Raw genomic sequence first — 57,671 nt, forward strand, 5'->3', positions numbered from 1 at the left:
CTTCAATCTTGGGCAGGGTCAGCACCAGCGGCTCTTTGCGCAAGTCCATCCACACGAACGAGTAGGGCGTGTCGACGTTCGGGGTGGTAACTGCGTTGTCCTTGGGGGTGAGCACCTGGGCGCTGTTTTCGATACGGTTGAACGGCGCCTTGAAGTGGGCACCGCCTTTATCAACGGCCTGGGTGTAGAGCGTCTTGTACATCTGCACCACCGGGAAGCCGTACAAGTAGGCTTCCTTGGCAATGGCCCTGGCTTCGCTGGGGCTTGCGGTGAAGTCAGCCCAGGCGCCGGAGCTCATGAGTATCGAGAGGCTCGCCAACAGCAGGCGCGTCGGTTTTCCAATCATGTTGTTGCGTCCTTCCTGAGTGCTATCTGAGAGCGTGGCGTGAAGGCGCTGAGTTTCCTGTTTTATTGGCCGGTCGTCACGTTAATCTCTGCAAAGGACCATGGGGAAGGGGCGTTAGAGCATGGATTTGACTTTGTCACGCAACTGATCGATCGAAAACGGCTTGCCAATCACCTGCATGCCGTCGGGCACATCAATGTTTTCGGCATAGCCGCTGGCAAACAGGATAGGCAGGGTAGCGCGCAGTTCGCGGACCTTGGTTGCCAGTTGTTTGCCGTCCATGTCGGGCAGGCCAACGTCGGTCATCATCAGGTCGATGATCTGGTCGGTATTTTGCACCTGCGCCAGTGCTTCCCCAGCATCCGCGGCTTCGAGCACCGTGAACTCCAACTCTTCGAGGACATCGACGATCAGCATGCGCACGATGGCGTCGTCTTCGACTACAAGGATGGTGGAGGTGTGAGACATAGTGGACTTTCCTGAACAGTGAGAGCGCTGGGCTTAAAGGCAACTAGATTGTGAGTAATAACAATGCCAGCAAGTTCCGAAGCAATTGCTGGCATTGTGACCTTAGCGGCGCAAAAAGTCCCGTCCGCTTGCGTGCTGACTCACCAAGGTGCAGGCGCCATGAGCTAGACCGCATCCGCTGCCAATCAACGCACAAACATAGCGTTGAGCGACGTTATTCGGGCAAACTTGCGGTTTTCCCGCATTTGGCCAAGGCATGCCCATGACACCCGCGTCGTCCGTCGATGAAAAAAGCTTTCGTACCTTGCTGAGCCGTAACGTGGCCCTGCCCTTGGGCGTGGGCGTGCTCAGCGCGGTGTTTTTCGTCTGCCTGATTACCTATTTGCTCTCGGTGATCCAGTGGGTGGAGCACACCGACCGCGTCATTAACAACCTCAATGAGACGTCCAAACTGACGGTTGACCTGGAAACGGGTATGCGCGGGTTCCTGATCACCGGTGACGAGCACTTCCTTGATCCGTACGAAGTGGCCAAGCCGCGGATCATTGCCGACCTGCGCAATTTGCAGGATCTTGTGGCCGACAACCCGCAGCAGGTCGACCGACTCAAGCGCTTGGAAACCTTGCAAACCGAATGGAACAACTACGCACAGTCGATGATTGAGCTGCAGCGCAACAGCGGTGATTACCGGGGCGCGGTCAAGGCGGGCCGGGGCAAGCGGCTCACCGATGAAATTCGCAAGGAATATGAGGACGCGGTGGCGATGGAACAACAGTTCCGTATCACCCGTAACGCAGAGGTTACCCGCACGACGGTGATCAGTGTCACGTTGTACCTGGCGTTTGTACTGGGGCTGAGTGGTTTTCTGGCCTACATCGGCAGGAAGAATTTAATTTCACTTTCAAAGAGTTACAGCGCAAACCTCGCGTCACAACAGAAGATTGCACGGCGCCTGGAGCAAACCGCCTGGCTGCGCAATGGCCAGACCGAGCTGGCCGAGCAAGTGCTGGGCCAGCTGACCCTGAACATGCTGGGACGCAATATCCTGCAGTTCTTCGCCCAGTACATGGGCTCGGCCGTCGCGGCGCTGTACGTGCGCGAAGAACACGGCGGCCTCAAGCGTGTGGCCACGTATGGCTTCTCCCGCGAGCAGGAACAACAGGAACAGTCGATCTACAACGACGAAGGCATCGTCGGGCAGGCCGCCCAGCGCGATCGCCTGATTCGCCTTGACGATGTGCCGGTGGATTACTTCAAGGTCAGCTCGGGACTGGGCGAGGGCGCGACCCGTAGTGTGTTGGTGGTGCCCACCAGCGATGACGACCGCGTCAACGGTGTGGTCGAGCTGGGTTTCCTGCGCCCGCTGGATGAGCGTGATATCGAGCTGCTGGAGCTGATTGCCGGCAATATCGGCACCTCCATCGAAGCCGCGCGCTATCGCCAGCGCTTGCAGGAAGTGCTGGCCGAGACCCAGCAGCTCAACGAAGAACTGCAAGTGCAACAGGAAGAGCTCAAGACCGCCAACGAAGAGCTGGAAGAACAGTCGCGCATCCTCAAGGAATCCCAGGCCCACCTGGAAACCCAGCAGGCTGAGCTGGAGCAGACCAACGAGCAACTCGCCGAACAGACCCAGACCCTGGCCGAACAGCGCGACGCCATGGACCGCAAGAACATCGAGCTGAACCAGGCCCAACTGGAGCTGGAAGACCGCGCCGATGAGCTGCAGCGTTCCAGCAAGTACAAGTCCGAATTCCTGGCCAACATGTCTCACGAGCTGCGCACACCGCTGAACAGCTCGCTGATCCTGGCCAAACTGCTGGCAGATAACCCCCAGGAAAACCTCAGCGCCGAGCAGGTCAAGTTTGCCGAATCGATCTATTCAGCCGGCAATGACTTGCTCAACCTGATCAACGACATCCTGGATATTTCCAAGGTCGAAGCCGGCAAGCTGGAAGTGCGCCCGGAAAACGCTAGCGTCGAACGCCTGGTGGATGGCCTGCGCGGCATGTTCGAGCCGCTGGCAATGGACCGCAAACTGGGCTTCCAGGTGGACGTGCAGCAAGGCTCGCCAACCCTGCTGTTTACTGATCGCCAACGCCTGGAGCAGATCCTCAAGAACCTGTTGTCCAACGCCATCAAGTTCACCGAACAGGGCGAGGTCAGCCTGTCGGTGTCACGCGCGCCGGGGGAGGGCATTGCCTTTACCGTGCGCGATTCCGGCATAGGTATCGCCCCGGATCAGCAGGAAAGCATCTTCGAAGCCTTCCGCCAGGCCGACGGAACCACCAATCGCCGTTACGGCGGTACTGGCCTGGGCTTGTCGATTTCCCGTGACCTGGCCACCTTGCTGGGCGGCTATATCAGTGTGACCAGCGAACCGGGCAAAGGCAGTATTTTCACGCTTGTACTGCCTGAACAGTATGTCGAACGCGACGAGGACGCAGCGCCGATCGAGCCACCGCGTCAAGTGGTGGTCGCGCCGGCACCGGCGCCCGTCAAGGTGTCGCCATTGCCGGTGGCCGACGCCAAGCTGATCCCACGCTTTGCCGACGACCGAGAAAAAGCACCGTTCAGCACCCGCTGCATCCTGGTGGTGGAAGACGAGCCGAATTTTGCGCGAATCCTGTTCGACCTCGCTCACGAACTGGGTTACCACTGCCTGGTCGCCCACGGTGCCGACGAGGGCTATAGCCTTGCCGAGCAGTACATCCCCGACGCGATCCTGCTGGACATGCGCCTGCCAGACCATTCCGGGCTGACCGTGCTGCAACGCCTCAAGGAACACGCCAACACGCGCCATATCCCCGTGCATGTGATTTCCGTGGAAGATCGCGTCGAAGCCGCCATGCACATGGGCGCCATCGGTTATGCCGTCAAGCCCACTACCCGCGAAGAGCTCAAGGACGTGTTTGCGCGCCTGGAAGCCAAATTGACCCAGAAGGTCAAACGCATCCTGCTGGTCGAAGACGATGACCTGCAGCGCGACAGCATTGCCCGCCTGATCGGTGACGATGACATCGAGATCACCGCCGTAGGCTTTGCCCAGGAAGCCCTCGACCTGCTGCGCACCACCATCTACGACTGCATGATCATCGACCTCAAGCTGCCGGACATGCTCGGCAACGAGCTGCTCAAGCGCATGGCCACCGAGGACATCTGCTCGTTCCCGCCAGTAATCGTCTACACCGGGCGTAACCTGACCCGGGATGAAGAGGCCGAACTGCGCAAGTATTCACGCTCGATCATCATCAAGGGGGCGCGCTCGCCCGAGCGTCTGCTGGATGAAGTCACGCTGTTTCTGCACAAAGTCGAATCCCAGTTGTCCCATGACCGCCAGAAGATGCTCAAGACTGCCCGCAGCCGCGATAAGGTCTTCGAGGGGCGCAAGATCCTGCTGGTGGACGACGACGTACGCAATATCTTCGCCCTGACCAGCGCCCTGGAGCACAAAGGCGCTGTGGTGGTGATCGGGCGTAACGGCCAGGAAGCCATCGACAAGCTCAATGAAGTGGACGATATCGACCTGGTGCTGATGGATGTGATGATGCCGGAGATGGACGGTTACGAGGCCACTGCCTTGATCCGCCAGGACCCACGCTGGAAAAAACTGCCAATCATTGCCGTGACGGCCAAGGCCATGAAGGACGATCAGGAACGTTGCCTGGCAGCAGGCTCAAACGATTACCTGGCCAAGCCGATTGACCTGGACCGCCTGTTCTCACTGATTCGCGTATGGCTACCGAAGATGGAACGCATTTAAGTGGAGCAGTGTTTCTTGGATAAGAGCAGCGATATTGAGCTGCGCCTGTTGATCGAGGCGATTTACCTCAAGTACAGCTATGACTTTCGCGACTACTCGGGCGCGTCGGTCAAACGCCGTGTGGCCCATGCCTTGCGTCAGTTCGACTGCGCGACCATTTCCGCACTGCAAGAGCGCGTGTTGCACGACCCGGCCGCGTTCATGCAGTTGCTGCAGTTCTTGACCATTCCGGTGAGCGAGATGTTTCGCGACCCGTCGCACTTCCTCGCGATTCGCCAGGAAGTCGTGCCGCTGCTCAAGACCTACCCGTCGATCAAGATCTGGATTGCCGGCTGCAGCACGGGCGAGGAGGTGTACTCCATGGCCATCCTGCTGCGTGAAGAAGGCTTGCTGGAACGCACCATCATCTACGCCACGGACATCAACCCCGCGTCGCTGGATAAAGCCAAGCAGGGCATCTTTTCCCTGGAGAACGTGCGCGCCTACACCGCCAATTATCAGCAGGCCGGCGGGCAACGTTCATTTGCTGACTACTACACAGCGGCTTACGATTACGCGATCTTCGACAAGACATTGCGCGAGAACGTGACCTTTGCCGACCACAGCCTTGCGACCGACAGCGTATTCTCAGAAACTCAATTAATTTCATGTCGTAACGTATTGATTTATTTCAATAAAAAATTGCAAGATCGAGCGTTTGGCTTGTTTCATGAGTCGCTGTGTCATCGCGGCTTTTTGGTGCTGGGCAGCAAGGAAACCCTGGATTTTTCCGCCTACAGCAAGCAATTCGAGCCCTTGGTCAAGCAGGAACGGATTTACCGAAAATCATGAGCGACGCGCCAGACACCCCGATTTCGGGGATCGAAGCCATCGTCGTCGGCGCTTCCGCCGGCGGCGTTGAGGCGTTGCTGAGTATTTTCGGCCAGTTGCCGAGCACCTTCGCGCTGCCGATCATTGCCGTGCTGCACCTGCCGGACGAGCGCCGCAGCCAACTGGCAGAAGTCTTTGCCCGGCGCCTGAACATCCCGGTCAAGGAGGCCAGGGACAAAGAAGCGCTGGAGGCGGGCACCTTGTACTTTGCCGGGCCCGGTTATCACCTCTCGGTAGAGCAGGACCGCAGCCTGTCCCTGAGCCAGGAAGACCGGGTGCACCATTCCAGACCCGCCATCGACTACCTGTTTTCCTCGGCGGCCGATGTGTATGGGCCTCGCCTGCTCGCCATTTTGTTGACTGGCGCCAACCAGGACGGCGCAAGCGGGCTGGCCCACGTCAAGCAATCGGGTGGCATTACCATCGTGCAGGACCCACAAGAGGCACGCATTGCCGTCATGCCCCTGGCGGCCCTGGCCTTGCACACACCTGACCATATTCTTTCCTTGAGCCGAATCGGCTCATTGCTGGCTTCCCTGGAACCCTTCCCATGTTAAGTACTGTCCAGGCCAAACTGCTGATCGTCGACGATCTGCCGGAAAACCTGCTGGCCCTCGAGGCGCTGATCAAGCGTGAGGATCGCCAGGTCTTCAAGGCATTGAGTGCCGACGAGGCGTTGTCCCTGTTGCTGGAACATGAATTCGCCATGGCGATCCTCGACGTGCAGATGCCTGGCATGAACGGTTTCGAACTGGCCGAACTGATGCGCGGCACCGAAAAGACCAAGAACATCCCCATCGTGTTCGTCAGCGCCGCTGGCCGCGAACTCAACTACGCCTTCAAGGGATATGAAAGCGGCGCGGTGGACTTCCTGCACAAGCCGCTGGATATCCATGCGGTCAAGAGCAAGGTCAATGTGTTCGTCGACCTGTATCGGCAGAGCAAGGCGATGAAGCTGCAAGTTGAAGAACTGGAGCGCAGCCGCCGTGAGCAGGAGCTGTTGCTCACGCGCCTGCAGGCCACCCAGGCCGAGCTGGAACAGGCGGTGCGCATGCGTGACGACTTCATGTCGATTGTCGCCCACGAAGTGCGTACGCCCCTCAACGGGCTGATTCTGGAGACCCAACTGCGCAAGATGCACCTGGCCCGGGACAACGCCGCGGCGTTTACCCTGGACAAGATGCGCGCCATGGTTGACCGCGATGAGCGCCAGATCCAGAGCTTGATCCGCCTGATCGAGGACATGCTCGACGTGTCGCGTATCCGTACCGGCAAGCTGTCGATTCGCCCGGCACGCATCGACCTGGCGCAACTGGTACGCAACCTGGTGGATAACTTCGCGCCGCAAGTGGCAGCCGCCGAGTCGTCCATGCAATTGCAGGCCGAAAGCCCGGTGCAAGGCTGCTGGGATGAGTTCCGTATCGAGCAGGTGATCACCAACCTGCTGACCAACGCCCTGCGCTACGGAGCCAAGAGCCCGGTGCAGGTGCGGGTGTATACCGAGCATGGCGAAGCGCGGGTAGAGGTACGCGACCATGGCATTGGTATCAGCGAGGAGAACCAGAAGCGTATTTTCCAACAGTTCGAACGGGTTTCGGCCAACCATTCCGCAGCCGGCCTGGGCCTGGGCCTGTTTATTTCCGAGCAGATCGTGGCGGCCCATGGCGGCACGATTGAGGTCGAGAGTCAGATAGGTGAGGGCGCCCTGTTCCGGGTATGCCTGCCTTTGGAAGTGGCCGAGTGAAATCAATCGTCACCCCGACGCAACCTCTGCGTGACCCCATGGTCGTAACTGCAGCAATTGACCGGACAAAGGCTTCCCATGAGTGAAGATGCACAAGATGTCGTACTGATCGTCGAGGACGACGAATCCATTATGTTTGTGCTGGGCGAGTACCTGGCAGGCTTGGGCTACCGGGTCTTGAAGGCGATCGACGGGGAGCAGGCCTTCGAAATCCTTGCGACCAAACCGCACCTGGACTTGATGGTGACCGATTACCGCCTGCCGGGTGGGATCTCGGGCGTGCAAATTGCCGAGCCGGCAATCAAATTGCGTCCGGAGCTGAAGGTGATCTTTATCAGCGGGTACCCGCAGGAAATTCTGGACTGCCACAGCCCCATCACGCGCAATGCGCCGATCCTGGCAAAGCCGTTCGATCTGGATACGCTGCAGGAGCATATCCAGCGGTTATTGGCGTAATACCGCACAACTTGAGACTCTGCGCATCTCGACGCTCTTCTTTTTAGGTGGCGTGACCGCCTCAGGCCCTGATCATTTCTCGGACCTTGGCGGTCAATAAATCGAAGGTAAACGGCTTGGTGATCAACTGCATGCCCGGATCCAGGAATCCCCCTCGCACGGCGGCATGCTCGGCATAGCCGGTGATGAACAATACCTTGAGTTGAGGACGAATCTGCCGGCCGATTTCCGCCAGTTGCCGGCCGTTCATACCGGGTAGGCCGACATCGCTGATCATCAGGTCAATGCGCTGTTCGGATTCAATAATCGGCACCGCCGTATTCGCATCCCCAGCCTCGATAAACCCATACCCCAGTTCTTTGAGCACAGCGCTGACCAGCACCCGAACCGCGGGGTCATCCTCGACAATCAACACCGTTTCCCCAGCATTGGCAAACGGCAGCAGTGTCGGGTTGAGCGGCGCCTGTGCCTGGGGCTCACCGATGAAGCGCGGCAGAAACAGGCTGACCGTCGTGCCTTGGTTGACTTCGCTGTGGATGGTCACATGCCCACGAGACTGACGAGCGAAGCCGTAGATCATCGACAACCCAAGACCGGTGCCTTGGCCGATGGGTTTGGTGGTAAAAAACGGATCGAACACGCGGCCCATCAGATGTTGCGGTATGCCGCAACCGTTGTCGCTGACACTCAGCTCTACGTAGTCGCCCGGGGTCAAGGTGCCGTAGGCGGCGGTAAAGACACTGTCGAGGTGGCGATTGGTGGTCTCCACGGTCAGCGTGCCACCCGTGGGCATGGCGTCGCGCGCGTTGATCACCAGGTTGAGCAAGGCGCTTTCGAGCTGGTTCGGGTCGGCTTCGGCGGTCCACAGGGCATCGCTCAGACGCATGTCCAGGCTGATGCTTTCGTTGATGCTGCGTTGCAGCAACTCGCCCATGGCTGCCACCAGTTGATTGATCTGCACGGGCTTGGAGTCAAGCGATTGTCGGCGCGAAAACGCCAGCAACCGGTGTGTGAGGCTGGCCGCGCGATTGGCGGAGGTCACACCCAGGTCGATCAGGCTGTCCAGGTCATCCAGCTTGCCTCGGGATACCCGCCTGCGCAGCAGTTCCAGGCTGCCGATAATGCCCGTGAGCATATTGTTGAAGTCATGGGCGATACCGCCGGTCAACTGGCCGACGGCTTCCATTTTCTGCGACTGGCGCAAAGCCTCTTCGTTATGGCGCAGTTGAGCCGTGCGTTCTTCCACTTGCTGTTCAAGCGTTTCCAGGGTGCGCTGCAGCCGCAGTTCACTCTCGCTCAAGTCAATCAACCGGTCCCGTGCTTCGTATTGGCGACGCCGACCGCGCAGCGCGGCGCTCACCAGGCTGATCAGGGTAATGGGGTGGAAAGGCCGCTCCAGAAACGTCACGTTGCCCAGCAAGCCACTGAGCCGGGTGGAGCCGTTCTGCTCTTTGCCGCCATGATGGGTCATCAGCACGATCGGCAGGTCGGACCACGCCGGCTGCTGGTGCAATTGCTCGAGCAGTGGTTCAAGGTCTACGCCACGCAGCGCCTCGGCGGCAATGATGAGCAGGCCGGCGCCTTGCGCCAGTTCTTCGCACACTTGCCCCAGGTTGCTGGCGACGATCCCGCTGTAGCCGGCTTCGTTAAGCATCATCAGCGCCAATGAACCATCGCGGCCCATGGGCGCCAGCACGATGGCGCGCTCGGAGATGGGGGAGAGGGCCGGCACTAGCCCTCATCCTTGAGCAGAGGGGAGCCGGCGCCCATATAGGTTGGAATGCCGCGCAGCACACCCTGGAAGTTATCCAGGGGAACACCCACGGTCATGCCACGGCTGCCGATGCGATATTCGCGGATAGTCGACTCATGGGAGCCAGTCCTTTTCTTGATGATCGAAATGGCCCGGCGAACTTTGCCCAGAGCCTCGAAGTAACGCAGCAGGATCACGGTGTCAGCCAGGTAGGTGATGTCGACCGGGGTCTGCATATCGCCCACCAGGCCGTGCTGGGCCACCGTCATGAAGGTCGCGGCACCGCGGCGGTTGAGGTACAGCAACAGCTCATGCATATGGAGGATCAACGCGTTTTCTTCAGGCATTGCGGCCTGGTAGCCGTTGATACTGTCGATGACCACCGTCTTGATGCCGCGCTCATCCACGCAGCGACGAACCCGGTGCGAAAATTCGCCGGGGGAGAGTTCAGCGGCGTCTACCTGTTCGATCAGCAGGTTGCCGGTGTCCCGTAGCGCGGCGAGATCAATGCCCATGTTTTTCATGCGCTCGAACAGCAGGCCCAGTTCTTCATCGAAGATAAACAGCGCAGCCTTTTCGCCTCGCGCCACGGCGGCGGCGGCGAAGATCATCGAGATCAGCGACTTGCCGGTGCCCGCCGGGCCGAGAATCAGGCTGCTGGAGCCGGTCTCGATACCACCGCCGAGCAAAGAGTCCAACTCCTCGATGCCACTGCTCAACGTTTGACGGTTATAACCACCGCGATGCTCGGCCGCTACGAGGCGCGGGAACACGTGAATGCCGTCGCCCATGATGGTGAAATCATGAAAGCCGCCACGGTATTTCTGGCCACGGTATTTCACTACGCGGATACGCCGACGCTCGGCACCGTAGGTGGGGGTCAGTTCTTCCAGGCGAATCACGCCGTGGGCCACGCTGTGCACGGTTTTATCCAGGGACTCGGTGGTCAGGTCGTCCAGCAGCAGTACGGTGGCGTCATAGCGTACGAAGTAGTGCTTGATCGCCAGGATCTGCCGGCGATAGCGCAAGGAGCTTTGCGCCAAAAGGCGGATCTCAGACAGGCTGTCGACCACCACGCGGGTCGGCTTGACCCGTTCTACCACTTCAAAGATCTGGCGGGTGGCTTCACCCAGTTCCAGGTCGGAGGAATACAGCAGACTTTGCTGGTGATCGGCGTTGAGCAGGCTTTCCGGTGGGGTCAGCTCGAAGATATGAATATGCTCATCCAAGTCCCAGCCGTGGGATTTGGCACCCTGGCGCAGTTCGTGCTCGGTTTCGGACAGGGTGATATATAAGCAACGTTCGCCGTTCTGCGCACCGGCCCGCAGAAAATGCAGGGCCACGGTGGTTTTACCGGTGCCGGGTTCGCCTTCGAGCAAAAACACGTGGCTTCGCGATAGCCCCCCGGCAAGAATGTCATCAAGACCTTCGACGCCGGTGGCCGCCTTTTCACTCAACAGCTGTTTGGATGTACTCAAGAAGTGCCCTCAGGTCACGTACAAGTAGAGGGGCACGCCGAATGGGACGCGCCATATTCACTTGACCGTAGTGGCACGTAGCGGTTCAACGTTTTGTAAGAAATGCAGCCGTGTAGGAGCGAGCTTGCTCGCGAAGATCTGAAGGGCGCCACGGTGAACCAGGCAGTCCGCGTTATCGTTAACGATCTTCGCGAGCAAGCTCGCTCCTACAGGCCCTGCTGTAGCGCCGGATCATCCGGGTTCTGTTGCTCCAGTTGAGCGAGCAGCACCTGGACGTTCTGCAACTGGCCGGTCTCTTTCCAGTAGGTGACCAGCAGCACGCGGGCTTTGCGGTTGGCGGGGTGACGCTGGACGATTTCTTCCAACTGGCGCTGGGCCGCCTCTACTTCGTCCTGGGCGTGCAGGGTCGTGGCCAGGTCGTAGCGATAATCCGGGTTGTCCGGCGCAAGCTCCACCGCCTTGGACAGGCCGAGCAGGGCGTAGGGCCGCTCGCCATGGTGCAGCAGCCACATGCCCAGAGCATGTTGCAGGTAGGCCGATTCGGGGTGCGCAGCCAATTGTCGGGCCAGCAGTTGACGCGACTCGTCAGTCTTTCCTTGTTTGTCCAGCAGTTCGATTTGCGATACCACCGCTTGCAGGTTGTCCGGCTGCAAGCGCATTGCCTGCTCCAGGGCGTTTTGCGCCTCCGGCAGCAGGGCGCTGTGGATGTACAGGCGCGCCAATTGAATCCAGCCTTCAGCCGTTTCGGGCTGGGCCTTCAGCGTTGTCACGAATTCGTCGAGCACCTGCTGCAGTGGGCCAAAGTACAAACCCAGGGTATCGGGCGACAGGCCGAGCAAGGCGTTGGCGGCCGCAAAGCGCACCGATTGTTCCGGATCGTCCAGCACCGGGCCGAGCAGTAAGGTGCGCTGGCCAGTGGGCACCAAGCCGACGATGCTGTGAATCGCGGCTTCGCGCACCAGCGCCGACTTATCGGCGAGGTCTTTATCGGCCAGTTTCAGCGCCTGGGGGCTGGGGTAATTGGGCAGCTCGGCGTGCAAGGCGGCGCGGCGCTCGGGCGACAGGTCCGGCCGGCCGAGCTGTTGGTACAACACACGTGCGGCGCCTGGCTCGCCATTATGCGCCTGCTTCAAGGCCTTGGAATAGCCATGGGCGATGGCCGGGGGGACGGCCACTGCCGGGGTACGGGAGAAAAACCAGGTGATCAGTACGATCAGCAACAGGGCGCACAGGCCGATGATGGAGTAACGGCGAGACTTTGACATGCAGGCGTCCGAAAGCTTGGGCAGCAAAGTTCCAAGCTTCGGTCAGTGCGAGGCGAGTGTCAAACCCGCGTCAGGTCAGCACGTAGTCCGCTGGCTCCAACGCTGGCGGCAGGTTGACTTCACCCAAGGCGGAGAGGATCTCGCGCTCCAATGTCCGCAGGATAGCGTCACACGGCAAGTCGTTTTCGTCGAAGCCGAAGGGGTCTTCCAATTCATCGCCAATCGCATCCAGGCCAAAGAAGGTGTAGCTGACAATCGCGGTGAACACTGGCGTCAACCAGCCAAGAGGCTCGGCCATGGCGAATGGCAGCAAGATGCAGAACAGGTAGATGGTGCGGTGCAACAGCAGGGTGTAGGGAAAGGGCAGTGGTGTGGTCTTGATGCGCTCGCATGCCGCCTGCACCTGGCTCAGGCTGACCAGCCGGGCTTCCAGTTGGGTGTAGCGCCATTCGCTGATCACGCCCTGTTGTGCCAGGACCGAAAAGCGCGCACCGACTGCTTGCAGCACGCTGTCCGGCAGGTTGGGGTGGCTCGCTGGCACGCTGATCCACGGGTGTATCGCCCGGGCTTGATCTTCATGGCGCAAATGCGCGACCAAGCCATGGGCAAAACCGCACAGGCCGCGCAGCAGGCCAGCACGCTCGGCGGTGTCCCCCAGCACCTGGGTCTCGCGAATCAGCGAGCGCACGTCAATGACCATTTGCCCCAGTTGCTTGCGGCCCTCCCACCAACGGTCGTAGCAGGCGTTGTTGCGAAAACTCATGAAGATCGACAGTGACAGGCCCAACAAGGTGAAGGGCGTAGCGTTGACCTTGGAAAAATAGGCGGGGTGCAGGGTTTCCACCAGCACGATGACCGAGGCCAACAGCGTGACCAGCAGGCTGCGCCAGGCAATGCGCTTGGCAATGGAGCCTTTGAGGGAGAACAGGATACCCAGGACGTTGGGTTTAGGGCGAACGATCATGGAGGGCTTCTGTGGCGGAGCAGGCTGTCAGATTAGAAGCTGCTATGCATCGCGTCCAATCACTTGGATCGACCGTCTGATCAGTCAACTCAATGACTAACGTGGGAACCGGCAGTACATAACCCTGTGGGAGCAGGCTTGCCTGCGAAAGCGGTGGTGCAGTGACAGTCGGGGTGACTGACCCACCGCCTTCGCGGGCAAGCCCGCTCCCACAGAAAAGCGAAAAAGCCCCCGTGTTCACTACGGACTGGCCAAACCAGTCAGCCAAGTTGAAGGCTTTGACCATTGCCGCTGCGCCGCTCTGGAGCGACTATTTCAGCGGTTTATCGAGTTGTAAACGTCCTGAAAATAAAAACACAGAAGGATAGGAAGCGATGCGTGAGTATTTGGCTGCCACTACCGAGTTTGATTACCAGCATACCGCCGACGCCGCACTGGCCGGCAATCTGCAGGCGCTCAATGCCTGTGTTGAATGCTGTGACCGTCACGCGCTGCCGGGGCGCATCGCGTTGTTCTGGGAAGGCAAGGACGGGCGCAGCGCCACCTCTACCTTTACCGAACTGCAGGAGCAGGCCGCACGTTTCGCCAACTTCCTGCTGGCCCAGGGCGTCAAGCGCGGTGACAAAGTGGCGGGCCTGTTGCCTCGCACTGCCGAATTGTTGGTGGTCGTGCTGGCAACGTGGCGCATCGGCGCGGTCTATCAGCCGCTGTTTACCGCGTTCGGACCCAAGGCGATTGAACATCGCTTGAACAGCTCTGGCGCAGCGCTGGTAGTCACCGATGCAGTGAACCGTCCCAAGCTGGCGGAGGTCGCCGACTGCCCGACCATCGTCACAGTCGCCGGGGCTAAAGGCGAAGGTATCGTGCGGGGCGACTACAGCTTCTGGGCCGAACTGCCCAATTACTCTTCTCACTGCGAGCCGGTGCTGCTGGGCGCAGAGGAGCCGTTCCTGCTGATGTTCACCTCCGGCACCACCGGCCCGTCCAAGGCGCTGTCGGTACCGCTCAAGGCCATCGTCGCGTTCCAGGGCTATATGCGCGACGCCGTGGACTTGCGCCCCGAGGACGCGTTCTGGAACGTTGCCGACCCTGGGTGGGCCTATGGCATCTATTTCGGCGTGACCGGGCCGTTGTCCATGGGGCACCCGATTACCTTCTACGATGGCCCGTTCACTTTGGAAAGCACCTGCCGGGTCATCAATAAATACGCGATCACCAACCTGACCGGTTCGCCCACGGCGTATCGGCTGTTGATTGCCGGTGGCGAACAGTTCGCCCGTTCGATCAAGGGCAAGCTGCGCATCGTCAGCAGCGCCGGCGAGCCATTGAACCCGGAGGTGATCCGCTGGTTCGCCGACAACCTGGGCGTGACCATCCACGACCATTACGGCCAGACCGAGCTGGGCATGGTGCTGTGCAATCACCATGGTTTGGCGCATCCGGTGCATGTCGGCTCGGCGGGTTTTGCCTCGCCAGGGCATCGCATCGTGGTGCTGGATGACAACCATCAGGAGCTGCCAGCCGGCCAACCCGGCATCCTTGCCATCGACCGCGAGCAATCGCCTATGTGCTGGTTTGCCGGGTACGACGGCGTGAAAACCAAGGCGTTCGTCGGCAAGTACTACCTCAGCGGCGACACCGTGGAGCTGAACCCGGACGGCAGCATCAGCTTTGTCGGGCGCAGCGACGACGTGATCACTACATCCGGCTACCGCGTGGGCCCTTTCGATGTGGAAAGCGCGTTGGTGGAACACCCTGCGGTGGTCGAGGCTGCCGTGGTCGGAAAGCCTTGCCCGGAGCGCACCGAGCTGGTCAAAGCCTTTGTGGTGATCAGTGAGCAATACCGTGCCACCCCGGAGCTGGCTGAAGAGTTGCGCCTGCATGTGCGTCAGCGCCTGGCCGCCCATGCGTACCCGCGGGAAATCGAATTTGTCAGCGACTTGCCCAAGACCCCGAGCGGCAAGCTGCAACGCTTTATTTTGCGCAATCAGGAAATAGCCAAGGCCCAGGCGGCCGTGGCGTGATCCCTTTAAAAGGAAACAACGATGCAGATTGAAAACAAGGTATTCCTGGTCAGCGGCGGCGCGTCGGGCCTCGGCGCGGCCACGGCTGAAATGCTGGTCGCCGCAGGTGCCAAGGTGATGCTGGTGGACATGAACGCTGACGCCGTGGCCGCCAAGGCCGAGCAACTGGGCGACAACGCCCGCAGTGCCGTAGCAGACATCAGCCAGGAAGCCGCTGCAGAAGCGGCGGTGAAGGCGGCGGTCGAGGCCTTTGGTGGCTTGCATGGCCTGGTCAACTGCGCGGGTGTGGTGCGCGGCGAGAAGATCCTCGGCAAGAATGGCCCGCACGGCCTGGCAAGCTTTGCCCAGGTGATCAACGTCAACCTGGTCGGCAGCTTCAACCTGCTGCGCCTGGCCGCTGCGGCTATCGCTGAAACCGAGGCGAATGCCGACGGCGAGCGCGGCGTTATCATCAATACCGCCTCGGTGGCGGCATTCGATGGGCAGATCGGCCAGGCTGCGTACGCCGCCTCCAAGGGCGCGATCGCCAGCCTCACCTTGCCTGCCGCACGGGAACTGGCGCGCTTTGGTATCCGCGTGATGACCATTGCACCGGGCATTTTCGAAACCCCGATGATGGCCGGCATGACCGACGAAGTCCGCAACTCGCTGGCTGCCGGCGTGCCGTTCCCGCCACGCCTGGGCAAGCCCGCCGAATATGCCGCGCTGGTACGCCACATCGTTGAAAACAGCATGCTCAATGGCGAGGTGATCCGTCTCGACGGTGCCTTGCGCATGGCCGCCAAATAAGGAGCAATTGCCATGAACGACCCTATTGTTATTGTCAGCGCCGTGCGCACGCCCATGGGCGGTTTCCAGGGCGACCTCAAAAGCCTGACCGCACCGCAGCTGGGCGCAGCCGCCATTCGTGCGGCGGTCGAGCGTGCCGGTATCGCCACCGATGCTGTCGACGAAGTGCTGTTTGGCTGTGTGCTGCCCGCCGGGCTTGGACAGGCGCCTGCCCGCCAGGCTGCCCTGGGCGCCGGGTTGGACAAGGGCACGCGCTGCACCACCCTCAACAAAATGTGCGGTTCCGGCATGGAAGCGACGATTCTGGCCCACGATTCGCTGCGCGCTGGCAGCGTGGATGTGGTGATCGCAGGCGGCATGGAAAGCATGTCCAACGCCCCGTACCTGCTGGATCGTGCGCGCAGCGGCTACCGCATGGGCCACGGCAAGGTGCTGGACCATATGTTCCTCGACGGCCTCGAAGATGCTTACGACAAGGGGCGCCTGATGGGCACCTTTGCCGAGGACTGCGCCGAGCACAATGGTTTTACCCGGGAAGCCCAGGACGCGTTTGCCATCGCTTCCCTGACCCGCGCACAAGAGGCCATCACCCACGGCAGCTTTGCCAGTGAAATCGTCCCGGTGCAGGTCACCGTGGGCAAGGAACAAAAAACCATTCTGCACGATGAGCAACCGCCGAAAGCCAGGCTGGACAAGATTGCCAGCCTTAAACCGGCGTTCCGTGACGGCGGTACAGTGACAGCAGCCAACTCCAGCTCGATCTCCGATGGCGCCGCGGCGTTGTTGCTGATGCGTGAGTCCGAGGCGCTCAAGCGTGGCCTTAAGCCGTTGGCAGTGATCCACGGGCACGCCGCGTTTGCCGATGAGCCTGGGCTGTTTCCGGTGGCGCCGGTGGGGGCAATTCGCAAACTGATGAGCAAGACCGGCTGGAGCCTCGACGAGGTGGACCTGTTCGAAATCAACGAGGCCTTCGCCGTGGTCAGCCTGGTGACCATGAGCAAGCTGGAGATTCCCCACGACAAGGTCAACGTGCATGGTGGTGCCTGTGCATTGGGCCACCCCATTGGTGCCTCCGGCGCACGCATCCTGGTGACGTTGCTCGCGGCCCTGCGCCAGAAGGGCCTCAAGCGTGGCGTCGCCGCTATCTGCATTGGCGGCGGTGAAGCCACGGCCATGGCCGTTGAATGCCTGTATTGAGGATGACCAATGTTGCCCAATGACGAACAACTGCAAATCAGCGACGCCGCCCGGCAATTTGCCCAGGAGCGTTTGAAACCCTTCGCCGCCGAGTGGGACCGCGAGCATCGTTTTCCCAAGGAGGCCATTGGGGAAATGGCCGAACTGGGATTTTTCGGCATGCTGGTCCCGGAACAGTGGGGCGGTTGCGACACCGGTTACCTTGCCTACGCCATGGCCCTGGAAGAAATCGCCGCTGGCGACGGTGCCTGCTCCACGATCATGAGCGTGCACAACTCGGTGGGTTGCGTACCGATCCTCAAGTTTGGCAATGACCAGCAGAAAGAGCAGTTCCTCACGCCCCTGGCCAGCGGCGCCATGCTCGGTGCCTTCGCGCTGACCGAACCCCAGGCCGGCTCCGACGCCAGCAGCCTGAAAACCCGTGCGCGCCTTGAAGGCGACCACTATGTACTCAACGGCTGCAAACAGTTCATCACCTCCGGGCAAAACGCCGGGATCGTGATTGTGTTTGCGGTCACTGACCCCGCCGCAGGCAAGCGTGGAATCAGCGCGTTTATCGTGCCCACCGATTCGCCCGGTTATACCGTGGCACGGGTGGAAGACAAGCTGGGGCAGCATGCCTCGGACACTTGTCAGATCCTGTTTGAAGACGTGAAAGTACCGGTGGCCAACCGTCTGGGCGAGGAGGGCGAGGGCTACAAAATCGCCTTGGCCAACCTGGAAGGTGGCCGCGTGGGCATCGCCTCCCAGTCGGTGGGCATGGCCCGCGCCGCCTTCGAAGCGGCCCGCGACTACGCCCGTGAGCGTGAAAGCTTTGGCAAGCCGTTGATCGAACACCAGGCCGTGGCCTTTCGCCTGGCCGACATGGCCACCCAGATCGCCGTCGCCCGGCAGATGGTGCATTACGCCGCCGCCCTGCGTGACAGTGGCAAGCCGGCGCTGGTGGAAGCGTCCATGGCCAAGCTGTTTGCGTCCGAAATGGCCGAGAAAGTCTGCTCGGCCGCCTTGCAAACCTTGGGCGGTTACGGTTACCTGAACGACTTCCCCCTTGAGCGGATCTACCGCGACGTGCGGGTCTGCCAGATTTACGAAGGCACCAGCGATATTCAACGCATGGTCATCTCACGCAATCTTTAAGGAGCCGATACATGAGTTACGAAACAATCCTGCTTGACGTCCAGGGCCGTGTCGGGCTGATCACGCTCAACCGTCCCAGCGCACTGAACGCCTTGAATGCACAACTGGTCAGTGAGCTGAACCAGGCGCTGGACAGCCTGGAAGCCAACCCTGAAATTGGCTGCATCGTGCTGACTGGCTCGAAAAAAGCCTTCGCGGCCGGTGCCGACATCAAGGAAATGGCCGAGCTGACCTACCCGCAGATCTATATGGACGACTTGTTCAGCGACAGCGATCGCGTGGCCAATCGCCGCAAGCCGATCATCGCCGCCGTGAATGGCTTCGCCCTGGGCGGTGGCTGCGAACTGGCCCTGATGTGTGACTTTATCCTTGCCGGCGACACCGCCAAATTCGGTCAGCCGGAAATCAATCTGGGCGTGCTGCCGGGCATGGGCGGCACCCAGCGCCTGACCCGTGCAGTGGGCAAGGCCAAGGCCATGGAAATGTGCCTGACCGGGCGTTTTATTGACGCGGTAGAGGCCGAGCGCTGCGGGATTGTCGCGCGTATTGTGCCCGCCGATGAGTTGCTGGAAGAAGCGCTGAAAGTGGCCACCCTGATCGCTGGTAAATCCGTACCGATCAGCATGATGGTCAAGGAAAGCGTGAACCGTGCGTTTGAAGTCAGCCTGTCCGAAGGCGTGCGCTTTGAGCGCCGGGTGTTTCATGCGGCGTTCGCGACCCAGGATCAGAAGGAAGGCATGGCCGCATTCGTGGCCAAGCGGACGCCGGAATTCAAGGATAAATAACCCTGCCAAACCCCGCATAGCAACGGTGGGAGCTGGCTTGCCTGCGATGGCATCGCCTCGGTTAGCTGATGGACCGAGGTGTCTGCATCGCAGGCAAGCCATAATGCCAGACGGTCAAGGCATTTTTGTAGGAGCGAGCTTGCTCGCGAGAAGCTCACAGACGCCGCGGTCAGTCAGCAAGCACGCGTTATCGTTGACGTTTTTCGCGAGCAAGCTCGCTCCTACAGAAGGCGATGGTGTCATGTCCGTTAGAGCTGGTAGTTTTTCAACTCCCTGGCAATCACCATCCGCTGAATCTCGCTGGTTCCTTCATAAATCTGCGTGATCCGTGCATCCCGGTAGTAACGCTCCACCGGGTAATCCTCCAGATACCCATACCCACCATGGATCTGCATCGCTTTGGAGCAGACCCGCTCAGCCATTTCCGAGGCGAACAGCTTGGCCTGGGAGGCTTCGGACAAGCACGGTTTGCCGGCAGTGCGCAGGCGTGCGGCGTGAAGGATCAGCAGGCGCGCAGCGTTGAGCTGGGTTTGCATGTCGGCCAGCAGGTTGGCCACGCTCTGGTGTTCGATGATTGCCTTGTCGAACTGCACCCGATCACGGGCGTAGGCCAGCGCGGCTTCAAACGCGGCGCGGGCGACGCCCAGGGCCTGGGCGGCGATACCAATGCGGCCGCCTTCCAGGTTGGAGAGGGCGATGGCCAGCCCCTTCCCGCGCTCACCCAACAGATTGGCTTCGGGAACCTTGCATTGGTTGAGGGTAACGGCGCAGGTGTCTGACGCACGAATGCCCATCTTGTGCTCGGTGCGGTCGACCACGAAACCTGGGGTATCGGTGGGCACCAGAAACGCCGAAATGCCTTTCTTGCCCAAGTCTGGATCGGTCACGGCGAACACGATGGCCAACTTGGCCCGCTTGCCGTTGCTGACAAACTGCTTGGCGCCATTGATGACCCATTGGCCATCACGCAGCTCGGCACGGGTGCGCAGGTTATGGGCTTCGGAACCGGCCTGGGGTTCGGTCAGGCAGAAGCAACCGATGGCCTGGCCACTGGCGAGTTCGGCCAGCCAGGTGTGTTTCTGTTCGGTTGTGCCGTAGTTGAGGATCGGCCCGCAACCCACTGAATTATGGATGCTCATCAACGCGCCCGTCGCAGCGTCACCGGCGGATATTTCCTCCACGGCCAGGGCATAGGCGACGTAATCGACATAGGTGCCACCCCATTCTTCCGGGACGACCATGCCTAGCAGGCCCAGCTCGCCCATCTTCGCCACCAGGGCGTCGTCGATCCAGCCGGCTTTTTCCCAGGCTTGGGCATGGGGGGCGATTTCGCCTCGGGCAAAATCCCGCGCCATGTCGCGGATCATCACTTGTTCTTCAGTGTATTCAAGATCTTGCATGGCTTATTTCCCAATCTGCACGAAGTCGCGGAAGAAGCTGTCCACATGGCTGGCATCCAGCGCATGGAGGGTGGGCGGGTTCCACTTCGGAGTCTTGTCCTTGTCGATGATCAGTGCGCGAACCCCTTCGATCAGGTCGCCGCGCTCGAACCATTGGCGATCCAGATGCAGTTCGAGGGCAAAGCACTGTTCCAGTGGCAAGTGGCGGCCACGGCGCAGCATCTCCAGGGTCACGGCCATGGCCAGGGGCGAGCGGGTCTGCATGAGGTTGGCGGTGGTCAGCGCCCAGTCATGGCTATCGGCCACGGTGACTTGTTGCAGTTGCTCGACGATGCTGGGCACGTCCGGCAACCCGAAAAAGTGGTCAATGGCCGGGCGCAAGGCCGCCAAGGGGGCGTCGGGCAATTGCTGCACGGCGAGCTTGGCGAGTGCGCCTTGCAGGTCCTTGAGCGGTGAGTCATGCCATTGCAGGCCGTCGAGTTTCTGATCCAGCTCAACCCACTTGGCGCTGTCGATGTACCAGTCTGCCAATCCGCAGTACAACGCATCGGCCGCACGGATCTGCACGCCAGTCACCCCAAGGTAAGTACCCAACTCACCCGGAATGCGTGAGAGGAAATAGCTGCCGCCGACATCCGGGAAGTAGCCGATGGCCACTTCCGGCATCGCCAGGCGGCTGCGTTCGGTGACTACCCGCAGGTCCGCGCCTTGCACCAGGCCCATGCCACCGCCGAGGACGAAGCCGTCCATCAACGCCAGTACGGGTTTGCGGTAGTGGTGAATGGCCAGGTCGAGGGCATATTCCTCGACGAAGAAGTCCTGGTGCAGGGTGTCGCCTTGCTTGAAGCTGTCGTACAGCGAGCGGATGTCGCCGCCGGCGCAAAAGGCTTTCTCACCGGCGCCGCGCAGTACCACGGCATAGACCTCGGCATCGTCGGCCCAGGCCTGCAAATGCGCGGTTAACTGGCGGACCATGTCCAGGGTGATGGCGTTCAAGCCAGCGGGACGATTGAGGGTGAGGTGGCCGATATGGTTGCGCACGCTTGCCAGGACAGCGTCCTGCTGCACCTCGGCGTGGCTTGCTTGGGATGAAACCTGAGCAGTCATCTCTAACTCCCTGCTTTTATTGTCTTTATCAAGATGTTCGCGGGTGAACTCTCTCGTGATCGTACCAGTGCAAATTTGCCCAGTACAACCCGGAATCCTGCAGGTCGTTGTTGCATTTATGCAGTGCCGGTCAAACCACCCGGCTGGCCAGTACCTCACCGATACTGCGACGTCGGGCATGGCCCTCGGCGGCGTGGATCAGTTGCTCCAACTCTGTCGGTTCGACATCGTAGAACTGCTCCATCTCGGCCAACGCGAGCTTGAGGTCGGCTGCCGTGATGCTCGGCTCGCTCACGGCATTGGCAGTGCCCGGGATAACCGGGGCTGGCTCGGCAAGGCCCTTGGGATAACGCGTGCGCGTGGCATTGTTATAGGCCAGCGCGCAGGCGAGCAGGGCGCCGGCGCCGAGCATCACCGGCGCAAGCTCGTACCAGCCGAGGTTGACCGATGCCGGATCGGCCAGCACCAGGGTCATGGCCAGGCCGCCGGCCGGTGGGTGCAGGCAGCGCAGCCAGCAGATGAGAATCACGGTCATGCCCGCCGCCAGGCAGGCGCTGCCCAAGGTGCGCCCCAAGACGCGGGCGACCAACAACGCGACGATGCCTGCACACAGGTAACTGCCCATGATTGACCAGGGTTGGGCCAGCGCCCCCGACGACACGGCAAACAACAGTACGGCCGATGCGCCCAGAGGGCCGAGCAGGTGCAGGGCCACCTCCATGCCGAACACCTGGGCACAGGCCCAGACACTGAACATCGTGCCCAGGGCCATGCCGATGGCTGCACGGCTCCATTCGGCGGGACGGGTGTTGATTGCAGCGGGTAACCAGCGAGCGAGCATTGAGAGACGGTCCATAAACAGCGGGCGAAAAAAAAGGCCTGCCTGGTTTCCCGGAACAGCCCTTTGAAGGTTCCAACATTTGGGGGAAGGAACCTGTGCAGTGTGCAGTGCTTGATAACGCGGCGCCAATGCATATTAATGAGGGTTAAATGCAAAATAAATGCAGCTAAAAGGCCTCGCCGTAGGTAATCGGCCCGGAGTCTGCGGGTGTAGACGGATTGATCTTGCCCAGCACGCGACTATGGGTTTCTTCATTGAACAGACGCGCTTGCAGGTCTTCGCGCAGCCTTGGATCGTCGGCCAGCGGCCCCTTCAACGCCACCAGTGCGTCACGCAACGCCATCAAGCGATCCAGCCTGGGTAAAGGGAGGGTTAACAGGTTTTCTCGCACGGCATTGTCCTCTCGATGAAGTAAGCCATCGCGCGCGGGCAGCCTACAACGTCCTTGTTGTCATGAAGTGCCCTGGCCCAAGCGTTTCAGGGCAGTCCTGGCGGTCGGGTGGTAGATAGTAAGTGCACGTGGCAGCGAGTCTACAGTTGGGCTCCGAGCACCGGAAGGGAAAGTGCACCAGCCATTACGCAAACAAATGTAGGTGTTTTCTTGGTACCTATGATGAAAGTCGCCCACTCGTGGAGGAGTGGGCGTTCTTTCTTACAGTGCAGCGGGCAAAGCACTCAAGGCGTCGTGGCTTTTGCCAAGTGCAGCAACACATACGGATTTTTGTCGAACGCTGCGGTGAGCGTCGGCGTGATTGAGCGCAGGCGCGGATCGTCCAGTGCCTGGAAGTCAGCCTGGCTCATGACCAACCATGCCGGCGCCTGGACCGGTTTCAATTCGGCAGGCAGTTGGGTAAACAGCGGCACCTTGTCGCAATCGAAGTTGACCATGAACTTGATAGCTTTCGCGTCTTTGCCCAGTGCATGCAACACCAGCGGCGCCGGTTGCTGCTGAACGTGCGCCTTGACGGCAAGGCTGAAGGTGCGGGTGTCGTACACCTGACGTTCCAGGGGTTCAACCACCATGATGTAGGTGGTCCAGAGGGCGAGCACGGCGGCCAAGGCGGGGCCGTAGGTGCGCAGCCGCGAGCGGAGCAATGCCAGCAGGGCCAGCACCTGTAGCGTGCCGAGCACGACGAAGATCAGCTCAAGGTCGGCCAGCGGTTCCGGGTAGCGCCGCCGCGCCACCATCAAGCCAATGGCCAACAGCGTTGGCAACAGCGTCCAGATGCCCAGCATCAAGGCGCGTAGCCACGCAAACTGTCGCCCTTGCGTGACCGCGAAGGGGTACGCGGCAATGATCGCGGCCATCGGCAGCATCGGCAGGATGTAGCGCGCTTTCTTGGCTTGGGGTACCGACAGGCCCAGCATCACCAGCACAGCCGCTGCCGCGCAGTAGAGCACTAGCTTCAAGGCCGGGGCCGGTGCGCGTCGACCGTCCATCAGCACCGCCAGCAGCACTAACAATGCCAGTGGATAGGCCAGGGCGTAGTTGCCCAGGGAGCTGGTGAAGTAATACAGGACGCCGCCGGAGCCTTCGCTGCCATCCATTCGCCCCAGGAACTGCATGCGAATCACGTCATGCATGAAGTCTTCGCCGCCGCTGAGCTTGGCCAGCAGCAACAACAGGCCGACGCACGCCGCCAGCAGCGCCAGTGCCAGCAGGCCGAAGCTGAACAGCTGGCGCCACTGACGGTTGATCAGGTAGTAGCTGCACAACACGCCCGTGGGGATCACCAGGCCAATCGGGCCACGAATGGCAAACCCCAACAGCAGCAGAAAAAACACCCAATGCAGGCGCTTGGCTGCAGCGAAATGGTCATGGGCATAGCCCAGGTAGAACACCGCCAACGCCACGGCGGCGAGCATCTGGTCGAGGGAGACTGCGCGGGTTTCGCTGACGAAGGTACTGCTGAGCAGCAGCATCGCAATGCTCAGCAGGCCCCAGCGCGGCGAGTAGGGCGCGGTGAGGCGATAGACCAGCACCACGATCAGCGCCGACGCGACCGCCGTGGGCAGCCACGCTGTCAGGCTGGTGACCTGACCCAAGGGCAACGACAGCAGCCATGTCAGCAGGGTCGACGTTGCCAGGTAATCGGCATACGGCTGACCATAGGTGGTGGGAAAGAAACTCGGGCCATGGCGCAGCATTTCCTGGGCAAACAGCACAAAGCGCGAATCAAAGCCGATGATCGCCTGGTGCCAGTTGCCGACGATAAACAGCAGCAGCGCCAAGAGCCCAAGCCCCAGGGACTGGCGACGGATCGTTGCACGCTGCCCGGACGGTAAGGCGATGTTCACTTAGCAAGCGTCCTTGACCTGTTCCACCCAGTTTTGCTGGGGGATCGGTAACTCGCAGGAGTCGCCGCGGCCGATGGGGAAGTACTTGAAGCCTTTGCGCGTCAGGCGCTCGCCGTCGTACAGGTTACGGCCGTCGAAGATCACCGGGGTTTTCAGGCGCTGGTGAATCAGGTCAAAGTCCGGTGCCTTGAATTGCTGCCATTCAGTGCACACGATCAATGCATCGGCGCCGCCCAAGGTGGATTCCGGGGTGCCCATCAGCATCAGGCGCGGGTCATCGCCGTAGATGCGTTGGGTTTCCTGCATGGCTTCAGGGTCGAAGGCGCGCACATTGGCCCCGGCAGCCCACAGGGCTTCCATCAGCACGCGGCTGGGGGCGTCACGCATGTCATCGGTGTTGGGCTTGAAGGCCAAGCCCCACAAAGCAAACGTCTTGCCCTTGAGGTTGCCCTGGAAGAACGCGTTGATGCGCTCGAACAGCTTGCTCTTCTGGCGCTGGTTGATGGCTTCCACGGCTTCGAGCAGGTCGCTGGAGCAGTTGGCCTGCTTGGCGCTGTGGATCAGGGCGCGCATGTCTTTGGGGAAGCACGAGCCGCCATAACCGCAGCCGGGGTAGATAAAGTGGTAGCCGATGCGTGAGTCGGCACCGATGCCCAGGCGCACCGACTCAATGTCGGCACCCAGGTGTTCAGCCAACTCGGCGATCTGGTTGATGAAGCTGATCTTGGTGGCCAGCATGCAGTTGGCGGCGTACTTGGTCAGTTCGGCGCTGCGCAGGTCCATGAAGATGATGCGATCGTGGTTGCGGTTGAAGGGCGCGTACAGGTCGCGCATCACGTCGCGCACCTCTTCACGCTCGCAGCCGATGATGATCCGGTCCGGGCGGCGGCAGTCGGCAACGGCGGAGCCTTCCTTGAGGAATTCCGGGTTGGAGACGATATCGAACTGCAGCTCACGGCCGGCGGCGCGCAGGTTATTGAGGATGTGGTCGCGCAATGTGTCGCCAGTGCCGACCGGTACAGTGGATTTTTCCACCAGGATCACCGGCGCCACGCGATGGCGGGCTACCGCATCACCCACCGACAGCACGTATTTCAGGTCGGCAGAGCCGTCTTCATCCGACGGCGTGCCCACGGCAATAAACAACACTTCACCGTGCTCGACGGCGAGTTTTTCGTCGTGGGTAAAGCGCAGGCGCCCGCTTTCCAGGTTGTCCTTGACCATGGCTGCCAGGCCCGGCTCGAAGATGGTCACGTGACCTTTCTGCAGCGATTCGACCTTGTGCTTGTCAACGTCCATGCAAATGACATCGTGACCGACTTCGGCTAATACCGTGGCCTGGACCAGACCAACGTAACCACTACCAAATACACTGATTTTCATGGGGTATTCCTGGGACTTGAGGTGCTAGCACGACGAGAGTTGATAACCAGTACGCCGAGGATGACCAAGGCCACCCCCAAGGTTTTTGAAAGCGAAAAAGTTTCGTTGAACGCCGGCAGGCTGGCGGCCAGCAAATACACCAGCGCGTAGCTGATACTGAGCAGCGAATAGGCGCGGCCCAGGGGTAAGTGCTTCAGTGCGCCGAGCCAGCACAGCATCGACAGCGCATAGGCGATGATCGCCAGGATCACCACGCCCAAGGCCCCCAGGTCGATTCTGTTATCCGTGAAGGCAGCCAGCCATTGGGTGGGAAGCGGCAGGCGCGTCATGCTCCAGCGCATGCCCAGTTGGGCACCACTCACTAGGCCGACACTGCCCAAAGCCAGGGCGAAACCCCGCACGCGACTCATACCTGGCGCCCCAGCAAGACCACGCCGGCAATCACCAGCCCCACGCCCAGCCAGTGACGGCCATCAATGGGTTCGTGAAACACAAAGCGCGCCATCAGCGTGACCAGCACAAAATTCAGGCTGAGCATGGGGTAGGCAATGCCGACTTCCAGGCGCTGCAACACCAGCAGCCAAACCAGCAAGCCCAGGCCCAGGCACACCAGCGCCGACCACAACCACGGCGAGCGCAGTTTCAGTGCCCAGCCGTCTGGCACGCCGCGCCAGCTTTCCACGGCGAATTTTTGCGAGACCTGGCCCATGCAGGTCAGCAGGCAGGCCGTGAGCAGTAGCAGCAGGGTGATCATGGCGTGACCTGCGGGAAAATCAGGATCACGATCTTGCCTTGCGCATAACGCTTGCCGTCAGTGGGCAGCAGTGCGAGTTCTTCTTTTTCGCCGGTGCTATTGACGCGCATCACCACGCCCACCGCGCCGGTACGCCGGGTTTCGGCCATCCACGCCTGGATGCGGTTACGGTCGACCAGACGCGGGGCCGTATCCTCGTAAGCCAGGCCGTACTTGACCTCACCCGAGGTGTTGTACAGCGTGATATCGGGACGCTTGAGGCGCCAGGACAGCGCCGAGGCGGCGCCCAGGTCGTTGCTCAGCAGGGCAACGCTGGGTTGCAATTCGTCGATGTGATCAATGATGAACTGGTCCGGGGTCTTGTTGTAAACCACCGAATGAGGCAACGCCGCAGGCACCAGCAGCACCAGCAATCCACTGCCGATCAGCGGCGCGGCCCACAATGCCAAAGGGCGCGCCGCTTGCAGCAGATTGACCACGATCCAACCGAACAAAAAGATGAACACCAGCACCAGGCTGAGGGTTTCTTCTCCCGGTTCGTATACCGGCTTCTTCAACTGGAACCAGCTGAGGGCCAGCAAGACCAGCACGCCGATCACCAGGTTCAACCAGCCATTGATGCGCAGAACGCGGCCGTGGCCTTGAGCCAGTTTGTCGCTCAGGGCCGAGCCCATCAGCAAGGCCAGGGGGAGCATGCACGGCATAATGTAGGAGGGCAGCTTGCCTTTGGCCAAGCTGAAAAAGGCCAGGGGCATCAACAGCCACAGTAGCAGGAACGCGGTTTTCGGCACACGCCGTTGCAGCCAGGCCTGCTTGAACGCGGACGGCAATAGCGCAACCCACGGCAGTGCGAACCCTACCAGCAGCGGCAAGTAATACCAGAAAGGTTCGGCGTGCTGGGCGTCTTCACCGGCAAAGCGTTGGATGTGCTCGTGCCAGAAAAAGAAATGCCAGTAGTCCGGCTCTTGCAGGTGCACAGCCAGGGCCCACGGCACGCTGACCGCAATCGCCACCACCACGGCAACAGGGCCAAATTTGCACAACTCGCCAAAACGTTTTTGCCAGACGGCGTAGGGCAGGGCGACCAGCACCGGCAGCAACCAGGCCAGGAAGCCCTTGGTCATGAAGCCCATGCCGCACGCCAGGCCCAGCAAGGCCCAGGACCACAAGCGCGCACGCCGCGTGGTGCTGTCGAAGCAGAACCACAAGGCCACGCCGGTCAGGTTGACCCAAAAAGTGAACTGCGGGTCCAGGTTGGCATAGCCGCCCAGCGCAGCCACGCTGACGAAACTCATGTAGAGCAACGTGCTGACCAGGCTTTTTTGCGGATCATTCCACAACCGGCGAGAGACCAGATACACCAGCAGAATGCTCAAGCCGGTGCTCAACGCCGAGGCAAACCGTACGCCGAACAGGTTCTGGCCGAAGATCGCCTGGCCCAGCGCGATCATCCAGTAGCCGGCCGCAGGTTTTTCAAAGTAGCGAATCCCCATGAAGTGCGGCGAGGCCCACTTGCCGGTCATCAGCATTTCCTGGCTGATTTGTGCGTAGCGGGTTTCATCGGGAATCCACAGGCCATGGGTGGCCAACGGCAGCAGGTAGAACACCGCAAACGCGAGCAGGAGCAGGGGCAAGGCCCAGCGGCGGATCATGCCTGCTGTACTCCAAGCCAGCCCTCGCGGCCGCTCAAGGCGCCGCGTACCAGCTGTTGCTGGGGCAGGGTGGTCACATCCGTGGGCAACAGTTCGCCCAAGGGTTTGAAATCAATGCCGCGCTGCCCTGCCTGGGCGAGCAACTGGCGAAAATCATTGGCCATCAGAATCCCTTCTACTTCTGCGTGGATCGTATAGACGTTCAGCTTCGACGCGCTGAACCTGTCGAGAATGAAACGGTTGAAATCGTTGGCAGCCACCACCGGCCCGACGACTTCGTCGAAGGTCGGCAGGTCTACCGGAATTTGTGGGGTGCCCGCACTGCCATCGGCCAAGGTTGGTCGAAACAGGCTGGTGCCCCGGCAATCGCTGTTGTAGCGAAAGTTGAAGCCTTGCTTGGCTTGCACCACGCGCTCATCGGCACGCCAGCCGGCGGCCGCTGAACAGTCGACGCGCTCGCCGAGGATGTCGCTCAAGGTGTCTACGCCGCGCCGAATCTGCTCGACCAGCTGTGCCTCGCTCCAACGCCCGGTGTTGGCCTGCCAGCCATGGTGGTCCCAGGCGTGCAGGCCGACTTCATGCCCGGCGGCCTTGGCCTGGCGCATCAAATGCCCCAGGTCGCGGCCAATCGGCTTGCCTGGCCAGGCGGTGCCGGCCAGCAAGATATCCCAGCCATACAGGCCGGCAGCGTTGGAACGCAGCATCTTCCACAAAAACTGCGGGCGGATCAGGCGCCACAAGTGGCGCCCCATGTTGTCTGGCCCGACACTGAAGAAGAACGTCGCTTTGACCCCAGCTTCGGCCAGGGAGTCGAGCAACCGTGGCACACCTTCACGGGTGCCGCGGTAGGTGTCGACGTCGATGCGAAGACCTGCCTGCATTACTTTTTATCCGCAATTTCAAGCATGGCTTCACGCAAGAAGAAATCGAGCGTGTTGCCGATGGTTTCGCTCATCTGCACGCTCGGCTCCCAGTTCAGCAGGCGCTTGGCGTTTTCGATGCTCGGCTTGCGGTGCGCCACGTCCTGGTAGCCTGTGCCGTAGAACGCCTTGCTCTCGACGTCGCGGAAACCGGCGAACGGCGGGAAGTTGTGGCGCAGTGGGTGAGCCTCGAACTGACGCAGCAGTTCTTCGCCCAGCTGGCGAATGCTGGCTTCGTTTTCGGGGTTGCCGATGTTGATGATCTGGCCGTCGCAGACGCCATTGTCGTTATCAATGATGCGCGCCAGGGCTTCGATGCCGTCGGCAATGTCGGTGAAGCAACGCTTCTGCTCACCACCGTCGAACAGACGGATCGGCGTGCCTTCCACCAGGTTCAGGATTAGCTGGGTAATGGCGCGGGAGCTGCCGATACGCGCCGAGTCCAGACGGTCCAGGCGCGGGCCCATCCAGTTGAATGGACGGAACAGGGTGAACTTCAAGCCCTTGTCGCCGTAGGCCCAGATCACGCGGTCCAGCAGTTGCTTGGAGACGGAGTAGATCCAGCGTTGCTTGTTGACCGGGCCCACCACCAGGTTGGAGGTGTCTTCGTCGAAATATTGGTCTTGGCACATGCCATAGACTTCGGAGGTCGACGGGAAAATCACGCGCTTGTTGTACTTGACGCAGTAGCGCACCAGCTTGAGGTTTTCTTCGAAGTCCAGTTCGAACACGCGCAGCGGGTTACGGGTGTATTCGATCGGCGTGGCGATGGCCACCAGCGGCAGCACCACGTCGCATTTCTTGATGTGGTACTCGATCCACTCGGTGTGGATGCTGATGTCGCCTTCCACGTAATGGAAGTTCGGGTGGCTGCGCAGGCGCTCGATGGCGTCGGAGCCGATGTCCAGGCCATAGACTTCGTAGCGGTCGTCACGCAGCAGGCGCTCGGACAAGTGGTTACCGATAAAACCGTTCACGCCCAGGATCAGCACACGGGTACGGCGCGGCTTGCGACCCGACTCGGCGCCGCGTAGCACGGAGCCATCCACCAGGCCCAGTTCATCGGCCAGGGACGGGCCGGCCAGGTACAGGCCGTTTTCGTTGCGCTGGCCGAACTTGACCACCAGGGAATCTTCACCGCAGGCAATGCGCAGCGGGTTGACGCTGATTACACGGCCAGGCGCCAGACCTTCGTTGCCCTTGACCACGTCGGCTTGCCACACGATCAGCTTGTGCTCGCCCACGGCGCAGAAGGCGCCAGGGTACGGCTGAGTCACTGCACGCACCAGGTTGAACAGTTGCTCGGCAGGTTTTTTCCAGTCCAGCTTGCCATCGGCGGCAGTGCGACGACCGAAGTAGGTGGCTTTGCTCTCATCCTGGGCGGTTTCGCTCAGCTTGCCCTGGGCCAACTGCGGCAGAGCATCGCGCAACAGGGCAGTGGCCGCCTCACGCAGCTTGGCGTGCAGGCTCAGGCCGGTATCGCTGCGCTCGATGGTGACTTTTTGCTGGGCCAGGATGGCGCCGGCATCGGCACGCTTGACCATGCGATGCAGGGTCACGCCGGTTTCGGTTTCGCCGTTGACCAACACCCAGTTGGCCGGGGCGCGGCCACGGTATTTAGGCAGCAACGAGCCGTGCAGGTTGAACGCGCCTTTGCGGGCGGTGGCCAACAGCGGCTCGCTCAGCAGGTTGCGGTAGTAGAACGAGAAGATGTACTCCGGGTTCAGCTTGGCGATGCGTTCGATCCACAGCGGGTGGTTGGCGTCTTCCGGTGCATGTACCGGGATGCCATTGCGGGCGCAAAGTTGGGCGACGGAACCGTAGAAGTTGTTTTCCTTGGGGTCATCGGCATGGGTGAACACGGCGGCAATGTCGTAACCGGCGCTGAGCAGCGCTTCAATGCCTGCGCAGCCAATATCGTGGTAGGCGAATACAACAGCTTTTGAACTCATGACTGGACCTGATCCGAAGAAGAAGTAGAAGTATGGGAAGACACCAGGCCGTCGACCACGACGACTGGAGCCGGTGCTGCCGGTTGGTTGCGCAGCACTTTTTCAATAAAGAAGCGTGGGCGGGCGCGGACATCGCTGTACATGCGGCCCAGGTATTCGCCCAGCAGGCCCATGCCGATGAACTGGCCACCGGTGAACACAAACAACACCGCAAACAGCACGAACAGGCCATCACCGGCCCAGTCGGCGCCGAAGGCCAGGCGCATGACGATCAGGGCAAAGGCAAACAGCACGCCCAGCGCCGCCAGGCTGAAACCGACGATGGACAGCAGGCGCAAGGGCGTGGTGGTCATGCAGGTCAGCAGGTCGAACATCAGGCTGATCAGGCGCATGGCGCTGTATTTGGATTCGCCGTGCTCACGTTCGGCGTGGTGCACCAGGATTTCCGTGGTGTGCCGGGCGAAGCCGTTGGCCAGGATAGGAATGAACGTGCTGCGTTCACGGCAGGCGAGCATGGCGTCGACAATGGTGCGTCGGTAGGCGCGCAACATGCAGCCGTAGTCGGTCATGGCCACGCCGGTAGAGCGCTGCACGGCAAGGTTGATCAAGCGCGACGGCCAGCGGCGGAAGGCCGAGTCCTGGCGGTTATTACGCACGGTGGCGACCACGTCGTAGCCCAGGGCAGCTTGCTCGACCAGGCGCGGGATCTCTTCCGGCGGGTTCTGCAGGTCGGCGTCGAGGGTGATCACCACTTCGCCACGGCACTGTTCGAAGCCGGCCATGATCGCCGCATGCTGGCCGTAGTTGCGGTTAAGGATCACCGCTACCACATTGCTACCATCTTCCGCGGCGGCGTCTTCGAGCAATTGGGCCGAGTTGTCGCGGCTACCGTCATCCACCAGGATGATTTCGTATTCGTAGGCCAGCTGCTTGCAGGCTGCCGTGGTGCGACGCAGCAACTCAGGCAGGCTTTCTTGTTCGTTGTAGACCGGGATAACGATCGACACGCAATGAATAGGGTAGGGTTTCAAAGATTCATGACCTCGGGCTAAAGCGACTTCAAGCGTGAAAACAGCAGCGTTCATTGGGCGAAACTACAGCCCGCAGGTTACAAAACGGCGCTAAAGATGACGCGTTTTCAATAGGTTAGTCGATAATCCACGGATTGCTCTTAAGTGTTGCGTACAAGGTTAAGCGCAAAAATGTGCAACGAATATGAAAGGCGGATGAAAAACTCGTTTATTTGACAGGCAGACAGCTAGGGTTCAGCTAAGTAATCAAGGCGTTACATGTAGGTCTCACAGGGCGACATCGGAGCTTCGTACGAGACGCTTGGTTCAATCTGAGCGAGGCGATCAGCCCAATGCTCGCCCTTCAACAATCTTCTCTGCATTGGCGCTCAAGTGCCGGTAAAGTAAGCCCTCTCTTGCCAGGGTACTCGGATGAATAGCGTGCAGCTTTTACGCGGCCAGTTGCGGCCAGCGCTGATGGGATTGTTGATGACGGTGGCCTGTGTCACCAGCGTGCGGGCCGATCAAGGCGTCGCGCTGACCCCGCTGGACCAGGTGCCGGACGGGGTGGAAGTGCGCGGCAAGCAGGTCGCGGCTTATACCTGGGATGACCGCCAAGGCAAAAACCTGCTGGTACTCGCCGAGCAAGTCGGTGAGCGCGATGACGATGGTACCCAATCGGCCTTTGTCTACGCGGCGCAATACGTGCTGAGTGGCGAGCGCCCCAAGCGCGTGTGGATGCTGTACGACGATGTGCAGCACTGCGAATTCGACGCAGGGCTGCGCTTTGACCGGGCTGCCACCAAGGTCACCGACCTGCTGGGCGACGGCAATACCCAGGCCACGGTCGGTTATTCGCGGGCCTGCACCAGTGATGTCAGCCCCAACGAATTCAAGCTGATCATGCATGCCGGCAAGTCCGAGAAGTATCGTCTGCGTGGCCTTGACCGCTTGGGCGCCAGCTGGTGGGACGAGGACGCTGGTGCCTTGCGCGGCATGCCCCTGCCCACCGACTGCAGCGTCGCGGCGCAGCAAGCGCTGGTCAGCCAATACAAGGAGCAGGGCACCGAACTGCCACTGCCAGGTTGCTATGGTGACGAGAAGGACTTTGCCAAGGCGCCGGACAATTACCTCGCCTTTATGCGCCAGCATTGGTTCGCGCTGATGCAGCAACAGGACGCTGACTGGAGCCAATCCCAGGCCCAACCCCAGGCAGCCAGCGAAGACGACGAATCGGCCCCGTGATTTTGTGCCAGGGCCGGTCCTGAGTTAGACTCGGCCTTCGCCAATCCACTAAATACATCGACTAATCAAATAGTTGGTCGGTGTATTTAATCCAAAGGCTGATCTACCTTGACCGAGTCCATTTGCAACCCACTGACCCTATATCTCACCCGCCTGGCGCCTTCCAGCCAACTGACCATGCGCTACGTGCTGCAGGATGCCGCCGACCGCTTGGGTTTCGAAGACCTCAACCTCGAAGAGATTGACTGGCACCTGCTGCAGCCTGAACACGTCATCGCACTGGTGGCTGCCTTGCGCGAGGACGGCTTAGCGCCGAACACTTCGTCGCTGTATGTGAATGCGGTGCGCGGGGTCATGAATGAAGCGTGGCGCATGAGCTTGATCAGCCAGGTCCACCTGTTGAAGATGCGCTCGGTCAAGGCCACACCTGGCACGCGCCTGAGCCAGGGCCGCAACCTGCGCCGCACCTTGATCCGCGAGATGCTCGACGTCTGCGCCGCCGACCCTCGGCCCCAGGGCCTGCGGGATGCCGCAGTGATCGGCCTGTTATATGGCTCGGGCATGCGCAAGTCGGAGTCGGTGAACCTGGACCTGGAACAGATCAACTTTGACGAGCGCAGCTTGCGCGTGATCGGCAAGGGCAACAAAGAGCTGGTCAAGTACGCGCCGGACTGGGCGTTTGCCAAACTGCAGGCCTGGCTGGCGTTTCGTCGCGAGCACCTCAAGGAAGGCGAGCAGGACGACAGCTTCCTGTTCAACCGCATCCGGCGAGGCAGCCATATCACCCGAGAGCGGATCACCAAGCATGCGATTTACTACATCGCACGCCAGCGCGGTGATCAGGTGGGGGTCAAGATCATGCCCCATGATTTCCGTCGTTCGTTTATCACCCGGGTGATCGAGGAGCATGATTTGTCGATTGCGCAGAAACTGGCGCATCACACCAACATCCAGACCACTGCCAGCTATGACGTGCGTGACGACAATGAGCGGCGGCGGGCGGTGGACAGGTTTGATCTATAGGTTCGCGCCCGCCCTTGTAGGAGCGAGCTTGCTCGCGAAAAACGTCAACGATAATGCGTGCTTCCTGAATGAACGCGGCGCCTGTGAGTCTTTCGCGAGCAAGCTCGCTCCTACAGGGGGGGATACGTCCGATGGCGATCTCAGGATGAGGCCAGGTGGGCCGGCAAGCGACGTATGGTCCATAGCGTGGTGAGCATCGCGGCAAGCGCACACAGCGCAATGCCAATCAACATCGGCGCCGGTGTATGGTCGGCAAAGATACCCACCAAGGTCATCGCCACAGCCGCTGTGACCATCTGGATCGCACCCAGCAGTGCAGACGCAGAACCTGCCACCGCACCATGATCCTCCAGCGACAGTACCCCGGCCGCCGGCAATAGCAGGCCAAGAAAGCCGAAACCGATAAACAACAGCCCCATCATCAAGCCCAGGCTGTCACCCCACAGTGTGGTGCCCGCCAGCAAGCTCATGACCGCCGCCACGCCCACCACCGACCAGCGAATCAACGGCGCCAGGCCAAAGCGGGCGCTGAGGCGGGCGGTCAATTGGCTCATGGCGAAAAACGAGGCCGCGTTGAGCGCAAAGCACAGGCTGAACTGGGTCGGTGTCAGGCCAAAAAACTCGATGTACACGAAGGGCGCGCTGCCGATGAACACGAAGAAGGTGGCCAGGCCAAACCCGCACACCACCGACAAACCCGTAAAGACCGGGTCGCGGAGGAGGGCGCCATAACTGCCGAACGCCTGGCCCAGTGTCTTGCCCAGGCGGCGCTCGGCTGGGTGGGTTTCTGGCAGTTGTACTGCGGTCATCACCAGGCACAGCACGGCCACCACCGCCAACACGGCAAACACTTCGCGCCAACTCCAGATCGAAATCACCAGGCTACCGGCCAGTGGCGCGAGGATCGGCGAAACACTCATCACCAGCATCAACAAAGCCATCAGACGCGCCGCTTCATGGCCGGTGTACAGGTCACGGACAATCGCCCGTGGAATCACCATCCCCGCACAGGCACCGAACGCCTGCACCGCACGAAAGCCAATCAACACTTCGATGGTCGGTGCCAGCGCGCAGCCGACACTGCCAATGGCAAAGATCACCAGGCCCGCATAAATCGGCGGTTTACGCCCGAACACATCGCTGAGGGGGCCGTAGAACAACTGGCACACGCCGATAATCATAAAGAACACCGTCAAACTCATCTGCACGGCCGCCGGCGAGGCCTGGAGGCTGGCGCCCAGGGTGGGCAGCGCCGGCAGGTAGATGTCGATTGCAAACGGGCCAACGGCGGTGATCAAGCCCAGCAACAGGGCGAGACGGGCGATACGTTGAGGCATTTGGCAGATCCAGGTAGAGCAACGGACGGTCAGCTTAAGGGAACCGCGCAGATCCGCAAACTTAGGCTTCACTAACAAGCAACAGCTGCCGATACAGCTAGCAGCGACATTGAAACGGTTGGGTTCCCAACCGGCGTTCCTGGCACGGGGTACCACTATGACGATCAAATTACGCTTGGTGCTGTTGATTGCGACCGGGTTGCTCACGGCTTTGATCATGAGCCTGGCTGGCTACCTGGGCAATACGCGGATGGCCGATGCGGTACAGGACAACGACGTCAGCATGACGGTACTGCGCAACCACATGGAAGCCGACATGATGCACGACGCCCTGCGTGCGGATGTACTGTCGGCGATGTTGGTCGGGCTGAGCAAAAGCACCAGTACGCCGGCCGAGGTCAACAGCTCGATCAAGGAGCATGCCGAGCACTTTCGCGAGGTGCTGGCGGACAATCTCAAGCTGCCGTTGGACGCCTCGATCAAGGCCAGCCTGGAAAAAATCAAACCCAGCCTGGACACCTACATCAGTGCCGGCGAGCGCATCGTCGCGCTGGCCCTGGAGAATCCAGAGGCCGCACGAGGGGAACTGCAGACCTTCAATGCCGCGTTCAGCCAGTTGGAAGAACAAATGGCGGCGTTGAGCGAACTGATCGAAAACAATACCCAACTCACCAGCACCGGTACCCGGCAAACCATCAGTAACGCTAACTGGACCTTGATTATTGTATTGGGGGCGAGCCTGCTGTTGCTGCTGGCACAAGGACGTTGGGTGACCCTGAGCATCATGGGGCCGTTGCGCACCGCCAGCCGTATTGCCCAGAGCATTGCCCATGGCAACCTGAGCGAGCCGATTGCCGAACCCAAGAACCAGGACGAAGCCAGTGCACTGATTCGCAGCCTGGCGACGATGCAGCGGGATTTGCGCGGCATGATCGAAGTGGTTCGCAGCAATGCCCATGGCGTGAATGGCATGAGCGAGCGCCTCAGCCAGGGTTGCCATGAAGTGGCAGGCAGCAGCCAGCAACAAAGCGTCGCCGCCAGCACCATGGCCGCCGCCGCGAGTGAAATGACCGCCAGCATCGAAGAAATCACCCGTCACGCCCAACGTGCCCTGGACATGGCCAGCCAGGCTGAAACCCTGGCCAAGGACGGCGGCCGCGTCATCCACCAGGTGGTCAGCGACATGGACGGCATCGCCCGTTCTGCCCAACAGTCGGCGCAAGTGATCCGCACGCTGGACAAGGAGTCCGAGGCGATCTACAGCATTATCCAGGTGATCAAAGGGATTGCCGACCAGACCAACCTGCTGGCCCTGAACGCCGCCATCGAAGCCGCCCGCGCCGGTGAACAAGGGCGCGGCTTTGCAGTCGTGGCCGACGAAGTGCGCAGCCTGGCCGGACGCACCAGCGCCTCCACTCAGGAAATCGCCAGCATGGTCGGCAGTATCCAGCAAAACACCCGTGAAGCGGTGATCAGCATGGAGGAGGGTGTTGCCCAAGTGGACAAGGGCATGGCGGTGACTGCCGAAGTGGAACGCGCCATTCGCGAGATCCTCCAGGCCACGTTGAGCACTACTGAATTGGTCAATGATATTTCTCGCACCATCAGTGAACAGAGCTTGGCCAGTAATGAGATTGCTCATCAGGTGGAGAGGATTGCGGGGATGTCGGAAAGTAACAGTCGGGTGATTGGCGAGACGGCGTCGACGACGGATGAATTGTCGAGTTTGGCGGGGAAGCTTTCGCAGTCGGTGGATAGGTTTAGGCTCTGAGGCATGACAATCAGATATAACTATACTAAATAGTCATTTAGCATAGTTATTCTTTATGGCTATATTATGAGGGCAGGGTAGCCCACCTGATGAGCTATGTTCCGATGGCATGCATCTTTAAGGATCTCTGTTAAATGAATCACTTTCCAGGCTGGATGCTCGAAAGCGCCCATAATTATCTCAAAGCTTCTGAGCTTCTAGACGCCCAAAACCTCCCACATGTTTCCATGGTTAACGCAGCGATTGGCATGGAAATACTGCTGAAAAGCTTCATTTTTGTACCAGACCAGCATCAAGATACGTCCGGTGAAACCTACACGATTGACGTTGATGCACTCAAAGCGGCTCACAAGCATCTTCAGTCAACCGGCAAGACGCCAGCCGATCAGCGTCGTGACGGTCACGATCTGTTGACCTTGTTTCATGCCGTGCCTGCAGACATTCGTAAAGCGTTGGCCTTGGACAGCCAAGAAGATTCGTTCGAGCGGTACCGAGATGTTTTCACCAACAGCCGGTATCAGTACGAGTCGAGCAGCTGGAAGTTTTCCGATCCGGTGCTAATGAGGTTGCTGCGGTGGACGCTGGCCAACGTGGTTGGTTATCACAAGGAGCGCGGATCGGAGGACGCATTCATTGTGAGTTACATCGCCAGTCTGCAAGCTGGACCAGGTGATGCGTAAGAGCCCGTGCCAGGCTTCAAATCTGACCACCAGAGCCCTCCAACCCCGCATACGACGGTTCGCATAATGTATATTATGTTAAATAATGTATTATGTCGGATATGTTCATAAGCGACGTAAGTCACTGATTCGACGAATTCGTTATTACGCCTACTCTCCCAATGAGCCATGTCCATAGTGCTCATGACGAGTCCTCTTCAGGTCAACGACTACCGCTGCTCGGGCAAGCTGGTGACGCGCGCCGTTGCCCATGCTTGTCCGCTCATGTACGTCCAACTCAAACTCAGGCGCCGCGTTTTCAATACTGCGGCGGCGCATCTACGATGCGATCCAGGCTTTCTATAGCTACGCAAAAAGCCGATACCTGGATAAGGGCTGTGCGCTCAGACAAGGTGATGCTTGGCACCGAGTGAGGACTGCGCAGCTGAAACCCTCATCTTTGATCGTGACGGCGCCGTTGCTGGTATGCACAGATCTTCAAGATTCTGTCATCGTAATGGCTCTTCATAATTAACATAACTGCCGTTGTGTTTAATTTTGAGGGCTGCTAGCATCGAAATTGCCACGTGGCATTTTCGAGGAGAAAGCTCTCATGCAACTCTCTGTGCGAAAGGCGTTCCTGGAAGACGGGGCCGTCCTGATCAAAGGTTTTCTGAACAAAGATCAATTGGCTGAGTGCCGGGCAGCCTATGACTGGGCAGTCGAGAATCACGGCCCTCATGCAACCCGAATGTTCGACGGGACTGAGCAACAGTCCCATGTTGACAATGCCAACCCCGTCGCCAAAGCCCGTCTTGAAGAACTCGTAACCTCCCTGCCCTTTGGCCAGCTGTTTGCGCAGCTCTGGGGCTCGGAAAACGTGTGGTACTTCGCCGAAGAGGTGTTTCTCAAAGCAGGTGGGCGCGGATCTCGCACGCTTTGGCATCAGGACACGTCTTATCTACCATGGGCCGGAAGCCACTGGGCCAATGCCTGGATCAGTTTTGAATCAGTGCCGAAGAAAAACGCTTTGGAAATCGTTCGAGGTTCGCACAAAGGACCACGCTACGACGGCACTACGTTTCGCGATCCTAACGATCCGACTCAACCGCTGCATGGCGGCGACGCATTACCACGCCTGCCGGATATCGAGGCGCTGCGCCAAAACGATCCCGAATCATTCGACATCATTTCGTGGGCTACCGAGCCTGGCGATATCGTCTTGCTGCATCCGGGTTCACTGCATGGTGGCGCTCCAGTGGATGAAGCTTTCCCGGATCGTCACACCTTCGTTTTCCGTTTCTTTGGCGACGACGCCACCTTCCATCCTTTACCAGAAAACAGCGCGAGCGGTTACCCGCAGCAAGGCGTGCTGTTTACTGAAGAACTGTCGACCCTGAAAGCGGGAGACGGCTTCCGCCACCCAACGTTCCGCCAATTAATATAAAGGAGCATTGCCATGAACACTCAAGTCCTGCAGCGTCAGTCCTTCAACCCTGGTCACACCCAGGCAATCTACGACAACTTCCACTTTTCCCAGGCAACACGCGTCGGCAACATGATCTGGGTGTCCGGCCAAGTCGGTATCGACGAGGCCATGGTTCCCGCCGAAGACATCCAGGCGCAATCCCATCTGGCGTTTCAGTCTTTGCGGACCATCCTCGAAGCTGCCGGCGCAAGCCTGGCTGATGTCGTCGAGTTGATGACGTTTCATACCGATCTGCAGGGCGAAGTGCACGCCTTTGGACAGGTAAAGGACGAATACTTCCCTGAACGTTATCCAGCCTGGACCGCTGTCGGCATTTCACAACTGGCAATGCCGGGCTTGCGCGTGGAGGTTCGGGCCGTCGCGGTGATTGGCAGCGGTCGAATCTGAACGATTGCATGATCGCGACGTGCCAAGCCAAAATGGCGTTCGCAGCCGCTGCCGGCTCAACGCCTTCAACCAACGGAATCACTTTCTCTCATGCATGATGCTCAAGCGCCTTCCACGGATAGTCAGCACTCCAAAGACAGTGATTCAGCGCCCGCCCCACGTCGCGGCCGCCCGGTAGGTAATCGTCTGGAAAAACGCGGTGAACTGTTGACTGCAGCCATCGAAGTCATTGCGCAGGAGGGTTATGCCGGGACGTCTCTGCGCAAAGTTGCCAGCCATGCCGGCTGCACCACGGGCGCCGTGACCTATTACTTTGCCAATAAAGAAGAAATGATCACGGCGGCGGCGCAGAGTCTGTTTGACGAGTTCGATCACTTGCTGGATGCCGATCAGGAAAAAGTCGATATCAGGGCAATGATCGAGCAGTGGTTGAACCTGACTCAAGCCAACGACTCGGCGCGTTGGCTGGCCCTGTTTCAGATGCTTGCACACGCCCGGCACGAACCGGTGTTTGCCGACGTAATCCAGAAACGTTACTCGCGCTTTCGCGAGGATCTCGCAAGCATTCTGGGCAAAGGACAAACCCAGGGCATCATTCGCAAGGACATTGCTGCCGATCTGCTCGCCGATCAGCTCAGCGCGCTGAGTGACGGCTGGATGATGATGTTGCCAATCGAGCCAGAGCGATTTGAAGCCAAACGCAGCAAGGCCTTGATGGATGCGGTCATCACGCTGATCAGCCCCGCTCGCTAAACCCTACCCTGCCCTCAGGCATCCAGAAGATTCGCTTCATTTGCGCAGCGAATCCTGCTTGATGGCGCCCGCCTATCTCTCACCCCCTCGGTTAATCGCCATTGCGCCGATTTCACTTTGCTGAATTCCTGTTCCGTCATATATTTGCATAACATCTGTGATTATAACTAAAAGACGGAGGTGACGATGGATGCGGATCTCGATGAACTGTCGACGCAATCACGACAGCGACGATTGTTATTGCAAGCGGTTGGAGGCTCGGCCCTCGCCGGAGGGCTCGGTGTCACCGGGCGTGCGATGGCGCAAACCCAACCTTTAGACACCTCGATACTGGATGTGGTGATCATTGGCGCAGGCCTGTCCGGGCTTACGTCTGCCAGAGACCTCCAGGCCGCTGGCTGCGAGTCGTTTGTCGTGCTTGAAGCCCGCGATCGCGTCGGTGGTCGCACCCTTAACCATGACCTAGGCAATGGCGTAATCTGCGAGGCCGGTGGGCAATGGATCGGCCCCGGTCAAACGTCAATCGCCGATCTGGCCAGACAGCTTGATGTCGCAACCTTCCCTACGTACTACAAGGGCAAGGCGGTCTATCTGATAGACGAGGTAACAGTCCAAGAGGACGTCAGCGATGGTCCGAACTCCAATACTGACATCGTCGCAAAACTGAACAAACTCGCCGAAGGCGTCCCCAGCAAAGCGCCGTGGAAAGCCAAGGATGCGGGTGAGCTGGACAAACTCTCGATTGGCCAATGGCTGGCCGGGCAAGGCATCAGCAATGTCGACAAGATCGGCTTCAACATGTCCGTGAGCCTCACCTTCGGTACCACGCCGGCCGGCATGGGGCTCCTGCATTACCTGGCGATGATCAACTCCTCTGACTGCCGTCTCGAAAAGCTCGAAGGTGTCCAAGGGGGTGCACAGGAATCACGTTTGGTAGGCGGCTCGCAAATCCTCAGCTTGAAGATGGCGCAAGCTCTCGGAGAAAAAGTCCGATTGGCGTGCCCAGTGCGCAAGATTGTCGGTTGGGATCGTGATGTCGTCGAGTTGCATACCGATCAGGGCATCATGCGCACGCGGCAGGTGATTGCCGCGCTGAGCCCGGCGCTGTGCAATCAGATCGTCTTCGATCCACCCCTGCCCTCCGGGCGTGCCGAGCTGCATCGGCATTGGCCGGCCCATGCACCGATGCGCAAGACCGTGCACGTCTATGAGCGCCCGTTCTGGCGCGACCAAGGCCTCAACGGCCAGATCGTGCAAGTGGAAGGTCCGCTGATCTGGGCCTTTGACAATTCGCCGGAGGACGCCAGCCTGGGTGTGCTCAGCGGCTTCGTCAGAACTGGCCAATTACCCCATGACCCCAAAACCGCGCAGGACACCTTGTCGGCGATCTACGCCAGCGCCATGGGCGAACAAGCCCTGCACCCGATTCAGTTTCATGATCTGGACTGGGGCAAGATCGACCCGTGGAGTTTGAGTTGTATTTCCCCCATGCCTCCCGGTTTCTGGACGCAATGGGGCGAGTATCTGACGCCGGCGGTCGGCCGCATGATCTGGTCGGGTACCGAGACTGCGCAGATCTGGGCCGGGGCAATGGACGGTGCAGTCCGCGCCGGACATCGCGCGGCAATGGAAGCGCTCCAGGCGTTACTTCAACCTCGGAGGAACGCCTGATGAAGCGGATTATGATGGTTGGAGCCATCGTCGTGAGCGCAGCGTTGGCCGGATCAATTGCGATGTATGGACCGGAACTGTGGGCGGGCTATCGTTTCATGCAGGCCGTGGATCAGCACGACGCTGCATACCAGGCCAATGGCGGTGCGTGGCCACAGTTACAGGACACCTGCGCGCTTTGCCATGGCGCTAACGGTCAACCGCGCGACGCTCAATACGCAGCGCTTGCAGGGCAGACCGCAGCGTACATCGAAAACCAGTTGCACGCGTTTGCCGAAGGACGTCGCCACAGCGCACAGATGGAGCCACTGGCGGCCAATCTGACGGACGAGCAGATCAAACGTCTGGCCGCCTATTTTTCCGAACAGAAACCTGGTGTGACTGAAGTCCCGACGAAGGATGATGCGCTGGACCAGCGCGGTCAGCGTGTGGTCGCCGCCAACGGGTGTGCAGCCTGCCACGGCGAAAAACTCTCTGGCGGCCCCCTGGCTCCGCGTATCGCCGGACAAGGGCAGCTTTATCTGAGCGATCAATTGAGCGCTTTCAAGTGTGGCCAACGCACCGATCCGACGCAGGCCATGAATGCCATGGCGGGCACCCTGTCCGATGAAGACATCAAGGCCGTGGCGCATTATCTGGCCAAGCTGAACCCTTGATCCTGCACGGGCAAGGATGCCCCCCGCCCTCCTCTGCATCACGCAAAAAAGCCGCCAGAACGGCGGCTTCGAACACTTCAACTACCCCTCAGCGCGTTTGCAGAGCTGCCATTGCGCCCTTCGCGCGCTCCAGCGCGCAATACGCGTAATGCAGGTGCACCAGCAGATAAGCCCAGGTCGTCAGTGCAAGCACGTAGAAGTTCAGCAGTACATTGCTATCGTCGCCGGGGATCTTGTAGAAGTCGTAGATGCACGCAATGGTCAGTGAGGCGAGCATGCCAAACATCACTCCGATCGCGTGCAGTGACTCTCCAACGGTTGCCAGGCGTACTGCGAAATACACCAGGTAGACCGAAAATATCACCCACATCAGCACGTAGAAATACGGTAGGAGCGGGACCAGAACCTTGGCCGAGATCAACGCGAGTGTGCCCAGCAGAGCGCCGGCAAACATCATGAGTTCCTTGCCCACAGACGGCTTGTAGGCATGCGTCACCGCCATCAGCCCGAGCGCGGTAATCAGCGGAATCCCAAAGGCTCTGGAGAACGCGTCGCAAAAGTATGAAATCAGGTAGGCATACTCCGATCCCGTCAGGAAAAAAACCAGGAAGTTTGTTGCGGAAAAGGCAACCACAAACCACTCCAGAGCCAGTAGCAGGTTTCTTTTCTTCAGAAACCTGATGCCGAAGGTCAGCCCATTGGCAAGCAGCAAGAAACAGGCAAGGCACAGCACAATATTTCTCGGTTCCATAACGATAGCCTCGGTACAGCTGACAGATAATTTGATGGATTAGCGGGGTTGAGGAACGAGTGCGGCCAGATAAGCCGCAATCGCTTGGCGCTCCTGCGCTGACAGCGCTGCGGCCATGGCTTGCATGGCACCACTGGGCTCAATGCGCTCGCCGCTGGCAAAAGCGTTGAGCTGGGCCAAAAGGTAGTCCTGCCCTTGTGCAGCCAGGCGTGGGAAGGCGTCTTGGCCCATCAGTTGGGCACCATGGCAGGCGGTGCAGCCTCGGGTTTGCACCAGTTGTTTGCCCTGATCCCTCAGCCCCTCGTCAGGACTGACAGCCGCATGGGCAACGACCGATTGCCGGGCATAAAAATTCGCCAGTAGATCAATATGATCCGGGCTGAGGGTCATCGCCAACGGCCCCATGTTGGGCGCAAGCCGTTGTCCGCTCGCAAAATTGCGCAACTGGGCAGACAGATACGCGGCGGGTTGCCCGGCCAGGCTCGGATACCTCGAGTTCATCGAGTTACCGTGGCTGCCATGGCAACCGGTGCAGGCATCGGTCAGATGGGGCCAGTTTCCGCGTTCGGCCTGGTAGGCCTCAGTGGAGGTGGTGATGTAACTCTGCAGCCGATACAGATCGAGCAGATCGCGGCCAAAAATCGCCAACAGCACCGCAATGACCACGATGACGCCAAGCGCTATGATTTTTTTCATTGCCGCCTCCTACACCCTACGTAATGCGTTGAGCACCTGTAAGGCGCTGTGGCGTCCGGCGCGCACGGCACCGTCCATGTAACCTGCCCAGATGTCAGCGGTTTCGGTGCCCGACCAGAACAGATTGCCGCAGGGCGGACGCAGTGCCTCGCCATGTGTCGACCAGAAACCGGGGGGAATCGGCGACACGCACGTAATGGTCCACGGGTCGGCATGCGCCCAGTCATGATCGTGATAGGAAACCGGCTCGAGCGCTGCGTCCCCCAGGGCACGTGCATAGATTTCGGTCTGCATACGCTTCGCGGCCTCTAGGTCGGTGGGGGCTGCGGCATTCAAAATGAACGCATTGATCACACCGATTTCGCCGTTTGGCGGCGAGTTGTCGTATGCCCAGATGACCGGCCCACCGACCTGAATGATATGGCCGTTCAAGCCTTTGTCGCGCCAGAAAGGCCGCGGGTAGACCATTGTGGTCTTGCGTGCCGGCGAGTGCGCCGGCCAGGCTCGCTGCAGGGCGGCGCGGGTTTCGGGCAGCGGTGGATCGTACTGCAGGCGTTGGCACAGTGCTGGATGAATCGCCATGATCACGCGCCGGGCGCGGATCTCGCCCTGATCCGTTTGCAGTCTGACGATGTCGCCGTTCCAGTCAGCAATTTTGCGCACCGGGCACGACAAGCGAACCTTGTCACCCAGCAATTGCGCCATTTTGCTGCTGAGAACCTGTGAACCGCCGACGACCCGCGTCCCTTGCGCGCTGTCCTTGATCGAGTCGAGCCGCATGTATTCGCTGCCGGCCGAATTGATCATCGACAGAAAATGCAGAAAGCCCATCTTCGCTGGTGTGACGCCGCAGGTCAGGAGAAAGCTGGCATTCCACCCTGCGCGGTCTTCCGGTTTGATGTTTTGCTGAGCCAGCCAGTCGCCTGCCGAGAGCTTGTCCAGTTCGGCCAGTCGGGGGGATTTCCATGGCGCGCCGCACGGCACATCACGCGACAGCTCGCTGAGTTTTGCCGAGACGCTTTCGTCGGTACCGAAGGTGCCTTTCAAATCGACGGCGACACGTCCATCGCCACCGAGGATCACGGTTTCCCCCTCATAGAAACTGGGAAAGGTGCCGACCTCAAGCTCACGGGCCAGGTCCGCTACGGCGGTTTGTCCGGGGCCGATCCACTGGCCTCCGGCCTCGGAGATATAGCCGGAACCCAAGTCATGATTTAGCGTGCGGCCACCGACACGATCACGCGCTTCAAGCACCAGCAGCGACTCGCAACCCGCCAGATGCAGATCACGAGCGGCGGTCAAACCAGCCAGGCCGGCACCGATGATCACCACATCAAACACATCGTCCGGGTTGTCTTTGAGCAGCGCATCGGCGGCAGTGGCCAGGCCAATGTTCAAACCGATCGATCCCACGGCGGCAGTGGCACCGGCCAGTTTAAGTAGTTGCCTGCGCTTCAAATCAGGAGGGGCGTCAGTGCTCATGTTCGTTGCCTCACATCACGTTATTGTTGAATTGAACGCCCGTGGCCGAGCGTGGGTGCGGCAGTAAAAAAGGGGTGACGAAAACGCAAACATTCGTTTGTCTTTCTGCAGGCGAACGCCTACCGGCCCCAGGACTTCAAGGTCAGCGTCATCATGCAAACTCAGCGTGTTGGTTCTATAAGCCTCAGCCGTCAGGCATGAGGGCGCGCAACTTTGCGGTTGGTGTATTCGTCCAGCAGATGTGCCCCTCCCAGCGCCACATTCACGGCGCACCACTGCAGCGGTTCGGGCAGGGTTTTCGGGGTTTTATGCCGCAACGCGGCGAGCAGCGGATGCTCGATACCGCCGATTCTTTCCGCCAGCAGGTGACCGATCAGCGACTGCGATGCGACGCCGTGTCCGGAGCAACCCGCGGTATAGAGAATGTTGTGGTGCGACCCGGTTTCGCCCACCACCGGCAACGCGTCGTAGGCCATGCTGACGTAACCACTCCAGCACGCTTGAATGCCGACACCGCGTAACGTCGGGAAACGCACGCCAAGGTTGTCTTGCAACGCGCGGTAGGTCACCTCATCGGGAATGTTCGGGGTTTTCGAGCCGTAGGCATAACCCAGCCGTTTAGTGGTCATCAGCAGCGTATTGCGTGCGGTCAGGCGATGGCTTTCCATCACCAGGTGCGGCGTGGTCAACCCTTCCCGCCCTGCCCAGCCCAGCGATGCCAACTGCTGTGGTGTCAATGGCTCGGTTTCGACCGCCGACACTCGAAATGGAACGACTTTGTCGCGCAGAAGACCGAGTTGCGGCGTATAGGCATTGGTGGCCAGCACCACTATCGGCGCGCTCGCCTGCCCGCGTGGCGTCCGGCAGGTGATCGTCGACCCGTCGGAGTACGACTCAAGCTTGGTGTTTTCATACAGCCTCACTCCCGCCTGAAGTGCAGCGCGGCGCAGGCCCATCACATATTTGCCAGGGTCCAGCGTACCGCCGTGGCGTTGCAGGCAGCCAAACAGAAAGGCCGGTGGAATCCCCCGCGCGCGCATTTGTGCCTGATCCAGAAACTCGGTTTGCGAACCCAATTCGTGGCCCACGGCCATGCTTTTGCGCAGCCTTTTCTCCTGCGACGGATGGATGCCCGCCCTGATGATGCCCGATGCGTTGTAGTCGCAGTCGATCTCCAATTCGCGTAAGCGACCTTCGACGTAGGCGACAGCTTCGTCATAGAATTTGACGATTTTTTGCGCTTTTTCCTTGCCAACACGTTTCAAGAATAACTCGAACTCAATGCCGACGCTGCCGCCCAGATAGCCGGCATTCCGCCCGCTGGCGCCGAAACCGGCAAACGCCTGCTCCAGCACCACAACCTTGGCCCCCAACGCCGTCAGTTCCAGGGCGGTGGACAGCCCGGCGAAACCGCCACCGATCACGATGACGTCCGCGCTGACATCGCCCTCAAGCTCGGGTTGCAGATCAGCCGGAGTTTCGACCCAGCCACCCAGCCGACGGAAATGCCCGCCGGCGAAGTGGCTTTCCAGCTCTCGTGATTGGTAGGTCATGGACATGTGATGTGCTCCTATCGACTCAGGATGTGAATAGCGACGGCTGCTTCCTCTACACCTTGCAGACCGCCACCGTTTTCCTGGATGGCATGCCGCGCACCGGGTACCTGGCGTGCACCGGCCTCCCCGCGCAACTGGGTGGTCAGCTCGTACAACTGACCGATCCCTGTCGCACCCAGCGGATGGCCCTTGGATTCCAGGCCGCCAGAGGGATTGATCGGCAGGCGACCACCCAGGGTGAAATCGCCGCGTTCGGCACACACCCCACCCTCCCCCAGCGGCGCAAGCCCGAGGTTTTCCGCCTGGATGATTTCGCCCATGGCCGAGGCGTCGTGCACTTCGGCCACGTGCATGTCCTGCGGGCCAAGGCCGGCGATTTCGTAGGCTTCACGCGCTGCCAACAGGCTGACGTGCTTGTGCGGCTCGTCGAGCCCACGCAGGGTGAAGCTGCGGATCACGCTGGCGGCGATCCGCACACAACGTTTCGGGTCGGCACCAATGCGTTTCAATCCCGCCTCGGTACAGAGAATCGCGGCGGCCGCGCCGTCGGATAACGGCGCACACATCGGCAGCGTGATCGGATAAGTGATCGGCGGCGCGGCGAGCACTTCTTCGATGGTGAAGGTCTTGCGAAATTGCGAATACGGGTTGTGCACCGAGTGTTGATGATTCTTGGCGCACACCGCTGCAATCTGTCGCTGAGTGGTGCCGTAGGTCTTCATGTGCCAGCGACACATGGCGGCATAGATGGCCATGAACTTGCTGTATGGACGATCGGATTCCGAGCCCGGCGGCACCACGATGCCCTCGCCCATTTTCACCAGCGTCGCGTAGTTTTCCTCGGCGGTGGAAACGTCCCAGCCGGTTTCGAACAGGGCCAGCGCCCGCGCCTTGTCCGGCACGTTCATTTTCTCCGCGCCCAACGCCAGGGCTACGTCGGTAGCCCCCGAGCGCAAGCTCTGCACTGCCAGATGAACCGCGGTACTGCCCGAGGCGCAGGCGTTTTCGACGTTGTACACCGGCACCCCTTCGAGGCCGATCTTGCTGCACAGCACCTGCCCGGGAATCGACAGTTGCCCTTGCAGATGACCGTTGGTGATCCCGGCGTAGAACACCGCACCGATATCGGCGCGCAGGGCACCGGAATCGGCGAGTGCGCCTTGCAAGGCCTCCAGCGCCAGATCCTGAAGGCTTCGGTCCAAGTGGCGACCGAACTCGGTCATGGCAATGCCGGCGATGTAAATAGGTTCCATCAGATCATTTCCCTCAGATACGCCGCTCAACGTTTTGCCAGTAATGGGCACGCAGATCTTTTTTCAGTACTTTGCCGACCGGGCTGCGTGGCAATGCATCAATGAAATCCACGGTTTTCGGCGACTTGACCGAACCGAGCCGGGTCTTGCACAGCTCGATCAACTCCTCAGCAGTGACGGTATGCCCGGCGCTCAACTCGACCACGGCCTTCACGCCCTCGCCCCATTGCTCATCTGGCACACCGATGACGGCGCAGTCCTGCACCGCCGGATGACTCCACAGCACTTGCTCGACTTCACTGGGATAAACGTTAAATCCGCCGGAGATGATCATGTCTTTCTTGCGGTCGGTAATGTGCAGGTAGCCGTGCACATCGAAATGGCCGATGTCGCCGGTGTGCAGCCAGCCATCGACGATGGTTTCTGCGGTTTTCTGCGGATCCTTGTAGTAGCCCTTCATCACCAGATCGCCGCGCACACAGATTTCTCCGGTTTGGCCCTGGCCGAGAATGTCTCCGGCGTCGCTGAGAATTTCCACCCGAACCAGCGGATTAGGACGGCCTACCGATGACAAACGCTCGTCCGTTGCAAGACGTCCACCGTGCAAATGTTCGGCGGGCGGCAGGTTGGAAATCGAGGCCGGCGCTTCCGTCTGACCGTAACCGCCGGCCATTACCGGGCCAAAGGTCTCGATGGCTTGCTTGAGCTTGTCCACCGACATCGGTGCCGCGCCGTACAGGAAATACTTCAACGAGCTGAAATCGACCTTCTGCGCCAGATCCGGAACATCCAGCAGTCGATAGATAACCGTCGGCGGTAGAAAGGTCTCGGTGACCTTGTATTTCGGAATCATTGCCAGCATCAGTGCAGGATCCGGCTTAGTAATGATCACCACGGTGCCTCCGCGCGAGGTGCACGGCAGGGACAGCGTGCCGGCGGTATGCGTCATCGGCGCCGCCGCCAGGTTGACCGGCGGATGCTCATCGGCATATGGGAAATTGATCATAAAGTGCGCGCAGAACGTTTGGATGCTGCGATGAGTGTTCATCACCCCTTTCGGCAGCCCCGTGGTGCCGCCGGTTGGCGAGAGCGCCACGACATCATCGAGTTGATACTCGACCTTCGGTGCCGTGGCCGGCTGATCCGCGATCCAGGACTTTAGCGACGGCGCCCCGGGCAAGTGCTCGTCAATGCAGATCCACAACCGGATTTTCGGCAGGCTCGAACGCAACGCGTCGACGATCGGCGCGAACTCTCGTTGAAAAAACAGCACCTCGCAGTCGAAGGCATCGAGCACGTGACGGTTCTCTTCGGCGCTGTTGCGTGCGCCGATGGGAATCCAGCACAGGTTGGCGCGCCAGAGCCCCAGGGTGCAGGTCCAGGCCACCGCATCGTTGGCCGACCAGACTGCGCCCTTGGTGCCGCCGGGCAGGTCGGCGGCTAACAGCGCGTTGGCGATCCGGCTAGACAGGTTGCGGACTTCGGTGAAGGTGAACACCCGATCGTCCTGGATGTACGCCGCGCCGTGCGGATTGATCCGCCAGCCACGGTCGAAGAAATCAATAATCGCCATGTTATTCACTTCACAGTTGAGTAACGGTTGCGCGGGCCAGGCCACGCTGCTCGAGGAAGCCCAGCAGATAGCGATGACCGAAGGCTTTCGAGGCCGAGGCGAAACCGGTTCTGGCGGTGTCGTTATTCAACAGTTTGACCACGGCTGCGGCGTGCAAGGCCCCGGTGGCGATGTAAGGCGTGATGCCATGCACGGTGGCACGCACGGCCGTCAGTTGACCACGACCGATTGCGAAGTCAACGGTGCGTTGCAGAGTGCTGCGTTCACGCGGTGGCATGCTCGGGGTGGTCGATTGCACGAGGCTCTGGATCACCGCGTCCTGCTGTTCTTTGGGCAGGTGCTTGTATTCGGCTTCCCACTTCTCACCCAGGCCGTGGACCATTTTCATCACCGGGTTGTCGTAGAAGCCGACACAGGACATGCAACTGCGTACCCGGCCATCCTCTTCGTAAAATACCGGTAGTGAAGTGCCGCCCCAAGGCAGGCAGAACACAGCTTCCAGCAGATCAGGACAAACCACGTTGAAGCTTGTGTTCGGCGCATAAGGCACCAGTTCCTTCTCCCACAGGTAGGCGCCGGGGTAACGGACGCCCTCGAAAATGGTCGCCGTTGAACCGACAGTCACCCCAGCGGCACCGGTGCGTGGGCCGCGGGTCAGTGTCGCGGTTTCCAGCGAATCGACGCCCGGTGTTTCCAGGGCCAATTCGGCGGCGATCTCGGCGTAGGTGTACATGTACGCCAGCGATGGCGACAGCAGCAGCCCGGCCTGGCGATACAGCTCGCCGAACTGATCACGCAAGGCTCGAATGTGCGCCTGCTCTCCGGCTGGATCCAGATAATGGCAGCCAGCTTTCAAGGCCGCTTCTACGGCAGTCAGGCCAAAATTGATGAACGGGCCGACCGTGTTGCACACCACGCGCGCACCTTTGAAAACCGAGACCAGCGCGTCGACCTCGTGGGCGCATTCAATGATTTCGTAAGTGGCCGACTCCAGGCCGACGACGCGTTGTGCCATCATTTCCTGAGCACGGGCGGCGTTGCGAGCGACGGCGGTGAACGGGATGTGCTGGTCGATCAACCAGTCCATGATCAGCATGCCGGTGTAACCACTGGCGCCATAGACAACGACAGGATATTTGGCCATCGGGATTTACCTCATTTGTTATTGTTGGATGAGTGATGTCGGGTGCATTCAGAATCAGTTGTTAGCCCAGCCTTCGGCGTACAGCTGCTGGGCGAGCAGCCCCAGGCGCATGGTCAGGACCCGGTTTTCGCCGTCCTCGATCAATGACGACTGGGTGTCACGCAAGAGTTTTTCGATCGGGTATTCACGGGTGGTGCCATTGCCACCGAACAGGCGGAAAGCTTCCTGCACAACGGCCATCGCCTCTTCGGTCACCGTGACTTTGGCGGAGGCGGTGGCGTACGGATGGGTTTGCGGCGACAGGCGCGCGAAGCTCAGCGAACGTCGGGCGACCGCACGGGCCGTTTCGACCCGACGCAACATGTCACCCAGGCGCAGACGGGTCATCTGGTGGTCGATCAATGGGTGCCCGCCCTGGCGGCGCTCATGGCAGTACTGCAGGGCCATTTCGAAGGCGGCTCGTGCGACACCGGTAAACACCTGGCCCATGTGGGTGCCAGCGAACGACCAGGAAGAACTGACGGCGCCGTAGTAGTTGTCGCGCTCGGCGATAGCAAAGCGCCGAGGCACTCGTACGCTGTCGAAGTAGATTTCGCCTTGAGGCAAGGATCGCTGCCCGATTTTGTCCAGCGGCTTGCCTTTGGACACGCCCTTCAGATCAAGCGGAATAATCAGCGCAATCCCGTGCGGCCGGCCGTTCTCATCGTAAAAACCGTCACCGTAATCGGCGCAGATCAAGCCCAGTGCCACTTGGGCAATGACGCCGTTGGAGACCCACGCCGAGCTCTGGCCGTTGAGGATGACTTCATCGCCAACCACTTTGGCGGTCAGGTTGCCGATATTGCCGAGCTTGCCCGCTGGCCAGTCTCGCGCCATGTCGAAGATCTGGTTGTCGCTGCCACGGTCGGGTTGGGTGGCCATCCAGCAGCCGATCCGGCCCTGGCAGAGTTCGACCAGTTCGGCATTGCCGGCGGCAACGGCCATTTGCAGAGGGAAACCGGCGCAGCCCAAAGAGATCGCCAGCCCGGCGTCGCCCCAGCCGAGTTCTTCACCGATCAGCGATTCGATTCGCACCGCCATGTCCGGCGGCAACTGTGCCAACAGCGCCGGGTCGAGGCCGAGCTTGGCGAACTCGGCAAACAGCGAGTAGTAAGGCGAGCCAGGGGCAACCACCTCTTCGGCGGTCATGCGGTCCAGCTCGCGACCCAATGGTCGCAACACTTCTTTGGCGAAGCGGTGCACGGAGGCCTGAATCGCAGCCTCCTCTTCCGTCAGCGGGGTTTCGAAACCGGTGAGTCCAGCGGCTGGCAGGGTGAGTGTCGACTTGAGCGAGATCATCAAAGTACCTCCATCGAGAGTGGCAGCCGCTGCGCTTGCAGCGTGCTGCGTCTTGTTATTTGCCATCGACTCTAACAAGCAAAATTAATTAACGCAACATTCGTTATGTTTATTATTTTGCACCTATAAAAACTCATTCAGGCATGGAAATTCGGCCGGAAATCAGCAGTTCGTTTGAGAAAAAATCGCGCCGACGTGTCGGGAAACGAGCATGGCGTTCGACTCCCGACATACCGCCGGTATCAGTGCCGAGAAACGACGCCTCTACGGGAAAAGACGATCGGCGAGCCATCCCCGTTCAGCAGTGTCGCCGTGAGCGAAACCCCGTCGCCGCTGGGTTGTTCATGGAAACTTTGGCCACCGTCGTCGCTGCGCACGATCAAACCGTCCAGACCTACGGCGATGACTGTTTGCCCGGAAACATCGATGGCGGTGACCGAGCTCTTGCTTTGCAGCGACACGCGCTGCCAACGTGCGCCGTCGGCGGAGCCGTGCAGCAACGTGCCGCGTTGCCCGCCCACCAGCAGCGAGCCGTCGCCCAGCACCGCCCCCGTCCACAGCGTGCCGCTGTAACCGGTATCCACATAGCGCCAGTGCTTGCCCTGATCGTCTGAGCGCAATAACTGGCCGCGTTCGGCGGTGGCGTACAAGCACCCTTCCCCATCGGCAAACAGCCCCATTAGGTTTAGGTCGGCCCGCTTCGAACCCGGCGGAGCTTCGAGTCGCTGCTCGGTCCAGTGCTTGCCGCCGTCATCGGTGGTCAGCACCAGCGACCACAGCCCCACCGCCACCCCTTGCTGCGGATTGAAAAAGTGCACGGCAAACAGTGGCCGATCTTCTGCACTGGAAAGGCGCTGCACCTGCCAGGTATCGCCGCCGTCAGTAGTGGCCAGAATCGCCCCCCAGTGACCAACGGCCCAACCCTGACGGGCATCGACGAAGGACACCCCCGTCAGAGGGGTGGCCAACGGCACGGATGTCGCTTGACGGAAATGCCCACCGTGATCATCCGACAACAGCACCACGCCGTGATCGCCGACGGCAACGGTTCGCTCCCCGGCCCGGGCAACGCTCAACAGCTTCGCGGCATTGGCGCTGGCCGTTTGTGTAGCCGGTACAGCCGACAAGGACGAAGCCTGCAATAACGCCGGCAACATCAGAACCAGTAAAGGCATCAGGTTTCGCATGGCTGTCTCCTCAATGCACCAGTGAGCCGATCAGGCGCACTGGGCGCCGTCGCGGGAATGTCCGCTCCAGCCATACTGCGAAGGCTGGGAGAACGGTCATAGCCATGATCATGTTGACCAGAAACATGAAGGCCAACAGCTTGCCCATGTCTGCCTGAAACTTCAGATCGGAAAACGCCCAGGTGGCGACGCCCGCCGCCAGGGTGATCGCAGTAAAAATCGTGGCGACGCCGACCTCCAGCAATGCATGCTCCACGGCTTTGGTGATCGGTTGCCCGAGCGCCTGATGCAGCTGCAAACGGTTATAGATGTAGAACGCGTAATCCACGCCGATGCCGACCGCCAGCACCATGACCGGTAAGGTGGCGATGGTCAGGCCGATCTGCAGCTCCTTCATGAACCAGTAGCCGATGAAGGTCCCCAGAGTCAGCGGCAGGCAGCAGACCAGCACTGCGCGCCAATCGCGGTAGACGACAAACACCAGCAGCGCGATAGCGCCGTAGACGTAAAGCATCATCGGCAACTCGCTGCGTTCCACTTCTTCGTTGATCGCCGCGATCACGCCGGCGTTACCGGACGCCAGACGTACACTCACCCCGGGCTGAGTGAACTGGCTGCGGAAAGCCTTGGCCGCGGTGATCACCCGGTGAATGGTGGTTGCCTTGTGATCGGCGAGAAACAAATGCACCGCGGTCATACTGCAATCAGGCCGCATCATGCCGGGCACGCGAGCCACCTCGGCGGCCATCGACGAGTAGTTGGTCGGGTCGATGGGCACCGCGTTCATTTTCGGGTTGCCCTCGTTATAGCCCTCGTTGAACTGGCGCAGGCTGTTGGAAAACGAGGTCACCGAGACCACACCAGGCACACCTTGCATGGCCCAGACAAAACGGTCCTGATATTGGCCGAGAGCGACGTTCTCGCAGTCGTTCGCACCGCCATCGACCTTGACCTCGAAGACCACACTGAGCCAGTCCAGACCAATGTCGTAATTGCTGGCGATCGACAGCGCATCCCGATTGAAGCGCGCATCCTCGCGCAGTTCCGGGGCTCCGGCCTGTAAAGAACCGACGACTCGATCATGGCTTTGCCACGCCGCCGTGACAAAGATCAGCACGGCCATACCCAGCACCCAGCGCACGTTGTGCCATTCGCTCAAACGGGCGAGACCGTGTAACCAACGGACACGGCGCTGGCGAGAAACTTCCTCGGCTGCGGCGTAACCGTCATGCACCCTGAGCATCGAGGCCAGCACGGGCAGCATCACCAGATTGGTGACGATCTTGAACGCCACCCCGAGTGAAGCGGTGATTGCCAGTTCCCGCACCATGGGTATCGGGATCAACAGCAACGTCACGAACGATACGAATGCGGTGACCAACGCCAGTGTGCCGGGAATCAGCAACCCACTGAAACTGGCACGCGCCGCGCCCTCCACCGACTTGCCGCAGGCGATCTCGCGAATGATGAAGTTGATCTGCTGCACGCCATGGGATACCCCTATGGCAAACACCAGAAACGGTACCAGCACCGCCAACGGATCGAGGCCATAGCCGAGCAGACGCAAAGCGCCGAACTGCCAGATCAGCGAAACCAGCGAGCAACCCACCGCCAGCAAGGTGAAACGCAGCGAATGGCAGTACCAGAACACCGCAGCCGCTGTCAGCAACAAGGCCAGCAGACAGAACTCGAAAACCGCCGAAGCGCCCACGGCAATGTCCCCGATCTGCTTGGCGAAGCCGATGATCTGGATCTCGAAATCCATGTCCTCGAACTGACCGCGAATCTGCTGCTCCAGGACCTGGTTGTAAGCCACATAGTCCAGGCGCTGGCCGTTAGTATCGAACTCGTTGAGGTCGACCGTGATCATCGCGCTGCTTTGGTCGCGAGCCACCAGCGTTCCGATAAAACCACCCTGCGCCGTCGAGTTGGCGATCATGGCTATGCTCGTATCATCGAGACTTTCCGGCGTTACCGTCCCTGGTACCAGCGGGTCGGCACGAAAGCCCTCTTCGGTGATTTCATTGACGAACGCGTTGGGCGTCCACAACGAACGCACGCTGCTGCGCGACACGTTGGGCAGAAAGATCAGCGCCTGGGTGACGTCATACAGACGGTTGAGCCCTGCCTGGCTCCAGATCGTCCCTTGGCGAGCCTTGACCACCACCGTCAACCGATTCGCGCCGAGCAAGTCATTGCGATAGGTCTCAAAGGTCTCGATGTATTCATGGCCGATGGGCAACTGCTTTTCAAACCCGGCTTCCATGCGCAACTGCACGGCAAACCAAGCCATGCCCAAGGTGAACAGCGCCAGGCTCGCCAACGTCAGCATGCGATGCGAGAACAGCCATTGTTCGATGCGCGGTAACACGCCGCGCGAAGTGCTTTGCTTAAGGTTCAGGGAACTGTTCACGGCGCGCCTCACAGGGTTCGGGAAACCACAAGGCCAACGTAATCGCGATCACGCAGCAGTTGATCGTAAGGGGTCTTGCCGCCCATGAACTTTGCGTAGTTGGCCGAGATTTGCCAGCTCGCCGGATTGCGCACGAAGTTGAGGTAGAGGTTCATGCTGCTGGCGTCTTCGGTGAAGGTGGCCGACAGGTTCGGGGTGCGTCCGTTGATCGAGCGCGAGTAGAACACTCCCGGCGTGACCTGCCAGCCAGGAACGAGCGTGTTGTCATAGGTCAGGCTCAAATCGAGGCTGATGCCAGAGGAGGTTTTGTTACCCTTGGCGCTCGGCGCGATGGCCGGGTCCAGTTGCCAGGTATTAAGGCCGGCGGCGATGGGTTCCCCGGCGTAGTCGTTATGCAGACCGGGGTATTTCACGACCACCAGTTCGCTCAACAAGGTACCGGTGCTGGCACCGGTGAATTCGAGCAAGGTCGGCGAGTTGGACGGCGTCATGCTGTAGATGCCGGTCAGGTGCCATTGCAGTTTCTTTGCGTCTTTCCAGCATTTGCCACCGTTGGCGGCGCAAGCGTCGATGACCGGGTTGAGCGGTACCGCATCCTTGGGACGATAGGACAACTCGGTGCCCAGTGCCCAGTCGCCGACCGGCATATTGGCGCTGATGCCGTACATCATGCGGTCTTCCGGATATTCCCAGGTCGGCGCCGCGGCGAAGGTTTGCGGATCCACCTGCACGCTCAGTGACGGCAGTTTGTCGTGATAACGCATCACGTACAGACCCAGGTTGAGATCGGTGTTGTCAGGCTGCCAGCGCAGTGACACGCCCCATTGGCCGCTGTTGCGCGCCTCTTTTTCATCGTACCCGTAGGTACCCCTGCCCTCACCCAGCGCGTGGGTGGTGGACCAATAGCTCCCTACCGGGGGCAATTCACTTTTGT

Annotated in this window: 49 protein-coding genes (2 of these 49 cut by a window edge); 19 read left to right on the plus strand and 30 right to left on the minus strand. The window is 60.2% G+C overall.

Annotated features, from left to right (window positions below; translation table 11 throughout):
* Positions 1–346: the start of a DUF1254 domain-containing protein gene (locus BT204_RS09570; protein ID WP_054896521.1), read on the minus strand. 1,055 nt of this gene lie to the left of the window's left edge; only the first 346 of its 1,401 coding nucleotides appear in the window; it begins with the start codon at positions 344–346; its stop codon lies off the left edge, out of view.
* 114 nt (positions 347–460) lie between these two features.
* Positions 461–814 carry a response regulator gene (locus BT204_RS09575; protein ID WP_072446616.1) on the minus strand — a complete coding sequence of 118 codons (354 nt, stop codon included), beginning with the start codon at positions 812–814 and terminating at the stop codon, positions 461–463.
* 262 nt (positions 815–1,076) lie between these two features.
* Here BT204_RS09575 and BT204_RS09580 point away from each other — a divergent pair, with 262 nt between their 5' ends.
* The 5 genes from BT204_RS09580 to BT204_RS09600 all read left to right on the plus strand — a co-directional run bounded on the left by BT204_RS09580 (position 1,077) and on the right by BT204_RS09600 (position 7,644).
* Entirely contained in the window at positions 1,077–4,574 is a 3,498-nt protein-coding gene (locus tag BT204_RS09580) for a response regulator (RefSeq protein WP_060773085.1), read from the plus strand.
* A 15-nt stretch (positions 4,575–4,589) separates the two neighbouring features.
* On the plus strand, positions 4,590–5,405 hold the full coding sequence (locus BT204_RS09585; RefSeq protein ID WP_014718485.1) for a CheR family methyltransferase: 816 nt from the start codon (positions 4,590–4,592) through the stop codon (positions 5,403–5,405).
* Positions 5,402–6,001, plus strand: coding sequence for a chemotaxis protein CheB (locus BT204_RS09590; RefSeq protein ID WP_054896518.1), 600 nt, complete (start codon positions 5,402–5,404; stop codon positions 5,999–6,001). Before BT204_RS09585 ends, BT204_RS09590 begins: the two co-directional genes overlap by 4 nt.
* Positions 5,995–7,188 carry a hybrid sensor histidine kinase/response regulator gene (locus BT204_RS09595; protein ID WP_034127459.1) on the plus strand — a complete coding sequence of 398 codons (1,194 nt, stop codon included), beginning with the start codon at positions 5,995–5,997 and terminating at the stop codon, positions 7,186–7,188. Before BT204_RS09590 ends, BT204_RS09595 begins: the two co-directional genes overlap by 7 nt.
* Positions 7,189–7,266: 78 nt before the next feature.
* Entirely contained in the window at positions 7,267–7,644 is a 378-nt protein-coding gene (locus BT204_RS09600) for a response regulator (RefSeq protein ID WP_032897270.1), read from the plus strand.
* Between the two features lie 61 nt (positions 7,645–7,705).
* Here the strand turns inward: BT204_RS09600 and BT204_RS09605 are convergent, their stop codons facing one another.
* The 4 genes from BT204_RS09605 to BT204_RS09620 all read right to left on the minus strand — a co-directional run bounded on the left by BT204_RS09605 (position 7,706) and on the right by BT204_RS09620 (position 13,104).
* Entirely contained in the window at positions 7,706–9,376 is a 1,671-nt protein-coding gene (locus BT204_RS09605) for an ATP-binding protein (protein ID WP_034127458.1), read from the minus strand.
* Entirely contained in the window at positions 9,376–10,875 is a 1,500-nt protein-coding gene (locus tag BT204_RS09610; protein WP_034127457.1) for an ATPase domain-containing protein, read from the minus strand. The genes BT204_RS09605 and BT204_RS09610 overlap by 1 nt, the downstream gene beginning before the upstream one ends.
* 206 nt (positions 10,876–11,081) lie before the next feature.
* Entirely contained in the window at positions 11,082–12,140 is a 1,059-nt protein-coding gene (locus tag BT204_RS09615) for a tetratricopeptide repeat protein (RefSeq protein WP_054896516.1), read from the minus strand.
* Between the two features lie 70 nt (positions 12,141–12,210).
* Positions 12,211–13,104, minus strand: a complete 894-nt coding sequence (locus tag BT204_RS09620; protein ID WP_054919016.1) for a bestrophin family protein — start codon at positions 13,102–13,104, stop codon at positions 12,211–12,213.
* 374 nt (positions 13,105–13,478) lie between these two features.
* Between BT204_RS09620 and BT204_RS09625 the strand changes: the two genes are divergently transcribed.
* Genes BT204_RS09625 through BT204_RS09645 form a run of 5 tightly spaced genes read left to right on the plus strand, consistent with a single transcriptional unit; the run spans position 13,479 to position 19,036 of the window.
* Positions 13,479–15,128, plus strand: coding sequence for an AMP-binding protein (locus tag BT204_RS09625; RefSeq protein WP_054919007.1), 1,650 nt, complete (start codon positions 13,479–13,481; stop codon positions 15,126–15,128).
* 21 nt (positions 15,129–15,149) lie between these two features.
* A complete protein-coding gene (locus tag BT204_RS09630; RefSeq protein ID WP_072446618.1) occupies positions 15,150–15,917 on the plus strand; it encodes an SDR family NAD(P)-dependent oxidoreductase in 768 nt (255 codons plus the stop codon).
* A gap of 6 nt (positions 15,918–15,923) precedes the next feature.
* Positions 15,924–17,114, plus strand: a complete 1,191-nt coding sequence (locus tag BT204_RS09635) for an acetyl-CoA C-acyltransferase (protein ID WP_168220193.1) — start codon at positions 15,924–15,926, stop codon at positions 17,112–17,114.
* A 9-nt stretch (positions 17,115–17,123) separates the two neighbouring features.
* A complete protein-coding gene (locus BT204_RS09640; RefSeq protein WP_034127453.1) occupies positions 17,124–18,251 on the plus strand; it encodes an acyl-CoA dehydrogenase in 1,128 nt (375 codons plus the stop codon).
* Positions 18,252–18,262: 11 nt separating this feature from the next.
* Positions 18,263–19,036 (plus strand): enoyl-CoA hydratase, encoded by a 774-nt coding sequence (locus BT204_RS09645; protein ID WP_072446620.1) that lies wholly within the window; start codon positions 18,263–18,265, stop codon positions 19,034–19,036.
* Between the two features lie 248 nt (positions 19,037–19,284).
* On the opposite strand, the gene BT204_RS09650 is transcribed toward BT204_RS09645, so the two are convergent.
* The 12 genes from BT204_RS09650 to arnC form a co-directional block, all read right to left on the minus strand.
* Positions 19,285–20,436 (minus strand): acyl-CoA dehydrogenase family protein, encoded by a 1,152-nt coding sequence (locus BT204_RS09650; RefSeq protein ID WP_072446622.1) that lies wholly within the window; start codon positions 20,434–20,436, stop codon positions 19,285–19,287.
* Between the two features lie 3 nt (positions 20,437–20,439).
* Positions 20,440–21,543, minus strand: a complete 1,104-nt coding sequence (locus tag BT204_RS09655) for an enoyl-CoA hydratase/isomerase family protein (protein ID WP_054896509.1) — start codon at positions 21,541–21,543, stop codon at positions 20,440–20,442.
* 130 nt (positions 21,544–21,673) lie between these two features.
* Positions 21,674–22,384 carry an HPP family protein gene (locus tag BT204_RS09660; RefSeq protein WP_057975912.1) on the minus strand — a complete coding sequence of 237 codons (711 nt, stop codon included), beginning with the start codon at positions 22,382–22,384 and terminating at the stop codon, positions 21,674–21,676.
* Positions 22,385–22,550: 166 nt separating this feature from the next.
* Entirely contained in the window at positions 22,551–22,739 is a 189-nt protein-coding gene (locus BT204_RS27315; protein ID WP_275655145.1) for a type VI secretion system contractile sheath small subunit, read from the minus strand.
* A gap of 320 nt (positions 22,740–23,059) precedes the next feature.
* Positions 23,060–24,682 (minus strand): ArnT family glycosyltransferase, encoded by a 1,623-nt coding sequence (locus tag BT204_RS09670; protein ID WP_054896507.1) that lies wholly within the window; start codon positions 24,680–24,682, stop codon positions 23,060–23,062.
* A complete protein-coding gene (locus tag BT204_RS09675; RefSeq protein ID WP_034127447.1) occupies positions 24,683–26,065 on the minus strand; it encodes a UDP-glucose dehydrogenase family protein in 1,383 nt (460 codons plus the stop codon).
* Entirely contained in the window at positions 26,062–26,475 is a 414-nt protein-coding gene (arnF, locus tag BT204_RS09680) for a 4-amino-4-deoxy-L-arabinose-phosphoundecaprenol flippase subunit ArnF (protein WP_072446626.1), read from the minus strand. Before arnF ends, BT204_RS09675 begins: the two co-directional genes overlap by 4 nt.
* Positions 26,472–26,819, minus strand: coding sequence for a 4-amino-4-deoxy-L-arabinose-phosphoundecaprenol flippase subunit ArnE (gene arnE / locus BT204_RS09685; RefSeq protein WP_032897302.1), 348 nt, complete (start codon positions 26,817–26,819; stop codon positions 26,472–26,474). Before arnE ends, arnF begins: the two co-directional genes overlap by 4 nt.
* Entirely contained in the window at positions 26,816–28,471 is a 1,656-nt protein-coding gene (gene arnT / locus BT204_RS09690) for a lipid IV(A) 4-amino-4-deoxy-L-arabinosyltransferase (RefSeq protein WP_072446628.1), read from the minus strand. The genes arnE and arnT overlap by 4 nt, the downstream gene beginning before the upstream one ends.
* Complete coding sequence (gene arnD / locus BT204_RS09695) at positions 28,468–29,352, minus strand: 4-deoxy-4-formamido-L-arabinose-phosphoundecaprenol deformylase (protein ID WP_054896502.1); 885 nt, start codon at positions 29,350–29,352, stop codon at positions 28,468–28,470. The genes arnT and arnD overlap by 4 nt, the downstream gene beginning before the upstream one ends.
* On the minus strand, positions 29,352–31,343 hold the full coding sequence (gene arnA / locus BT204_RS09700) for a bifunctional UDP-4-amino-4-deoxy-L-arabinose formyltransferase/UDP-glucuronic acid oxidase ArnA (RefSeq protein WP_054896501.1): 1,992 nt from the start codon (positions 31,341–31,343) through the stop codon (positions 29,352–29,354). The genes arnD and arnA overlap by 1 nt, the downstream gene beginning before the upstream one ends.
* On the minus strand, positions 31,340–32,374 hold the full coding sequence (gene arnC, locus BT204_RS09705; protein WP_003191219.1) for an undecaprenyl-phosphate 4-deoxy-4-formamido-L-arabinose transferase: 1,035 nt from the start codon (positions 32,372–32,374) through the stop codon (positions 31,340–31,342). Before arnC ends, arnA begins: the two co-directional genes overlap by 4 nt.
* Before the next feature lie 411 nt (positions 32,375–32,785).
* Between arnC and BT204_RS09710 the strand changes: the two genes are divergently transcribed.
* Both BT204_RS09710 and BT204_RS09715 read left to right on the plus strand, forming a co-directional pair.
* Entirely contained in the window at positions 32,786–33,598 is an 813-nt protein-coding gene (locus tag BT204_RS09710) for a M949_RS01915 family surface polysaccharide biosynthesis protein (protein ID WP_072446630.1), read from the plus strand.
* Between the two features lie 108 nt (positions 33,599–33,706).
* Positions 33,707–34,621 carry a site-specific integrase gene (locus BT204_RS09715; RefSeq protein WP_072446632.1) on the plus strand — a complete coding sequence of 305 codons (915 nt, stop codon included), beginning with the start codon at positions 33,707–33,709 and terminating at the stop codon, positions 34,619–34,621.
* 140 nt (positions 34,622–34,761) lie between these two features.
* On the opposite strand, the gene BT204_RS09720 is transcribed toward BT204_RS09715, so the two are convergent.
* Positions 34,762–35,958 (minus strand): multidrug effflux MFS transporter, encoded by a 1,197-nt coding sequence (locus tag BT204_RS09720; protein WP_072446634.1) that lies wholly within the window; start codon positions 35,956–35,958, stop codon positions 34,762–34,764.
* A 157-nt stretch (positions 35,959–36,115) separates the two neighbouring features.
* Between BT204_RS09720 and BT204_RS09725 the strand changes: the two genes are divergently transcribed.
* From BT204_RS09725 to BT204_RS09755, 7 genes are all read left to right on the plus strand, one after another.
* Entirely contained in the window at positions 36,116–37,729 is a 1,614-nt protein-coding gene (locus BT204_RS09725; RefSeq protein WP_054896497.1) for a methyl-accepting chemotaxis protein, read from the plus strand.
* Positions 37,730–37,863: 134 nt separating this feature from the next.
* On the plus strand, positions 37,864–38,409 hold the full coding sequence (locus BT204_RS09730) for a hypothetical protein (RefSeq protein ID WP_072446636.1): 546 nt from the start codon (positions 37,864–37,866) through the stop codon (positions 38,407–38,409).
* 592 nt (positions 38,410–39,001) lie between these two features.
* Positions 39,002–39,835, plus strand: a complete 834-nt coding sequence (locus BT204_RS09735; RefSeq protein ID WP_054896447.1) for a phytanoyl-CoA dioxygenase family protein — start codon at positions 39,002–39,004, stop codon at positions 39,833–39,835.
* A gap of 12 nt (positions 39,836–39,847) precedes the next feature.
* Positions 39,848–40,264: a RidA family protein gene (locus tag BT204_RS09740; RefSeq protein WP_072446639.1), complete on the plus strand. Its 417-nt coding sequence runs from the start codon at positions 39,848–39,850 to the stop codon at positions 40,262–40,264.
* A 90-nt stretch (positions 40,265–40,354) separates the two neighbouring features.
* Positions 40,355–41,017 carry a TetR/AcrR family transcriptional regulator gene (locus BT204_RS09745; protein WP_054896445.1) on the plus strand — a complete coding sequence of 221 codons (663 nt, stop codon included), beginning with the start codon at positions 40,355–40,357 and terminating at the stop codon, positions 41,015–41,017.
* A 186-nt stretch (positions 41,018–41,203) separates the two neighbouring features.
* Entirely contained in the window at positions 41,204–42,688 is a 1,485-nt protein-coding gene (locus BT204_RS09750) for a flavin monoamine oxidase family protein (RefSeq protein WP_054918971.1), read from the plus strand.
* A complete protein-coding gene (locus tag BT204_RS09755) occupies positions 42,688–43,344 on the plus strand; it encodes a c-type cytochrome (RefSeq protein WP_054896443.1) in 657 nt (218 codons plus the stop codon). The genes BT204_RS09750 and BT204_RS09755 overlap by 1 nt, the downstream gene beginning before the upstream one ends.
* Positions 43,345–43,432: 88 nt before the next feature.
* On the opposite strand, the gene BT204_RS09760 is transcribed toward BT204_RS09755, so the two are convergent.
* The 11 genes from BT204_RS09760 to BT204_RS09810 all read right to left on the minus strand — a co-directional run.
* The gene (locus BT204_RS09760; protein WP_054918970.1) at positions 43,433–44,095 is read right to left on the minus strand and encodes a hypothetical protein; all 663 of its coding nucleotides are present in this window, start codon (positions 44,093–44,095) and stop codon (positions 43,433–43,435) included.
* Between the two features lie 39 nt (positions 44,096–44,134).
* On the minus strand, positions 44,135–44,791 hold the full coding sequence (locus tag BT204_RS09765; RefSeq protein ID WP_054918969.1) for a c-type cytochrome: 657 nt from the start codon (positions 44,789–44,791) through the stop codon (positions 44,135–44,137).
* A 9-nt stretch (positions 44,792–44,800) separates the two neighbouring features.
* Positions 44,801–46,273, minus strand: a complete 1,473-nt coding sequence (locus tag BT204_RS09770; RefSeq protein WP_054896440.1) for a flavin monoamine oxidase family protein — start codon at positions 46,271–46,273, stop codon at positions 44,801–44,803.
* A gap of 191 nt (positions 46,274–46,464) precedes the next feature.
* On the minus strand, positions 46,465–47,832 hold the full coding sequence (locus BT204_RS09775) for an NAD(P)/FAD-dependent oxidoreductase (RefSeq protein ID WP_054896439.1): 1,368 nt from the start codon (positions 47,830–47,832) through the stop codon (positions 46,465–46,467).
* An 11-nt stretch (positions 47,833–47,843) separates the two neighbouring features.
* A complete protein-coding gene (locus tag BT204_RS09780; protein WP_054896438.1) occupies positions 47,844–49,082 on the minus strand; it encodes a thiolase family protein in 1,239 nt (412 codons plus the stop codon).
* Positions 49,083–49,095: 13 nt separating this feature from the next.
* Positions 49,096–50,655, minus strand: a complete 1,560-nt coding sequence (locus BT204_RS09785) for an AMP-binding protein (protein WP_054896437.1) — start codon at positions 50,653–50,655, stop codon at positions 49,096–49,098.
* A gap of 10 nt (positions 50,656–50,665) precedes the next feature.
* On the minus strand, positions 50,666–51,799 hold the full coding sequence (locus tag BT204_RS09790; protein ID WP_054896436.1) for a saccharopine dehydrogenase family protein: 1,134 nt from the start codon (positions 51,797–51,799) through the stop codon (positions 50,666–50,668).
* Positions 51,800–51,853: 54 nt separating this feature from the next.
* Complete coding sequence (locus tag BT204_RS09795) at positions 51,854–53,137, minus strand: acyl-CoA dehydrogenase family protein (RefSeq protein WP_054896435.1); 1,284 nt, start codon at positions 53,135–53,137, stop codon at positions 51,854–51,856.
* A 242-nt stretch (positions 53,138–53,379) separates the two neighbouring features.
* Positions 53,380–54,324, minus strand: coding sequence for a WD40/YVTN/BNR-like repeat-containing protein (locus BT204_RS09800; RefSeq protein ID WP_054896434.1), 945 nt, complete (start codon positions 54,322–54,324; stop codon positions 53,380–53,382).
* A 10-nt stretch (positions 54,325–54,334) separates the two neighbouring features.
* On the minus strand, positions 54,335–56,737 hold the full coding sequence (locus tag BT204_RS09805) for an efflux RND transporter permease subunit (protein WP_054918963.1): 2,403 nt from the start codon (positions 56,735–56,737) through the stop codon (positions 54,335–54,337).
* A gap of 8 nt (positions 56,738–56,745) precedes the next feature.
* Positions 56,746–57,671, minus strand: partial view of a DUF1302 domain-containing protein gene (locus BT204_RS09810; protein WP_054896432.1) — the 3' portion only. The gene runs 718 nt beyond the window's last position; the window shows 926 of its 1,644 coding nt (coding positions 719–1,644); the start codon falls outside the window, past its right edge; its stop codon occupies positions 56,746–56,748.

This window comes from Pseudomonas sp. NFPP02, from assembly GCF_900119355.1.
In the GTDB taxonomy this organism is placed as follows: Bacteria; Pseudomonadota; Gammaproteobacteria; order Pseudomonadales; family Pseudomonadaceae; genus Aquipseudomonas; species Aquipseudomonas paracarnis.

Bases quoted from the DNA above. Each gene is read 5' to 3' on its own strand.
- BT204_RS09800 (WP_054896434.1), bottom strand. From the start codon at position 54,324: ATGCGAAACCTGATGCCTTTACTGGTTCTGATGTTGCCGGCGTTATTG.
- BT204_RS09625 (WP_054919007.1), top strand. From the start codon at position 13,479: ATGCGTGAGTATTTGGCTGCCACTACCGAGTTTGATTACCAGCATACC.
- BT204_RS09640 (WP_034127453.1), top strand. From the start codon at position 17,124: ATGTTGCCCAATGACGAACAACTGCAAATCAGCGACGCCGCCCGGCAA.
- arnA (WP_054896501.1), bottom strand. From the start codon at position 31,343: ATGAGTTCAAAAGCTGTTGTATTCGCCTACCACGATATTGGCTGCGCA.
- arnE (WP_032897302.1), bottom strand. From the start codon at position 26,819: ATGATCACCCTGCTGCTACTGCTCACGGCCTGCCTGCTGACCTGCATG.
- BT204_RS09765 (WP_054918969.1), bottom strand. From the start codon at position 44,791: ATGAAAAAAATCATAGCGCTTGGCGTCATCGTGGTCATTGCGGTGCTG.
- BT204_RS09590 (WP_054896518.1), top strand. From the start codon at position 5,402: ATGAGCGACGCGCCAGACACCCCGATTTCGGGGATCGAAGCCATCGTC.
- BT204_RS09735 (WP_054896447.1), top strand. From the start codon at position 39,002: ATGCAACTCTCTGTGCGAAAGGCGTTCCTGGAAGACGGGGCCGTCCTG.
- BT204_RS09645 (WP_072446620.1), top strand. From the start codon at position 18,263: ATGAGTTACGAAACAATCCTGCTTGACGTCCAGGGCCGTGTCGGGCTG.
- BT204_RS09740 (WP_072446639.1), top strand. From the start codon at position 39,848: ATGAACACTCAAGTCCTGCAGCGTCAGTCCTTCAACCCTGGTCACACC.
- BT204_RS09720 (WP_072446634.1), bottom strand. From the start codon at position 35,958: ATGCCTCAACGTATCGCCCGTCTCGCCCTGTTGCTGGGCTTGATCACC.
- BT204_RS09595 (WP_034127459.1), top strand. From the start codon at position 5,995: ATGTTAAGTACTGTCCAGGCCAAACTGCTGATCGTCGACGATCTGCCG.
- BT204_RS09750 (WP_054918971.1), top strand. From the start codon at position 41,204: ATGGATGCGGATCTCGATGAACTGTCGACGCAATCACGACAGCGACGA.
- BT204_RS09745 (WP_054896445.1), top strand. From the start codon at position 40,355: ATGCATGATGCTCAAGCGCCTTCCACGGATAGTCAGCACTCCAAAGAC.
- BT204_RS09580 (WP_060773085.1), top strand. From the start codon at position 1,077: ATGACACCCGCGTCGTCCGTCGATGAAAAAAGCTTTCGTACCTTGCTG.
- BT204_RS09760 (WP_054918970.1), bottom strand. From the start codon at position 44,095: ATGGAACCGAGAAATATTGTGCTGTGCCTTGCCTGTTTCTTGCTGCTT.
- BT204_RS09620 (WP_054919016.1), bottom strand. From the start codon at position 13,104: ATGATCGTTCGCCCTAAACCCAACGTCCTGGGTATCCTGTTCTCCCTC.
- BT204_RS09790 (WP_054896436.1), bottom strand. From the start codon at position 51,799: ATGGCCAAATATCCTGTCGTTGTCTATGGCGCCAGTGGTTACACCGGC.
- BT204_RS09650 (WP_072446622.1), bottom strand. From the start codon at position 20,436: ATGCAAGATCTTGAATACACTGAAGAACAAGTGATGATCCGCGACATG.
- BT204_RS09795 (WP_054896435.1), bottom strand. From the start codon at position 53,137: ATGATCTCGCTCAAGTCGACACTCACCCTGCCAGCCGCTGGACTCACC.
- BT204_RS09730 (WP_072446636.1), top strand. From the start codon at position 37,864: ATGAATCACTTTCCAGGCTGGATGCTCGAAAGCGCCCATAATTATCTC.
- BT204_RS09630 (WP_072446618.1), top strand. From the start codon at position 15,150: ATGCAGATTGAAAACAAGGTATTCCTGGTCAGCGGCGGCGCGTCGGGC.
- BT204_RS09615 (WP_054896516.1), bottom strand. From the start codon at position 12,140: ATGTCAAAGTCTCGCCGTTACTCCATCATCGGCCTGTGCGCCCTGTTG.
- BT204_RS09780 (WP_054896438.1), bottom strand. From the start codon at position 49,082: ATGGAACCTATTTACATCGCCGGCATTGCCATGACCGAGTTCGGTCGC.
- arnT (WP_072446628.1), bottom strand. From the start codon at position 28,471: ATGATCCGCCGCTGGGCCTTGCCCCTGCTCCTGCTCGCGTTTGCGGTG.
- BT204_RS09755 (WP_054896443.1), top strand. From the start codon at position 42,688: ATGAAGCGGATTATGATGGTTGGAGCCATCGTCGTGAGCGCAGCGTTG.
- BT204_RS09775 (WP_054896439.1), bottom strand. From the start codon at position 47,832: ATGTCCATGACCTACCAATCACGAGAGCTGGAAAGCCACTTCGCCGGC.
- arnF (WP_072446626.1), bottom strand. From the start codon at position 26,475: ATGAGTCGCGTGCGGGGTTTCGCCCTGGCTTTGGGCAGTGTCGGCCTA.
- BT204_RS09785 (WP_054896437.1), bottom strand. From the start codon at position 50,655: ATGGCGATTATTGATTTCTTCGACCGTGGCTGGCGGATCAATCCGCAC.
- BT204_RS09675 (WP_034127447.1), bottom strand. From the start codon at position 26,065: ATGAAAATCAGTGTATTTGGTAGTGGTTACGTTGGTCTGGTCCAGGCC.
- BT204_RS09710 (WP_072446630.1), top strand. From the start codon at position 32,786: ATGAATAGCGTGCAGCTTTTACGCGGCCAGTTGCGGCCAGCGCTGATG.
- BT204_RS09655 (WP_054896509.1), bottom strand. From the start codon at position 21,543: ATGACTGCTCAGGTTTCATCCCAAGCAAGCCACGCCGAGGTGCAGCAG.
- BT204_RS09725 (WP_054896497.1), top strand. From the start codon at position 36,116: ATGACGATCAAATTACGCTTGGTGCTGTTGATTGCGACCGGGTTGCTC.
- BT204_RS09575 (WP_072446616.1), bottom strand. From the start codon at position 814: ATGTCTCACACCTCCACCATCCTTGTAGTCGAAGACGACGCCATCGTG.
- arnD (WP_054896502.1), bottom strand. From the start codon at position 29,352: ATGCAGGCAGGTCTTCGCATCGACGTCGACACCTACCGCGGCACCCGT.
- BT204_RS09600 (WP_032897270.1), top strand. From the start codon at position 7,267: ATGAGTGAAGATGCACAAGATGTCGTACTGATCGTCGAGGACGACGAA.
- BT204_RS09660 (WP_057975912.1), bottom strand. From the start codon at position 22,384: ATGCTCGCTCGCTGGTTACCCGCTGCAATCAACACCCGTCCCGCCGAA.
- BT204_RS09770 (WP_054896440.1), bottom strand. From the start codon at position 46,273: ATGAGCACTGACGCCCCTCCTGATTTGAAGCGCAGGCAACTACTTAAA.